At 69.1% G+C, this 57,671-nt stretch carries 46 protein-coding genes and 3 tRNA genes (2 of these 49 only partly in view); 29 read left to right on the top strand and 20 right to left on the bottom strand.

What is annotated here, in order from left to right:
- The 3 genes in view from recD to recC are tightly spaced (each overlapping or abutting the next) and all read right to left on the bottom strand, a layout consistent with a single transcriptional unit that may run on beyond the window.
- A protein-coding gene (gene recD, locus AC5Y4Z_RS24890; protein WP_499967622.1) for an exodeoxyribonuclease V subunit alpha crosses the window boundary here: on the bottom strand, positions 1–1,721 show its 5' portion. Its footprint begins 10 nt before the window's first position; only the first 1,721 of its 1,731 coding nucleotides appear in the window; it begins with the start codon at positions 1,719–1,721; its stop codon lies off the left edge, out of view.
- Entirely contained in the window at positions 1,718–4,999 is a 3,282-nt protein-coding gene (recB, locus tag AC5Y4Z_RS24885; RefSeq protein WP_499967621.1) for an exodeoxyribonuclease V subunit beta, read from the bottom strand. The genes recD and recB overlap by 4 nt, the downstream gene beginning before the upstream one ends.
- The gene (gene recC / locus AC5Y4Z_RS24880) at positions 4,999–8,283 is read right to left on the bottom strand and encodes an exodeoxyribonuclease V subunit gamma (RefSeq protein WP_499967620.1); all 3,285 of its coding nucleotides are present in this window, start codon (positions 8,281–8,283) and stop codon (positions 4,999–5,001) included. The genes recB and recC overlap by 1 nt, the downstream gene beginning before the upstream one ends.
- Positions 8,284–8,388: 105 nt before the next feature.
- Between recC and AC5Y4Z_RS24875 the strand changes: the two genes are divergently transcribed.
- From AC5Y4Z_RS24875 to cynS, 3 genes are read left to right on the top strand one after another with little or no spacing between them, the layout of a single operon-like run.
- A complete protein-coding gene (locus AC5Y4Z_RS24875) occupies positions 8,389–8,904 on the top strand; it encodes a nitroreductase family protein (protein ID WP_499967667.1) in 516 nt (171 codons plus the stop codon).
- Positions 8,905–8,908: 4 nt separating this feature from the next.
- Complete coding sequence (locus tag AC5Y4Z_RS24870; RefSeq protein ID WP_499967618.1) at positions 8,909–9,658, top strand: class I SAM-dependent methyltransferase; 750 nt, start codon at positions 8,909–8,911, stop codon at positions 9,656–9,658.
- Positions 9,659–9,707: 49 nt separating this feature from the next.
- Positions 9,708–10,163, top strand: a complete 456-nt coding sequence (gene cynS / locus AC5Y4Z_RS24865) for a cyanase (protein WP_499967617.1) — start codon at positions 9,708–9,710, stop codon at positions 10,161–10,163.
- A gap of 111 nt (positions 10,164–10,274) precedes the next feature.
- On the opposite strand, the gene AC5Y4Z_RS24860 is transcribed toward cynS, so the two are convergent.
- The 5 genes from AC5Y4Z_RS24860 to AC5Y4Z_RS24840 form a co-directional block, all read right to left on the bottom strand.
- A complete protein-coding gene (locus tag AC5Y4Z_RS24860; RefSeq protein WP_499967616.1) occupies positions 10,275–10,754 on the bottom strand; it encodes a hypothetical protein in 480 nt (159 codons plus the stop codon).
- Positions 10,755–10,756: 2 nt separating this feature from the next.
- Positions 10,757–13,141 (bottom strand): molybdopterin oxidoreductase family protein, encoded by a 2,385-nt coding sequence (locus tag AC5Y4Z_RS24855; RefSeq protein WP_499967615.1) that lies wholly within the window; start codon positions 13,139–13,141, stop codon positions 10,757–10,759.
- A 50-nt stretch (positions 13,142–13,191) separates the two neighbouring features.
- Positions 13,192–13,887: a crotonase/enoyl-CoA hydratase family protein gene (locus tag AC5Y4Z_RS24850; protein WP_499967613.1), complete on the bottom strand. Its 696-nt coding sequence runs from the start codon at positions 13,885–13,887 to the stop codon at positions 13,192–13,194.
- A 19-nt stretch (positions 13,888–13,906) separates the two neighbouring features.
- Positions 13,907–14,740 carry a DUF8453 domain-containing protein gene (locus AC5Y4Z_RS24845; RefSeq protein ID WP_499967611.1) on the bottom strand — a complete coding sequence of 278 codons (834 nt, stop codon included), beginning with the start codon at positions 14,738–14,740 and terminating at the stop codon, positions 13,907–13,909.
- A gap of 135 nt (positions 14,741–14,875) precedes the next feature.
- Positions 14,876–15,589 (bottom strand): MBL fold metallo-hydrolase, encoded by a 714-nt coding sequence (locus tag AC5Y4Z_RS24840; RefSeq protein ID WP_499967610.1) that lies wholly within the window; start codon positions 15,587–15,589, stop codon positions 14,876–14,878.
- Between the two features lie 121 nt (positions 15,590–15,710).
- Here AC5Y4Z_RS24840 and AC5Y4Z_RS24835 point away from each other — a divergent pair, with 121 nt between their 5' ends.
- The 12 genes from AC5Y4Z_RS24835 to rplA all read left to right on the top strand — a co-directional run bounded on the left by AC5Y4Z_RS24835 (position 15,711) and on the right by rplA (position 20,745).
- On the top strand, positions 15,711–15,920 hold the full coding sequence (locus AC5Y4Z_RS24835; RefSeq protein WP_499967609.1) for a type II toxin-antitoxin system VapB family antitoxin: 210 nt from the start codon (positions 15,711–15,713) through the stop codon (positions 15,918–15,920).
- Positions 15,921–16,006: 86 nt separating this feature from the next.
- Positions 16,007–16,079 (top strand) — tRNA-Thr (locus AC5Y4Z_RS24830).
- Between the two features lie 51 nt (positions 16,080–16,130).
- Positions 16,131–16,204, top strand: a tRNA-Met gene (locus tag AC5Y4Z_RS24825).
- Positions 16,205–16,263: 59 nt separating this feature from the next.
- Positions 16,264–16,431 carry a 50S ribosomal protein L33 gene (gene rpmG / locus AC5Y4Z_RS24820; RefSeq protein WP_066907182.1) on the top strand — a complete coding sequence of 56 codons (168 nt, stop codon included), beginning with the start codon at positions 16,264–16,266 and terminating at the stop codon, positions 16,429–16,431.
- 50 nt (positions 16,432–16,481) lie between these two features.
- Positions 16,482–16,961 (top strand): (3R)-hydroxyacyl-ACP dehydratase subunit HadA, encoded by a 480-nt coding sequence (hadA, locus tag AC5Y4Z_RS24815; RefSeq protein WP_499967607.1) that lies wholly within the window; start codon positions 16,482–16,484, stop codon positions 16,959–16,961.
- A complete protein-coding gene (gene hadB, locus AC5Y4Z_RS24810; protein WP_499967605.1) occupies positions 16,948–17,376 on the top strand; it encodes a (3R)-hydroxyacyl-ACP dehydratase subunit HadB in 429 nt (142 codons plus the stop codon). Before hadA ends, hadB begins: the two co-directional genes overlap by 14 nt.
- A 9-nt stretch (positions 17,377–17,385) precedes the next feature.
- Positions 17,386–17,886 (top strand): (3R)-hydroxyacyl-ACP dehydratase subunit HadC, encoded by a 501-nt coding sequence (gene hadC / locus AC5Y4Z_RS24805; protein WP_499967604.1) that lies wholly within the window; start codon positions 17,386–17,388, stop codon positions 17,884–17,886.
- A 155-nt stretch (positions 17,887–18,041) separates the two neighbouring features.
- Positions 18,042–18,114: transfer RNA gene (locus AC5Y4Z_RS24800), tRNA-Trp, on the top strand.
- A gap of 100 nt (positions 18,115–18,214) precedes the next feature.
- Entirely contained in the window at positions 18,215–18,691 is a 477-nt protein-coding gene (gene secE, locus AC5Y4Z_RS24795) for a preprotein translocase subunit SecE (protein ID WP_499967602.1), read from the top strand.
- 127 nt (positions 18,692–18,818) lie between these two features.
- Positions 18,819–19,505, top strand: coding sequence for a transcription termination/antitermination protein NusG (gene nusG / locus AC5Y4Z_RS24790; protein WP_499967665.1), 687 nt, complete (start codon positions 18,819–18,821; stop codon positions 19,503–19,505).
- 36 nt (positions 19,506–19,541) lie between these two features.
- On the top strand, positions 19,542–19,970 hold the full coding sequence (rplK, locus tag AC5Y4Z_RS24785) for a 50S ribosomal protein L11 (RefSeq protein WP_067324269.1): 429 nt from the start codon (positions 19,542–19,544) through the stop codon (positions 19,968–19,970).
- A 67-nt stretch (positions 19,971–20,037) separates the two neighbouring features.
- A complete protein-coding gene (rplA, locus tag AC5Y4Z_RS24780) occupies positions 20,038–20,745 on the top strand; it encodes a 50S ribosomal protein L1 (RefSeq protein ID WP_499967601.1) in 708 nt (235 codons plus the stop codon).
- 70 nt (positions 20,746–20,815) lie between these two features.
- Here rplA and AC5Y4Z_RS24775 read toward each other — a convergent pair whose 3' ends face one another.
- The 10 genes from AC5Y4Z_RS24775 to AC5Y4Z_RS24730 form a co-directional block, all read right to left on the bottom strand.
- Complete coding sequence (locus tag AC5Y4Z_RS24775; RefSeq protein WP_499967600.1) at positions 20,816–22,030, bottom strand: RNA polymerase sigma factor; 1,215 nt, start codon at positions 22,028–22,030, stop codon at positions 20,816–20,818.
- Between the two features lie 7 nt (positions 22,031–22,037).
- Positions 22,038–22,736 carry a YciI family protein gene (locus tag AC5Y4Z_RS24770; protein ID WP_499967598.1) on the bottom strand — a complete coding sequence of 233 codons (699 nt, stop codon included), beginning with the start codon at positions 22,734–22,736 and terminating at the stop codon, positions 22,038–22,040.
- Between the two features lie 82 nt (positions 22,737–22,818).
- Positions 22,819–23,712, bottom strand: a complete 894-nt coding sequence (gene mmaA4 / locus AC5Y4Z_RS24765) for a hydroxymycolate synthase MmaA4 (protein ID WP_499967597.1) — start codon at positions 23,710–23,712, stop codon at positions 22,819–22,821.
- 88 nt (positions 23,713–23,800) lie between these two features.
- On the bottom strand, positions 23,801–24,682 hold the full coding sequence (mmaA3, locus tag AC5Y4Z_RS24760; protein WP_499967596.1) for a methoxy mycolic acid synthase MmaA3: 882 nt from the start codon (positions 24,680–24,682) through the stop codon (positions 23,801–23,803).
- Between the two features lie 143 nt (positions 24,683–24,825).
- A complete protein-coding gene (gene mmaA2 / locus AC5Y4Z_RS24755) occupies positions 24,826–25,689 on the bottom strand; it encodes a cyclopropane mycolic acid synthase MmaA2 (protein WP_499967594.1) in 864 nt (287 codons plus the stop codon).
- Positions 25,690–25,714: 25 nt separating this feature from the next.
- On the bottom strand, positions 25,715–26,575 hold the full coding sequence (gene mmaA1 / locus AC5Y4Z_RS24750) for a mycolic acid methyltransferase MmaA1 (RefSeq protein ID WP_499967592.1): 861 nt from the start codon (positions 26,573–26,575) through the stop codon (positions 25,715–25,717).
- A gap of 101 nt (positions 26,576–26,676) precedes the next feature.
- Positions 26,677–27,582: an alpha/beta fold hydrolase gene (locus AC5Y4Z_RS24745; protein ID WP_499967591.1), complete on the bottom strand. Its 906-nt coding sequence runs from the start codon at positions 27,580–27,582 to the stop codon at positions 26,677–26,679.
- Entirely contained in the window at positions 27,582–28,928 is a 1,347-nt protein-coding gene (locus AC5Y4Z_RS24740) for an ABC1 kinase family protein (RefSeq protein ID WP_499967589.1), read from the bottom strand. The genes AC5Y4Z_RS24745 and AC5Y4Z_RS24740 overlap by 1 nt, the downstream gene beginning before the upstream one ends.
- A gap of 201 nt (positions 28,929–29,129) precedes the next feature.
- Positions 29,130–30,077 (bottom strand): alpha/beta fold hydrolase, encoded by a 948-nt coding sequence (locus tag AC5Y4Z_RS24735; RefSeq protein ID WP_499967587.1) that lies wholly within the window; start codon positions 30,075–30,077, stop codon positions 29,130–29,132.
- A complete protein-coding gene (locus AC5Y4Z_RS24730; RefSeq protein ID WP_499967585.1) occupies positions 30,050–30,643 on the bottom strand; it encodes a DinB family protein in 594 nt (197 codons plus the stop codon). The genes AC5Y4Z_RS24735 and AC5Y4Z_RS24730 overlap by 28 nt, the downstream gene beginning before the upstream one ends.
- Positions 30,644–30,701: 58 nt before the next feature.
- Here AC5Y4Z_RS24730 and AC5Y4Z_RS24725 point away from each other — a divergent pair, with 58 nt between their 5' ends.
- The 5 genes from AC5Y4Z_RS24725 to rplL all read left to right on the top strand — a co-directional run bounded on the left by AC5Y4Z_RS24725 (position 30,702) and on the right by rplL (position 37,708).
- Entirely contained in the window at positions 30,702–34,883 is a 4,182-nt protein-coding gene (locus AC5Y4Z_RS24725; RefSeq protein ID WP_499967584.1) for a glycoside hydrolase family 38 N-terminal domain-containing protein, read from the top strand.
- Positions 34,880–35,497, top strand: a complete 618-nt coding sequence (locus tag AC5Y4Z_RS24720) for a DUF7158 domain-containing protein (protein WP_499967583.1) — start codon at positions 34,880–34,882, stop codon at positions 35,495–35,497. Before AC5Y4Z_RS24725 ends, AC5Y4Z_RS24720 begins: the two co-directional genes overlap by 4 nt.
- Positions 35,497–36,411: an ROK family protein gene (locus tag AC5Y4Z_RS24715; protein ID WP_499967582.1), complete on the top strand. Its 915-nt coding sequence runs from the start codon at positions 35,497–35,499 to the stop codon at positions 36,409–36,411. Before AC5Y4Z_RS24720 ends, AC5Y4Z_RS24715 begins: the two co-directional genes overlap by 1 nt.
- Positions 36,412–36,654: 243 nt before the next feature.
- Entirely contained in the window at positions 36,655–37,281 is a 627-nt protein-coding gene (gene rplJ, locus AC5Y4Z_RS24710; protein WP_499967581.1) for a 50S ribosomal protein L10, read from the top strand.
- A gap of 34 nt (positions 37,282–37,315) precedes the next feature.
- Positions 37,316–37,708 (top strand): 50S ribosomal protein L7/L12, encoded by a 393-nt coding sequence (gene rplL, locus AC5Y4Z_RS24705; RefSeq protein ID WP_055401244.1) that lies wholly within the window; start codon positions 37,316–37,318, stop codon positions 37,706–37,708.
- 58 nt (positions 37,709–37,766) lie between these two features.
- Here the strand turns inward: rplL and AC5Y4Z_RS24700 are convergent, their stop codons facing one another.
- Positions 37,767–38,462: a TetR/AcrR family transcriptional regulator gene (locus tag AC5Y4Z_RS24700; RefSeq protein ID WP_499967579.1), complete on the bottom strand. Its 696-nt coding sequence runs from the start codon at positions 38,460–38,462 to the stop codon at positions 37,767–37,769.
- Between the two features lie 71 nt (positions 38,463–38,533).
- Between AC5Y4Z_RS24700 and AC5Y4Z_RS24695 the strand changes: the two genes are divergently transcribed.
- From AC5Y4Z_RS24695 to AC5Y4Z_RS24675, 5 genes are all read left to right on the top strand, one after another.
- Positions 38,534–40,039, top strand: coding sequence for a carotenoid oxygenase family protein (locus AC5Y4Z_RS24695; protein ID WP_499967577.1), 1,506 nt, complete (start codon positions 38,534–38,536; stop codon positions 40,037–40,039).
- Positions 40,040–40,210: 171 nt separating this feature from the next.
- Positions 40,211–41,224 carry an ABC transporter ATP-binding protein gene (locus tag AC5Y4Z_RS24690; protein ID WP_499967575.1) on the top strand — a complete coding sequence of 338 codons (1,014 nt, stop codon included), beginning with the start codon at positions 40,211–40,213 and terminating at the stop codon, positions 41,222–41,224.
- Between the two features lie 427 nt (positions 41,225–41,651).
- The gene (rpoB, locus tag AC5Y4Z_RS24685; RefSeq protein WP_499967574.1) at positions 41,652–45,164 is read left to right on the top strand and encodes a DNA-directed RNA polymerase subunit beta; all 3,513 of its coding nucleotides are present in this window, start codon (positions 41,652–41,654) and stop codon (positions 45,162–45,164) included.
- Positions 45,165–45,206: 42 nt separating this feature from the next.
- A complete protein-coding gene (locus AC5Y4Z_RS24680) occupies positions 45,207–49,157 on the top strand; it encodes a DNA-directed RNA polymerase subunit beta' (RefSeq protein WP_499967573.1) in 3,951 nt (1,316 codons plus the stop codon).
- 132 nt (positions 49,158–49,289) lie between these two features.
- Complete coding sequence (locus AC5Y4Z_RS24675; RefSeq protein WP_499967571.1) at positions 49,290–51,620, top strand: winged helix-turn-helix domain-containing protein; 2,331 nt, start codon at positions 49,290–49,292, stop codon at positions 51,618–51,620.
- A gap of 18 nt (positions 51,621–51,638) precedes the next feature.
- Here the strand turns inward: AC5Y4Z_RS24675 and AC5Y4Z_RS24670 are convergent, their stop codons facing one another.
- The gene (locus AC5Y4Z_RS24670; RefSeq protein WP_499967570.1) at positions 51,639–53,543 is read right to left on the bottom strand and encodes a PecA family PE domain-processing aspartic protease; all 1,905 of its coding nucleotides are present in this window, start codon (positions 53,541–53,543) and stop codon (positions 51,639–51,641) included.
- 147 nt (positions 53,544–53,690) lie between these two features.
- On the opposite strand from AC5Y4Z_RS24670, the gene AC5Y4Z_RS24665 reads away from it, so the two are divergent.
- The 4 genes in view from AC5Y4Z_RS24665 to AC5Y4Z_RS24650 are tightly spaced (at most 47 nt apart) and all read left to right on the top strand, a layout consistent with a single transcriptional unit that may run on beyond the window.
- Entirely contained in the window at positions 53,691–54,446 is a 756-nt protein-coding gene (locus AC5Y4Z_RS24665) for a deoxyribonuclease IV (protein ID WP_499967568.1), read from the top strand.
- Between the two features lie 28 nt (positions 54,447–54,474).
- Positions 54,475–55,314 carry an extracellular catalytic domain type 1 short-chain-length polyhydroxyalkanoate depolymerase gene (locus AC5Y4Z_RS24660; RefSeq protein ID WP_499967567.1) on the top strand — a complete coding sequence of 280 codons (840 nt, stop codon included), beginning with the start codon at positions 54,475–54,477 and terminating at the stop codon, positions 55,312–55,314.
- A 47-nt stretch (positions 55,315–55,361) separates the two neighbouring features.
- Positions 55,362–56,990: an acyl-CoA dehydrogenase family protein gene (locus tag AC5Y4Z_RS24655; protein WP_499967565.1), complete on the top strand. Its 1,629-nt coding sequence runs from the start codon at positions 55,362–55,364 to the stop codon at positions 56,988–56,990.
- 6 nt (positions 56,991–56,996) lie between these two features.
- Positions 56,997–57,671: the 5' portion of a crotonase/enoyl-CoA hydratase family protein gene (locus tag AC5Y4Z_RS24650; protein ID WP_499967564.1), read on the top strand. Its footprint extends 264 nt past the window's final position; 675 of the gene's 939 nt are visible here — the first part of the coding sequence; the start codon lies at positions 56,997–56,999; the stop codon falls past the right edge of the window.

The raw sequence follows: 57,671 nt of genomic DNA, 5'->3' as shown, positions 1-57,671 counted from the left end.
CGCAACCGATCCGCCAAGCCGCTGGCCCGCATCGCCCGCCGCCCAATCGCGGACCGCGCCGAGTCCTCGGAGCCGACCACGCGCACTCTCTCCTTGGCGCGAGTCACCGCGGTATAGAACAGCTCCCGCGTCAGCAACCGCGATTCCTCGCCCGGCAGCAGCACGGTCACCTCGTCGGCCTGGCTGCCCTGGGACTTGTGGATCGTCATCGCGTGCATGGTCTCGACGTCGCTGAGGCGGCTGGTCGCGAAATCCAGCGGCCCGGTCGCGCCGGCGATGACGGCCCGCAAGCCGTCGGGACCCGCCACCGCCACGCCGGTGTCGCCGTTGAAGACCCGCAGCGCGTAGTCGTTCGCGGTCACCAGCAGGGGGCGCCCGGCGTACCACTCCGACCATGGCGGCAGGCCGGTCTCCTCCGAAAGCCACTGCTCCACTTGGCGATTCCAGCGCCGGACCCCGAATGGTCCGTGCCGGTGCGCGCACAGCAGCCGATGCTCGTCCAGCGTCGTCAAGGCCTCATCGGCGGCTCCCAATACCGCCGCTTCGCGCAGCCGAAGCGCGTGCGGCAGCAGGATCGGCCGGAGGCGATCGGAAGGGTCGTCGCCCGCGCCGACTTCGATGAACTCGATGTGCTCGTCGCCCGACCGCAGCAACGCCAGCGCGCCATCCGCGTCGCCGGTCCGGATCGCGTCGGCGAGCAGGCCGATCGACTTGCCGAACCGGTGCGACGTCCGCAACGTCGCCACCCGCACGTCGGCGCGCCCGGACAATCCGTCCACCAGGTCGGCGAGCACTGCGCCGGCCTCCACCGAGGCGAGCTGGTCGGGGTCGCCGACCAGAATCAGCCGGGCATCCGGGCGCACCGCTTCCAGGAGGCGCGCCATCAGCGTGAGCGACACCATCGACGTCTCGTCGACCACAATAAGGTCGTGCGGCAGCCGGTTTCCGCGATCGTGGCGAAACCGCGACGACGAGTCCGGCCGGCGGCCCAGCAGCCGATGCAACGTCATCGCTTCCAGCCCGCCGAGCCGCGCGCGGTCGGCCGGATCCAGCTTTGCCAGTTGCAGCTGCACGGCTTCGGCCAACCGGGCGGCCGCCTTGCCCGTCGGGGCCGCCAGCGCGATCCGCGGCGGTGACGAGCCGGCGAGCTCCGCCTGTTCGGCCACCTCCGCGAGGAGCCGGGCGATCGTGGTCGTCTTGCCGGTGCCGGGGCCGCCGGTGAGCACCGTGACCGCCTGCGACAGCGCGATTTCCGCCGCTTCGCGCTGCTCGTGGTAGTCGGGTGGGAAGAGTCGCTCGGAGGCGCGCACCCGGCCGCGCGGCCCGGACGCCAGCAGCGCGACCAGGTCGTCGCACACCTGCTTTTCCTCGAGCCAATACCGGTCGAGGTAGAGCAACCGATCGTCGTACAGATGCAGCACCGGCGGGGTGCCGACCAACGCGCTTGCCCGCACCGCGGCCAGCCACTCGGCCGGATCGGGCCACGGCACGTCGTCCAGGCCCACCGTTTCCGCGATCGTCGCCAGTTCGACGCACACCGATCCGCCCCGCAGCGCACGAACCGTCAGCGCCACCGCCAGCTCCACCCGCTCGCTGTCCTCACCGGCCAGCTCACAGAGTCGTTGCGCCACATGCACATCCGCGACGTCGAGCACCCCGGCCTCGTTGAAGGCGCGCAGCAGGCCCTCGGCGCCGACCGCGACCTCGACATCGGTGGTCACGCCGCGCGCCTTCCCTCGTCCAACAGGTCCGAGAGCGCGGCCACCAGCCCGGCCGGCGGCTGCCAGCCGAACACCCCGCACGGATGCCCGTCGACCACCGGCGTGCCCGCACCGCACATGCCCCGCACGAACAAGTACAACACCCCGCCCAGGTGCCGCGCCGCGTCATAGCCGGGCTGCCGCCACCGCAGGAACCGGTGCAGCACAACGGTGTACAGCAGCGCCTGCAGCGGATAGTCCGAATGCAGCATCGCCTCAGTCAACCGGTCGCGGCCGTAGTCGGCGGCGGTGTCGCCGAGGTTGTTGGTCTTGTAATCCACCACCAGGTAGCGCTGGCCGGGCAGCCGCAGCACCGCGTCAATCGAGCCGGCCAGGTAGCCGCGCAGCGATTGACCGCCCAACTCGGCCGACGTCAATCGCCCGGCGTACGGCTCGAGCGGATCACCGGGCGGGAGGTGGGCGTGCAGCAGCCCGCCCACATCGGACAACGAGACGTCGGGCGCGGCGACTCGCACGTCGCCGCCGGCCAGCGGGATTTCGAAGTCCAACTCCCGCAGGCGATCCCGCAGCCCGATCTGGCGCAACGTCAGCCCGCCGGCCAGCGGCCCCAGCGGCGTGTCGTTCATCGGCACGAGCGCGGCGGCCAGCGCGGTCGGGTCGACGTCGACCGGCCACCAGGGCAGGTGCCGCCGAATCTGTGCTTCCAGTTCGGCGGCCAAGTCGGGCGCGGCGGGATCGGCGGTCTCGAGCACGGCGTGCACCAGCGACCCGAATGCCGCGCCGGCCGGCATTCCGGTCAACGGCGACGCGATGTCGTGGCCGACCTCGGGCGCGGTGACCACGACGCTCTCGGCCTCGTCGTCGCGCACGCCGGCCTCCGGCTCGCTGTCCGTGCCGGTCGAAGCGGCGGATTCGCTACCGCGAACCAGCGCCGAATACGAGGTGCGCCGCCACCGGCTGTCGATCGTGCGGTGGAAGTGCCGCACCGCGAAGCGGGGGACGGGCGGCGCGGCCGGCCTGGCCGCCGGCGGCACGACACTGGACTCCTCCACCGACGGCCCACCGGCGTCCTGCCACCGCGTGAACAGCGTCCAGGCGTCTTCGTCGGCGATCGCCGCGTCGCACCTGTCCGGCACCGACGCCTCACCCGCGCCGCGACCCCGCAGCAGCCGGGAGAGCCCGCCGTTGCGTTCATCCGCCGACGGCGCCCACCACGCCACCACCTGCGATTGGGCCCGGGTCAGCGCGACGTAGGTGACCCGGATGTTGTTGCGCGCCTCCTCCATTCGATAGAGATCCTCGACGTGGCGCCGGTCGGGGCTGTCCCTACCGCCGATGTGCAGACAGCGCGTGTCGTCCTCGTCGTGATACAGCCGGATGTCGCCTTTGCGGACGTTGCGGTTGAACGCGAACGGCAGATAGACGATGGGGAACTGCAAACCCTTGGCCACGAACACGGTCATGATCTGCACCGCGGCGGCGTCGCTGTCCAGGCGGCGGTTGCGTTCCGACTCGCCGGTACGGTCGGCGCATTGCCGGCGCAGCCAATCGCGCAGCGCCGGAAGGCCGTAGCGTTCCCGATGCGCCGTCTCGTGCAGCAACTGCGCGATGTGCGCCAGGTCGGTCATGTGCCGCTCGCCGCCCCATTGCGATAGCACGCGACGGCCCATGCCGCGCAGCTGCGCGGCCTCGAAAACCGCCGCGATCCCGCGCTGGCGCGCATGGGAGGCCCATTCCCGCAGCGCGGTGGACACCCGGTCGGTCAGCGCATCACCCTCGGCGGCAAGGGATTCCGCGGTCTCGCCGAAGAACATCGTGCACGCCGCGGCGCGGACCAGGCCGCTGCGGTGCGGCGCGTCGAACGCCTCCAGCAGGCACAGCCAGTCCTTGGCGGCCTGCGACTCGAAGACGTCGGTGTCGCCGGTGTAGATCGCCGGGATGCCGGCCGCGGCCAGCGCGTCCCGGCAGGCCCGTGCGTCCCTGTGCTGCTCGACGATCACCGCGATGTCACCGGCCTCGACGGGCCTGCCGTCATAGGTGGCGCCGGAGGCCAGCAGCGCGCCGATGTCGCCGGCGAGATCGGCGGGGATGTGCCCGCGCAGCACACCGATCGGGATGTTGTCGGTCTCGTCGTAGCCGAGGGCGCGCCGCTGGACGACTCGCAACCGGAACGGCGCATTGCGCGGCGCCCCGGCCAGCCGGTGTCCGCCGTGATGGGCGCGGATGTCGTGCACGACGATGTCGGGGTGGCCCAGCGCGGCACCGCGCAGCACGGCCTGCAGGCTGTCCACCAGCGCGCGGTCGCTGCGCCAGTTGACGCCCAGCGTGTAGCGGGCTTCCGCGGTGCGGGCGGCCTTCAGATAGGTGTGGATGTCGCCGCCGCGGAAGCCGTAGATGGCCTGCTTCGGGTCGCCGATCAGGATGAGTGTGGAGTGGCCCGCGAACGCGCACTCGAGCACCCGCCATTGAATGGGGTCGGTGTCCTGGAACTCGTCCACCAGCACGATCCGCCACCGCCCGCGCGTCCGGTTGCGGGCCGGAGAATCCTCTGCCTCAAGGGCTTTCGCGAGCCCCGTCAGCAGGTCGTTGAACCCAGCGACACCCCGGCGGCGCTTGCGATGCTCGAGCTCGGTGAGCACGTCGTTGGCGAAGCGCAGCCGCGCCGCGGGCGTGCTGTCCGGCTCGGGGTCGAGCGGCCGCAGCTGTGCGCACGGGTCGTCGACGATGTCGCGGGCCAGGGTCAGGGCTTCCTGATAGGTTAGCGGCGGCTCGCGCTCGCCACCCCCGAACCGGGCGAGGTAGAGGTCGTCGACGGTTTCGGTCACCAGGTCGTCGAGGCTTTCGGCCAGCGTGACGCCCTCGGCCGTATCACCGGCCACACCAAGCGATTTCAGCACCCTGGCGCAGAACTCGTGCGTGGTGGCGATGGTGGCGGCGTCGAAGTTCGCCAGCGCGTCGCGCAGCCGCGTCCGCCGCAGGGTGCGTTCGGCGTCGCTGCCCTGCGTCAGGTGCTCGACCAGGTCGTTGGCCGGCGCCGCCCGGCCCTCCAGGGCGGCGACGGCCTGAGAGATCTGATCGCGCACGCGTTCGCGCAGCTCGCGGCTGGCGGCGCGGTTGAACGTGATCAGCAACATCTCGTCGAGCGTCGCGCCGGTTTCGGCGAGATAGCGGGTGACCAGCCCGGCCAGGGCGAAGGTCTTGCCGGTGCCGGCGCTGGCCTCCAGAACGGTGGTGGAGCCCGCCGCGGGCAGCGGACCCAGCAGGTTGAACGGATCCATCAGCCGGGTCTCCTTTCGGCGCCCAGCAGCGGCAGCCACAGGCGGGCGGCGAGCGCGCCGAGCCGGGTGTTCTCGCCCGGCATTTGCAGATCCGGGTCGGGCGGGCCGAGCAGCACGTCGAACGGGGCCTTGAATCCCCAGACCCGCACGTGCGCCTGCTCGCTGTCCTCGCCGTCGTGAAAGTTGTTGGACTCCCACTTTCCGCTGGCGTATTTGACCGGATCCCGGCCGCGGTGGCGGCGTTCGGCCCACGCGTAGGACGTCTTGAGCGGCAGCGGCAACGGCTCCCGCCGGCCAGCGTCGAAAATCCTTACCAGATCGCGCAATACGGCCACGGGATCGGGCGGGGCGTCCAGCGCGCAGACCTCGATGGTGTCGTCGCTGCCGCGCCCGACACAGATCGCGGTCCAGTCGCCGCCCGGGTGGCAGGCGGCAAGCGCAACCAGGGAGATCCACGCCTGGAGTTTGTGTTTGGCGGCCAGTCTCGAGTAGCTCACGGCGACGATGCGATTCTCGAACACCCGGTTGACGGTGCCGGTGACGCGCCGTCCCGCGCCCAGATCGACGGCGACGTCGTAAGCCCGAGCCTGTACCCGCTGGTGGCTTCGGGCTGTGTCGGCGAGTCGCGCGGCCGTCTGGCTGATGGTTTCGGCCTTGCGCCAACCCAGGCGCTGGGGCGGCAGCGTGCCGCGGCGCCATTCGGCGTTCATCGCCACCTTGCGGTCCATGCCCCGCAACATGTCGTGCAGCATCCGGTCGCCGACCACCCAGGACTCCAGCGGGTTGACGTCGACCGGCATTTCGTCCTCGATCCCGTCGACATCCCACGGCAGCGTGCAGTCGAGCGCCCGGAAGAACCCCTTGACCGGGTCCTTGAAGAAGTCCAGCAGGTCGGCCAGCGGCACGTCGCCAAGCGGCGAAGCGGGCAGCGCGCCGGTGATGAAAGCCGTTGGCGCGCAGCGCTCTCCCGTCGCCGCCTGCGCGGCCGCCAGCGCCGCGGGGTCGAACGTGAACGTCTGCCCCGACACCAGTTCGTCGACGGTGACGTTCTTGCGGTCGAACGGCTGCAAGGGGTGTTGGGTCAGGACCTGCTTGCGCACCGGGGTCTCGGTCGTCTGGTCGAGCGCATCGAGCACCTCGGCGAGCGGGACCGCCGGCGGGCGCGGGTGACCGGTGTGCTCGTCGTTGCCGGTGTAGGTGATCACCAGCGTCTCGCCCGCCGCGCAGACCGCGTCGAGCAGCAATTGCCGGTCCTCGGAACGGATGTCGCGCTCTCCGGTCAGCGGCTCGCGCGCCAGCGCGTCGTCGCCGTCGGGAACGTCCAGCCGCGGAAACACGCCGTCGTCGAGTCCGACCAGGCACACCACCCGGTGCGGCACCGAACGCATGGGGACCATGGTGCACGCCGTCAGGGTGCCGGTGCGGAAGTTGGCCCGGGTGGGGCGGCCGGCCAGCTGCGTGGACAGCAGCGCGCGCACGTCGGGCAGCCGTAGCGGCGCCGAGGCCCGGGCGCCGGCCTGCGCGACGACCTCGGCGAACTCCCGTTGCAGCTGCGCGGTCTCCCACGCGTCGTCCGAGTGGGCGAGCGCGTCGATGCCCGCGGTCAACGCATCCAGCCACTCGGCCAACGATTGTGTACCGCTGAGGCTTTCGATGGTGTGCTGCAGGCGGCCGAGGTATTCGGCGAGTCGCCCGGCCAGTTCCACCCGGTTGCTGCCGACGTCGTCGAGCGGCAGCGCGGTGCCCAGCCAGGCCTGGGAGTCGTCGGACATCGCCACCCCGGTCAGGATGCGGTCGAGGCCGAACCGCCAGGTGTTGTGCACGATCTTGTCCAGGCCGTAGGGCCGGCGATACTCCGGGTCGAAGCCCCAGCGGATGTTCGCCGAACGGACCCACTCGGTGATCGCGTCGAGATCGTCGTCGGTGAACCGGAACCGGGCCCGCACCGGCTCGGCTTGGGCGAGGTTGAGCACCTGGCTGGCGGTGACCCGGCTGTCGGCGAGGGCAAGCAATTCGGCCGCCACACCCAGCAGTCGATTCGTCTGCGTCAGCGAGCGGTCGGCCAGCCTCACCCGCAGTTGGTGCGCGGGATGGCTGTCGCCCGCGATTTCGCCGAGCCCGAAGCCGGCGATGATCAGCGGCGCGTACTTTTCGATGTCGGGGCACATGACCACGATGTCGCGGGGCTCCAGCGTCGGGTCGTCCGCCAGTAGGCCCAGCAACACCTCCCGTAGCACGTCGATCTGCCGGGTGGAGCCGTGGCAGCTGTGCACCTGCACCGAACGGTCCGCGGCGGCCAGCGCCCGGCCGGCGGGCCGGATCGCGTTGGCGGCGATGTCGGCCTGCAGCCAGCCCAGCAACGTGTCGGGTCTTGTTGTGCCGCCGATAAATTCGTCACTCGACGGGCCGGCCGGCAGTGCGCGCTGCAGTTCCCGCAGATCGCGACCCAGCGTCTCGAGCAGCGGATGGGAGGCGGCGGCCCGGCTGGTGTCGGCCCGGCGCGGCACCGCCCCGTGCAGGCCGGTGAGCGCCCGCCATAGGTCGTCGCTGGGGTGTGGCAGCCACAGGTGCAGGTCGTGGTGGGCGTCCAGCGCGTCGAGCAGCTCCACCTCGGTGCATGCCAGGCGCGTGTGCCCGAACAGCGACAGCCGCTGGGGCAAGCCGGTGGGACCTTGGCGCAGGCGGGTCACGGCGTCGCGGTGTCGGACGTGCGGGGGATCGGTCCCGACGCGCTCGACCAGCGCCCGCCAGAGCACCGGCTGCCAGCGCAGGTCCTCGTCGAGGTCGGGCGGGTCGCCGGCCAACCAGTCGACGAGCAGCTGCGGACGCTGCCGGGCGTAGGAGGCGAACAAACCCGCCAGCCGCCGCGCCACCGCATAGCGGCGGCCCCTGCGGGCCTCGGCCTCGGCGGCGTCAGTGTCGAAGTGCCCCAAGTGCTTTGCCAGCGTCGCGCACCAGGGTTCGTCGAGGCTGGCGTCGATCACCTGCAGCAGCGGCCACGTGATGGCGTCGGGGGACCAGGGATCGTCGTCGACGGTGCCGGTGAGCTCGGCGATCAGCGAACCCGGGCTGCGGAACGCCACCCCCGCGCACACGCCGTCGCCGCCGCCGGGCCGGTTCCCGAGGACGTGTGAGAGCCGTTGGCTCAGCCAGCGCTCGATGCCGCGCGCCGGCACCAGCACGAGCTCCTCGGCGAACGGGTCGGGCAGCGGGTTGGCCAGCAGGGCGCCGAGACCGTCGGCAAGCAGGTCGGTGCGTTCGGCACGGTGGAGATGGAGGCCCATTGCGCTGCCACCATAGAACGCCGCACCGACAGCCGGGGATGATTCGGCGCCGACATGCCGTTCGACGATGGTGGCAGCATGGGCGGGGACGAGAGGGAGAACCAGATGGAAGCTTGGGACGCGATCCGTGCGCGGCGCAACGTCCGGGAATACAAGGCGGAACAGGTCTCGGCCGAGGATCTGGACCGGATCGCCGAGGCCGGCTGGCGGGCACCGTCGGCGAAAAACCGGCAGCCCTGGGACTTCGTGATCGTCACCGACCGTGACCAGCTGCAGGAGCTGTCCACGGTGTGGCGGGGCGCGGGCCACATTGCCGGGGCGCCGGCCGCGATCGCGCTGGTGGTTCCGCAGCCCCCCGACGAGCGCCGCCTGGTCACCGACACCTACGACATCGGCCAGGCCACGATGGCGATGATGATCGCGGCCACCGACCTGGGGATCGGGACGGGTCATTCGTCGGTGGGGGACCAGGACAAGGCGCGCGCCATCCTCGGCGTGCCCGACGGTCACCAGGTGGCCTTCCTGCTCGGCATCGGCTATCCCGCCGACCGGCCGCTCACCCCGGTCCGCCGGCCGAATCGGCGGCCGTTTTCCGAGGTCGTTCATCACGGGCGGTGGTGAGGCGATGCGCGAGCACCGGGGCGACTACGGATACGACGGGTCGTTTCACACCGTTTCGGCCGGAACGCAATTGGCAAGCATCGGGGCCGGCTCGGCCGCCCTGCTCGCGGGCGCGGCCTTGTGCGCTGCGCGTGGTAAGCGGCGGGCCGCGGCGCTCGCGGGGGCGTCAGCCCTGCAGATCATCGGGACGGCCGCCTGGTACATCTACGCGACGCGCGCGGGCAAGTTCGTCGTGTGGGACCGCGTGCTCGACGAGCTGCGGCTGCGTGGCGACGAAACGCTGCTCGACCTCGGGTGTGGGCGCGGCGCGGTGCTGCTGGCCGCGGCCAAGCGGTTGCCGCACGGGCGCGCGATCGGTGTCGACCTGTGGCAGGCCGACCAGACCGAGAACTCGCAGGAGGCAACGCTGGCCAACGCCGCTTTGGAAAACGTCGCCGACCGCGTGGAGGTGCGCACCGCCGACATGACCGCCCTGCCATTGGCCGAGGAAAGCGTGGACGTCGTCGTCAGCAATTTGGCGATCCACAACATTCCGGCCCGCGCCGGCCGGCGACAGGCGCTGGACGAAGCGGTGCGCGTGTTGCGCCCGGCTGGTCGGCTGGCCATCGCCGACCTGTGGGAGACCCGCCAGCACGCCGACCGCCTGCGCGAATTGGGTTGGCGAAATGTCAAGCGGCGCAACCTCGGATGGCGCATGTGGTACGGGGGCCCGTGGTTTTCCACGCGGCTGGTGACCGCGACGAAACCGGGGTGAGCGGTCGGCCGGCATTCGGGAACGGCGTCCGCAGTGCATGCTGGGACCCATGACGAGAAACGAACTCACCGAACAGATCGTCGTCGCGCGGCTGGCGAAGGGGCTGATGTGGCAGGAACTGGCCGACGCGATCGGCAGGCCGGTGCTGTGGACCACGGCGGCGTTGCTCGGCCAGCACCCCATACCCGCCGAGCTGGGCAAGGTCCTCGTCGAGATGCTCGGCCTCGACGAGTCGGCGGTGTCCGTGCTGGCGGCCCCACCCATGCGCGGCGGCCTGCCCACCGCCGTGCCGACCGACCCGACCATCTACCGCTTCTATGAAGCCCTGCAGGTGTACGGCGGCGCCATCAAGGAGACGATCCACGAGCAGTTCGGCGACGGCATCATGAGCGCGATCAATTTCAGCGTCGACCTGCAGAAGAAGCCGCACCCGTCGGGCGACCGGGTGGTGGTGACGTTCGACGGCAAGTTTCTTCCCTACCAATGGGTCTCGGCGGACGACTGACCGCGGGCGCGCGGGTGAAGTGACGCGGCGCCGCGCGCGTGTCACACTGGGCCGCGAGGAGGCGAGCAACGCGGTGGCCAGGTATTTTCCCGGCCACCGCGTTCGCTGCTTTCAGCTCATCAAGACCTGCGGGGAGAGCTCCTTGAGCATGGCGTTGGCCCAGCGCATCTGGCGTAGCGTCTCGGGGTGACAGCGCGACGCCATGCTCAGCAACTCGGAGTCCTTCGCGGCCTGCGCGCCCTGGGCCAGCAGCTCCCAGTCCAGCGACACGCCCGCGGCCAGCCGGTGGATCCGCCGCAGGTCGCCCAGCAGCATCAGTCCGGGTTCGGGCCGGTGCCGCAGCATCCCACTCATCCGTGACTGGAGAAACCCCGTGATCGCGCCGGTGCGCGGCTCGGCCGACAACCGCAGGCCGTAGTGGCGGCCATGCTCGGCGAGCTGGCTCAGGTGATGCCGCGACCACCCGGCCATGTCCTGGGCCAGGTGAAAGACGTCCTGGTCGCTGTGATGCCGCGCGGCCACCACCTCCAGCCGGTGCGCCAGTTTGCGCTCGGAGCGATGAAGCTCGCGGATGGCCATTTTGAGCTTCACGGCTAGCTTCCCGTCGGCAGCAGTTGGGGCCTGTGCTCGGCCGCGGCGTGACCGTTCGCACCGGCGCGGCGCGCTCGGCTCTTGTGCAGCTGGGCCGCGGCCGTTTTGAAGATCGGCTGCTTGGACACCGGATCCCAGTCGGTCAGCGTGAGTTCGTTGCCCGCCCGGTGATGACCGTCGTCGCCGACATCCCAGTAGCCGTAATGGAACGGCACGAACAGCACCCCGTCGCGGATGCCGCAGATCCGGGCGGCGCACCTGACGGCGCCGCGCGGCGTGCTCACCTCGACGGCGTCGCCCTCCTCGATGCCCAGCCGGCGCGCGTCGCGCTCGGAGACCTCGACCCACACCTCGGGCGCGGCGGCCTGAAGCTGCGGTGCCCTGGCGGTCTTGGTGCGGGTGTGGAAGTGGTACACGGTGCGGCCGGTGATCAACGCGAACGGATAGTCGGGGCTGGGCCGCTCGTGCGGCGGCACGTACTGGGCCGCCTTGATGATGGCCTTGGCGTAGGCGTTCATCGAGCGATACTCGTCCGGCTGCAGCGGTGCCCCGGTGATCAGGTCCTTGCCGAAGGCCTCGCAATAGTCGGGATGCGACCAGAACTTGTTGTCGGAGTAGAGCCGTTCGGTTCCGTCCGGATGCTCGGCGTTGCAGGGCCACTGGATCCCGCTGCCGCCGCGCAGCTTCTCGTACGTCAAACCCGTGTAGTCGCAGGGCCGGCCCGCGCTGCACTTCTTCCACGCCTCGAACGCCGACTCGGGATCGGTCCACGGCGGAAACGGTTGGCCGTCCTTGTCGCGGAAGTCCATCCGCCGCGCGTAGTCCAGGAAGATGTCGAGGTCCGAACGCGCGGAACCCGGTGGCTCCACGGCCTTTTCGGACAGGTGCACGGTGCGGTCGGCGTTGGTGAAGGTGCCGGTCTTCTCCCCCCACGCGGCGGCCGGCAACACGACGTCGGCCAGCGCCGCGGTCTCGGTCATGAAGATGTCCTGCACGACGAGGAAAAGCCGCTCCTGCGACAGGATGTCGCGCACTCGCGCCAACTCCGGCAGCGACACCGCGGGATTGGTCGCGCTGACCCATAACATGCGCAGCGTCCCCTCCTCGGCGAAGCGGAACATCTGCATGGCGTGCGTCGGCGGTGCGTAGTGCGGAATCTGCAGGGGCTCAAGGTTCCACAGCTCCGCCAGCTCGGCGATGTGGGCGTCGTTGGACCAGTTGCGGAACCCGGCCAGGTCTCCGTTGGCGCCGCACTCGCGGGTGTTCTCCGCGGTCGGCTGCCCGTTCATCTGCAGCAGGCCGCATCCGGGCTTGCCGAGCATGCCGCGGACCAGGTGAACGTTGTTGACCTGCACGGCCGCGGCGGTGGCCTGGTGTGACTGGTAGAAGCCCTGCAGCACGGTGGACAGCAATCGCTCCGCGGTGCCCAACAGTCTTGCCGCGCTGCGGATGTCGTCGGCCGAGACGCCGCAGATCTCGGCGACCCGCTCGGGCGGAAACTCTTCGACCCGGTCGCGCAGCTCCTCGAAACCGACCGTGTGCGCGTCGATGTAGTCCTGGTCGATCCAGCCGTGGGAGATGATCTCGTGCAAGAGGCCGTTCATCAGCGCGACGTTGGTGCCCGGCAGCGGCGCCAGGTGGACGGTGGCGCGCCGGGCGACCGGCGTGAGCCGCGGGTCGACGCACACGATCGCCGGCGGCGACTGGCCGGCCAGCCGGTCCAGCATCCGCGCCCACAACACCGTCTGCGTCTCGGCGACGTTGTGGCCGAACAGCGCGATGACGTCGGCGTGGTCGACGTCGGTGTAGGAACCCGGCTGCCCGTCGCAGCCGAACGATTCCTTCAGCGCCTCGGCCGCGGTCGCCGTGCACAGGCGGGTGTTGCCGTCGACGTGGTTGGTGCCGATCGCCCCGTGCGCGATCGCGCCCTGGGTGTAGTACGCCTCGAGGAACAGCTGCCCGGAGGTGTAGAAGCCGATCGAGGCGGGGCCGCGGGTGTCCAGCAGGTGGCGGCTGCGCTGGACGATCCGTTCCATCGCGGTGTCCCAGTCGCACGGTTGCAATGTGCCGCCGACGCGGATCAGCGGGGTGGTGAGCCGGTCCGGGGACGCGTTGGCCTGCCAGCCGAACATGTCCTTCGGGTCGAGGCGGCCGTGGTTGACGCGGTCGACGGCGCGCCCGCGCACGCCCACGATGCGCCCGTCCTTGACGGCGATGTCGAGGCCGTCGCCGTTGGAGTGCAGTACCGCCGCCGACTGCACCCAGCGATCCACCGATTCCGGAGCGATCCCGTCGGCCAGGTAGGTGTCGACTCGCTCGGGCCACTCGCCGCCCGGTTCGTACGGCGTCCGCGTTCCCCACGGGTCGGCGATGCGATCTGTTGTCACGCCGGAGAACTACCCGGACGCGCGAACCCGAAACCCCGGCTCAGCGGGCCTCAAAGCCCCAACTCGGCCTCTAGTCCGTCGATTCCGGCGCGGATCGCCTTGAGCGCATCGGCGCGCACGCGCAATTTGGTTGCGGTGTGGGCGTGCTGGTGCAGGCCGGCGAATTCGCGCGCGGCCTCTTCGGCGCGGTCGACCACCACCTCGGGCAACACGATCTCGTCGACAAAGCCGGCGGCCAGGGCGGTTTCGCCGAAGAACGTCTTGGCCAGCCCGACTGCCTGCTGGTAGGCCGACGGCGTCAGCCGCAGCTTCATGATCTCCAGGGCGGCGTAGGGGATGACCATCCCGATCGCCACCTCGTTGGCCTGGATGTTGTATGCGTGGGCGGCCACCCGGTGGTCACCGGACGTCAACAGAAACGCGCCCATCGCGATGGCGTGGCCGGTGCAGGCCATCACCACCGGCTTGGGGTGGGACAGCAGCCGATACGCCAGCTCGAAGCCGCCCCGCAGCATGGCGATCGCGGGCTGCGCCTCGCCCGACGTCAGGATCTTCAGGTCGAACCCGCCGCTGAACACCCGCTCGTTGCCGGTGATCACCAGCGCCCCGGCGTTGTCGCCGTCGGCCCGGTCGAGGGCCTCGTTGAGGGCCTGCTGCATCGTGGGGCCCAGCGCGTTGACCTTGCCGTCGTCCATCCGGATGACGGCGATCGAATCCTTGAGGCTGTAGGCGACCGGGCCGCTCATGCGTTGCTCCTTCGATCGGTCAGACGTGCTGGCTGCGGTGCTTGGCGGGATTCCTCTCGCCGTTGCCCCAGCGCAGGCTGACGTCGGTGGGGGCGTCGAGCTGGCGGGTGCGCCACCTGTCCTGGGTTTCCTGCACGGCGCCGTTGATGCGCTCGATCTCGCTGCGGAACACGTCGGCGCGCGTTTCCTTGCTCGCGTAGTGGAAGTAGGTCAGCAGCCCGCGCAGCAGCTCGAGTTTCTGCTTTTCGCGCTTGGCCAGGTCGTGGGTCGTCAGCAACTCGATGCGCTGCACGGGCGGCAGCGCGTCCCAGTCGAGCTCCACGTCGGTCTGCAGCACGGGCCGGTCGCCCTGCCAGAACCGCCAGCCGCGCGGCTTGTCGGGGCGGTCGTGATAGATCACCGAGCCGGCGAAGCGGGACTCGATGCCCATTCCGATCTCGGCGCGATCAAGCGCCGAATCCCACACCATGCGCCATTCCTGGCCCGGCGCGAGCACCGGCAACTCGCGCGGCAGCTGCAGTTCGACCACGTCGGCGTAGCCGTCGGCGGCGTTTTCGTACTCGGCCACCGTCGGCGGCGTCGGAAACGAGAATCGGATGTCGTAGGCCGCGGTCTTCCCGAAATTCCGGACCACGAGTTCGATCACGTGCCAGTCCGCGGGATGCGGCTCCATGAACATCGCGACCTGGGGCCGGACCTGGTCGGTGACGATGCTGCGGTTGAGTCTGAGCTGCCGGATCACCACGAGCAGCGCGACGATGCCCAGCAAAATCGCCGCCCACGCCGCCCACGCCAGCCAGGTGCCCGACGAAACATTGGTGACCCCGTGCCAGGCGTTCTGGATCCACCCCATGAGATCCACCCTTCCGCTTATATCACAGTGGTCTTCGGCCGGAAGTTTCGCTGGACCGATAGTAAAGGGGTCCGGCGCGCATTGCCGGGCCGAAATCAATCCCGCTCAAATGCGCACAAATTGCCGGCGGGTCGCTTAGCCGCCCATCAGCATTCGCCACTGGTCGAGATCGGCGGCCCGATACACGTAGTTGGACCGTTTGACCTCCGACAGCGACGCGCTGGGCTCCGCCGAATACCAGTGCCCCGGAAACACTGTCGGGTCACCCGGGAGCGTGGCCAGCCGCTGCAGGCTGCGATACATCTCGTCGGAGTCGCCCCCCGGGAAATCAGTGCGCCCGCAGCCGTCGAGGAACAGCGTGTCCCCGGCGACCAGGCGGCCGTCGAGCAAGAAGCATTGGCTGCCCGGCGTGTGGCCCGGGGTGTGCAGCAGCTCGATTTCGATATCCCCGACGCTGACTTTGTCGTGGCCCTCATGGGTGGTGAGGTCGCCCATGCCGATCCCCGTGACCCTCGAAACCCAAAGCGCCTCATGGGTATTCACGTGCACCGGCACCGGCGCGCGCTCCAGCAGCTCGGCCAGGCCCTTGAGTTCGAAACCCATCATCGAGCCGCCCACGTGGTCGGGGTGGTGGTGGGTCACCAGCACCCCGGACAGGTGCATGCCGTCGGACTCGAGCGCGTCGAGCAGGTCGCCGGCGGCGTATGCGGGATCGACCACCAGGCAGTCCCCGGTCTGACGGTCCCCGATCAGGTAGGCGAAGTTGCGCATTTGCGTCGCGAACATGTCGCCGGGGGCGAAATCGCGACCCGAAAGCAATTGACGGAAGTACAGCCGGTCCTCTGCCACCCGACCAGCCTAGGACCTGCCCGACACGCGCCCGTCCGCGACTTGAGATCCGGGCCGGTGTTTGCCGGAAACCGCCGCTCGGCGAGGGGTTTGGGACGCGCCCAGTGGGTATTGTTGGCGCATGAGAAAGAGGGTCGAGATCGAAATCGACGACGATCTGGTCCAAGAGGCGATCCGTCGGTTCCATCTGGCTGACACGCGCGAGGCCGTCCATCTCGCGCTGCGGACCCTGCTCGGTGAGTCCGGCGCGCACGATGAGCAAGACAGCGAGTACGACGAGTTCAGCGACCTCAACGCGTGGCAGCCCCGCCCCGGCGGCGACGGCCGGTAAGGGGCCGCGTTGGTGGTTTGGTGACGTTGCGCGCCAGGCTGTACCCTCTTTTAGGCCCCGCGGCAGGACTGTCGCTTGGGTGAACGGCCCCCTTAGCTCAGTCGGTAGAGCGTTTCCATGGTAAGGAAAAGGTCAACGGTTCGATTCCGTTAGGGGGCTCGGCGGACGCCGAGCAGGCAGGCGGCCCCCACCCGAAATGGGTGGCCCCGAGGCGATGTAGCTCAGTCGGTTAGAGCGAACGACTCATAATCGTTAGGTCGCCGGTTCGAGTCCGGCCATCGCTACAACACAACAACGGCACCAACGCGAGTTTCACCAGAGCGACAGAGCAGAGAGAACCGACATGGCTTCCAGTACCGACGTGCGGCCCAAGATCACCTTGGCATGCGAGGTGTGCAAGCACCGTAACTACATCACCAAGAAGAACCGCCGCAACGACCCCGACCGGATGGAGCTGAAGAAGTTCTGCCCCAATTGCGGCAAGCACCAGCCGCACCGCGAGACACGCTAGGCGCCGCCCAGCACGCATTTACCGGGATCGACTAGGTAGGTTATTCAGCCGTGGGGTTGTCCACAAACATCGTCGGGATGCATTACCGGTACCCCGACCACTACGAGGTGGAGCGCGAAAAGATCCGCGAGTACGCGGTGGCCGTGCAGAACGACGACTCCTCGTTCTTTCAGGAGGACGCTGCCGCCGAGCTCGGCTACAAGGGGCTGTTGGCCCCGTTGACCTTCATCTGCGTGTTCGGCTACCAGGCGCAATCGGCGTTCTTCAAGCATGCGAACATCGCGGTGGAGGACTCGCAGATCGTCCAGGTCGACCAGGTGCTGAAGTTCGCCAAGCCTATCGTGGCGGGAGACAAGCTCTACTGCGATGTGTGGGTGGATTCGATGCGCGAGACGCACGGCACGCAGATCATCGTGACCAAGAACATCATCACCGACGATGCCGGTGACGTTGTGCAGGAGACCTACACGACCCTGGCGGGCCGTGCGGGTGAGGATGGAGAAAAGGGATTTTCTGATGCCACTGCGTGAGTTCAGCTCGGTCAAGGTGGGCGACAAGCTTCCGGAGAAGGTCTACCCGCTGACCCGTCAGGACCTGGTGAATTACGCGGGGGTCTCCGGTGACCTCAACCCGATCCACTGGGACGACGAGATCGCCAAGGTCGTGGGGCTGGACACCGCCATTGCCCACGGCATGCTGACCATGGGCATCGGCGGCGGCTACGTGACCTCGTGGGTCGGCGACCCGGGCGCGGTCACCGAGTACAACGTGCGGTTCACCGCCGTCGTGCCGGTGCCCAACGACGGCAAGGGCGCCGAGCTCATTTTCAGCGGCAGGGTGAAATCGCTCGATCCGGAGACCAAGTCGGTGACCATCGCGCTGACCGCGACCACCGGCGGCAAGAAGATCTTCGGGCGGGCCATCGCGTCGGCAAAGCTGGCGTAGGCGGAGCTCATGGCGCTCAAGACCGATATCCGCGGGATGATCTGGCGGTATCCGGACTACTTCGTCGTGGGCCGCGAGCAGCTTCGCGAGTTTGCCCACGCCATCAAATGCGACCATCCGGCCTACTTCGACGAGGGCGCGGCCGCCGAGCTCGGCTACGACGCGATCGTGGCGCCGTTGACGTTCGTGACGATCCTCGCCAAGTACGTCCAGCTCGACTTCTTTCGCAACGTCGACGTGGGCATGGAGACCATGCAGATCGTCCAGGTCGACCAGCGGTTCCTGTTTTACAAACCGGTGCTGGCCGGCGACAAGCTGTGGGCCCGGATGGACATCCATTCGGTGGATGAGCGTTTCGGTGCCGACATCGTCGTCACCAAGAACATCTGCCACAACGACGAGGGCGATCTGGTGCTGGAGGCCTACACCACCCTGATGGGTCAGCAGGGTGAGGAATCCGCCAGGCTCAAGTGGGACAAAGAGTCCGGGCAGGTCATCAGGACCTCGTAATCGGCATCGGATTTCCTGAGCTCGAGTGGGATCGAGTACACTCGGACCTCGGGGTTTTCCCAGCATCAGCGCGCTTTCCGGGATTCGAACAATCGGGGAGCGCGCGTGTCATGTAAGCCCCGGTAGGTAAGCGCAGGTTGGCCTGCCAACCGCGAAGGGGCGTAGCTCAACTGGCAGAGCAGCGGTCTCCAAAACCGCAGGTTGCAGGTTCAAGTCCTGTCGCCCCTGCTGAAGACGGACTATAGGTGCCGTGCCATGGTGGACACTGGAAGACAGGGTCCCATCACAATGGGGCGGCGCAGGATACTAGCAAACAAAGGAGCACGCGGTGAGCGACGAGGGCCCCGACATCGGTGCTGCCAACGACGCCGCACGCGACGGCGGTGACACCGAGGACGTCCGCGAAAGCGGCGGTCGCACGGCCGTGGTGACTCGGCCGCAGCGCCCCACCGGCAAACGGTCCAGGCAGCGGGCGACCGACGTCGGCGAGGACGCCGACGTGGAGTCGGCCGACGAGGTCGAGGCTATCGAGGCGGACTCGGGTTCCAAGAAGGCCAAGAAGGGCGCCAAGGCCAAGGCGCCCAAGAAGGCGCGGAAGCCCGGCGACCGTTCGGCCAATCCGTTCGTGTTCGTCTACAACTACCTCAAGCAGGTCGTTGGCGAGATGCGGAAGGTGATCTGGCCGAACCGCAAGCAGATGCTCACCTACACCTCGGTGGTGCTGGCGTTTCTGGCCTTCATGGTGGCGCTGGTCGGCCTGGCGGATTTCGGCCTGGCCAAGCTGGTCCTGCTGGTGTTCGGCTGAGCTTTGAGAGTGACAGGAAGGACTGAAAACCGTGACTAGCTTCGACGGTGACACGTCCGCGGGTGAAGCAGCGGTCGACGTGCAGGAGGCCCCTGAGACGTCGGCGGCACCGGAGAGCCCGGAGGCGCTGGAGGCTCCAGAGACCCCCGAGACCGCCGAGACCCCGGAGCAGGCGGAGCCGGCCGAGGAGGTCGACCCGGCCGCCGCGCTGAAGGCCGAGCTGCGCAGCAAGCCCGGCGACTGGTACGTCATCCACTCGTATGCGGGATACGAGAACAAGGTGAAGGCCAACCTGGAAACCCGCGTGCAGAACCTCGACGTCGGCGACTACATCTTCCAGGTGGAGGTGCCCACCGAAGAGGTCACCGAGATCAAGAACGGCCAGCGCAAGCAGGTCAACCGCAAGGTGCTGCCGGGCTACATCCTGGTGCGCATGGACCTGACCGACGACTCGTGGGCCGCGGTGCGCAACACCCCGGGCGTCACCGGGTTCGTCGGCGCGACGTCGCGCCCGTCGGCCCTGACGCTGGACGACGTGGTCAAGTTCCTGCTGCCGCGCGGGGCGGCCAAGAAGGCCGCCAAGGGCGCGGCCAGCACCGCCGCCGTGGCCGAGGCGGGCGGCCTGGAACGCCCGGTCGTCGAGGTCGACTACGAGGTCGGCGAATCGGTGACGGTCATGGACGGGCCGTTCGCCACGCTGCCGGCCACCATCAGCGAGGTCAACGCCGAACAGCAGAAGCTCAAGGTGCTGGTGTCGATCTTCGGCCGCGAAACCCCGGTCGAATTGACCTTCGGCCAAGTCTCGAAGATTTAGCCCCCTTAACCCAGAGAGAAGGAACAACAACACCTCATGGCCCCGAAGAAGAAGGTCGTCGGGCTGATCAAGCTCCAGATCCAGGCCGGGCAGGCCAACCCTGCCCCGCCGGTAGGGCCCGCGCTCGGCCAGCACGGCGTCAACATCATGGAGTTCTGCAAGGCGTACAACGCCGCGACCGAAAACCAGCGCGGCAACGTCATCCCGGTGGAGATCACGGTCTACGAGGACCGCAGCTTCACCTTCACGCTGAAGACCCCGCCCGCCGCCAAGCTGCTGCTCAAGGCCGCCGGCGTGGGCAAGGGCTCGGCCGAGCCGCACAAGACCAAGGTCGCCAAGGTCAGCTGGGATCAGGTCAAAGAGATCGCCGAGACGAAGAAGTCCGACCTGAACGCCAACGACATCGACGCGGCCGCCAAGATCATCGCCGGCACCGCCCGGTCGATGGGCATCACTGTCGAGTAACACGCAAGACCGTGGGAGGGCTGGCTTCGGCCCGATAACCACGACCCAACACCTGATTGGATAGTCAATGAGCAAGAACAGCAAGGCATATCGCGCCGCGGTCGAAAAGGTCGACCGCAGCAACCTGTACACCCCGCTGGAGGCGGCCAAGCTCGCCAAGGAGACGTCGTCGGCCAAGCAGGACGCGACGGTCGAGGTGGCGATCCGGCTCGGGGTCGACCCGCGCAAGGCCGACCAGATGGTCCGCGGCACGGTCAACCTGCCGCACGGCACCGGTAAGACGGCCCGCGTCGCGGTGTTCGCCGTCGGTGACAAGGCCGAGCAGGCGCAGGCCGCCGGCGCCGACATCGTCGGCAGCGACGACCTGATCGAGAAGATCCAGGGCGGGTTCCTGGACTTCGATGCCGCGATCGCGACCCCCGACCAGATGGCCAAGGTCGGCCGCATCGCCCGCATCCTGGGCCCGCGCGGCCTGATGCCCAACCCCAAGACCGGCACCGTCACCCCCGACGTCGCCAAGGCCGTGTCCGACATCAAGGGCGGCAAGATCAACTTCCGCGTCGACAAGCAGGCCAACCTGCATTTCGTGATCGGCAAGGCGTCCTTCGACGAGAAGAGCCTGGCGGAGAACTACGGCGCCGCGATCGACGAGGTGCTGCGGCTCAAGCCGTCGTCGTCGAAGGGCCGTTACCTCAAGAAGATCACCGTGTCGACGACCACGGGCCCGGGCATCCCGGTGGACCCGTCGGTCACGCGCAACTTCGCCGAGGCCTAATTTCTGCGGCCGAGTGTGAATCCCGCGACGCCCGATCGGCGTGTCGCGTCGTGAGATTCACGCTCGGCGGTTAACTGAGCTCGGCGATGCGCCGCCGCAAGAACTCGCGGCCCGGCTCAGAACCGTTGGCTTCCAACGCCGTTCGGTACCACCTCACGGCTTCGGCGGGCCGTCCCGCGCGCCGGAGCAGATCGGCGCGCACCGTCGCGACGAGGTTCGAACGCGCCAGCCGGGGGTCATGCGCCACCGCGTCCAGGGCGGCCAGGCCCGCCTCGGGCCCGTCGCGAAATCCGACCGCCAGCGCGCGATTGGCGCGCACCACCGGCGAGTCGGTGAGCCGCAGCAGCCGGTCGTAGGCCGCGCAGATGGTGACCCAATCCGTGTGCTCCCAGCTCGGCGCCGTCGCGTGCAGCGCGGCGATCACCGCCTGCGGCAGGTAGGGGCCCGTCGACCCCTCTGCCCGCCGCAGCCGGTCCAGCCCGCGGGCGATGCGGCCCCGGTCCCACCGGCGCCGGTCCTGCTCCTCGAGCGGCACCAGCATCCCGGCGGCGTCCACCCGGGTCGCGCGCCGCGAATCGTGCAGCAGCATCAGCGCGGCCAGGGCGTGCGCCTCCGGCTCGTGCGGCATCAGCGCACACAGCTCCTGCGCCAGCCGGACCCCCTCGTCGCACAACTCGTCGCGGATCGCCGACGGCCCCGCCGTCGACCAATAGCCCTCGGTGAACACGGAATAGAGGCAAGCCAGCACGTGGGGCGTGCGCTCGGGCAGCAGCTCGGCCGGCGGCACCCGCAGCGGAATGTTGGCGTGCCGAACCTTGTTCTTGGCGCGCGTGATTCGCTGGCCGATCGCCGCCTCGCTCTGCAGCACCGCCCGGGCGATCTCGGCGACGGTCAGCCCGGACACCAGCCGCAGCGTGAGCGCCAGCTGCGACGGACGGTCCAGCGCCGGATGCGCACAGGTGAACATCATCCGCAGCTCGTCGTCGCGGACGGGATGCGGTTCGGCATGGTCGGTGCGCGCCCGGATATCGTCCACCACAGCGGCCAATTCCTTTCCCGGACGGACAGATTCGCGGCGCAGCCGGTCCCGCGCGCGGTTGCGGGCGACGGTCACCAGCCAGCCGCCGGGGCTGTCCGGCACGCCGTCGCGAGGCCAGGTGCGCAGCGCCTCGGCGCAGGCCTCCTGGACGGCGTCCTCCGCGACCGTGAGGTCGCCGGACCACCGCGCGAGCGCGGCGACGGCGGGTCCCCACTCCCGGCGGAAGACGCCGTCCAGGGCTGTCATCTGCGAGCTAGAGCGCGGAGATCCCGGCCAGCTGCCGCAACTGCACGGTCGAGGCGGGGATCATCGATGCGACCTTGACGGCCTCGTCGCGATCCGCGGCGCCCAGCAGGTAGATGCCCGTGGCGATTTCGGCTCCCTCGACATACGGTCCGTCGGTGATCAGGACCTCGCCGTTGCGCACCCGCACGGTCGTCGCCGTGGACCGGTCGTGCAACGCGGCACCACCGATGATGTGGTCGCCCGCGGCCGCGTGCAGATCGGCGTGCTTCGCCGCCACCGCCTCCCATTCCGGCGTGCCCGGCGTGTGTGCGGATTCGGCCGGCTCCAGCAGCAGCGCGAGCCAGTCGTTGCCAGCGAGCTTGCGGGACAGGTCAACTGAGTGGACCGCAGGCCACACTTCCACGGCCCCGAACTTGGCGAGCGGGACGTCGCGCGCCAGTGCCAGCGCCTCGTCGAGGTTTTCCGCTTCGAACACGTAGAAGCCGCAGGCCACCTCGGCGGCCTCGGCGAACGGGCCGTCGGTGACGACCGGCGCGTCCGGGCCGCCGGTGATGACCACCGCCGCGGCCGCGGGGGCCAGCGCATCACCGGATTTGATCGCGGGCCCGGCTTTGGTGTGGAAGCTCTCCCATTCCGCCATCGCGGCGGCCGCATCGTCGGGTGAGCGGTCTTGCTCCTGGCTGATCAACAGTGCTACGTACTGCATTTGTCGTCACCTCCGGTAGTGAGCGAAACCCTGTGTTCCACTCTCTACCTACTCGACGAACGGCGCAGCCCCGATCCGACAGTTAGGCGGCGCCCGGCTTCAGGTAGGTCACCAGGCTGCAGTCCAGCATCTCGTCGGTGAAGTAGTGCTCGCAGCCGCGCAGGTATTTCATGTATCGCTCGTAGACCTCTTCGGAGGTGACCTCGATGGCCTTCTCCTTGTTGGACTCCAGCGTGTCGCCCCATATGTGCAGCGTCTTGATGTAGTGCGGGCGCAGCGAAAGCGGTTCCGGCACTACGAAACCCGCCTTCTCGCCGTGCTCGACCATCATCTCGGTGGACGGCAGCCGGCCGCCCGGGAAGATCTCGGTGATGATGAACTTGATGAAGCGCGCCGTCTCGAAGGTCAGCTTCTTGCCGCGGGCCGCCATCTCGAAGGGGTGGTAGCTGACACTGCTCTGAATGGTCATCCGGCCGTCGTCGGGCATGATGTCGAAACACCGCTTGAAGAAGTCGTCGTAGTTCTCGTGCCCGAAGTGCTCGAAGGCCTCGATCGACACGATCCGGTCGACGGGCTCGTTGAAATCCTCCCAGCCGTGGAGGCGAACCTGGCGCGAGCGGTTGGTGTCGAGCGCCCCCAGCACCTGCTCGCTGCGGGCGTGCTGGTTCTTGGACAGCGTCAGGCCGATCACGTTGACGTCGTACTTCTCGACCGCGCGCTTCATGGTGGTGCCCCACCCGCAGCCGATGTCGAGCAGCGTCATGCCCGGCTTGAGGTCGAGCTTGTCCAGGTTGAGGTCGATCTTGGCGTACTGGGCCTCCTCGAGCGTGATGTCCGGCGGCTCGAAGTAGGCGCAGCTGTAGGTCCGGGTGGGGTCCTGGAACAGGGCGAAGAAGTCGTCGGAGACGTCGTAGTGCGCCTGAATGTCCTCGAAGCGCGTCCGCGTCTTCGTCGGGCTCGTCGGTTGCTCAGCCATTCTCGTCTTGTTCTCCTGGATGAATTCACTGCCTAAAGCGCAGGTCGGCGCTGTCGTGGCGGTACCCGACGTGCCACGATACCGAAGTTCACTTCTCCAACGTGAATTGGTTGCAGTCGATGTAGCCCATCCGGAACGCCTTGGCGCAGCCGGTCAGGAACTTCATGTAGCGGTCGTAGACCTCTTCGGACTGGATCGCGATGGCCTCGTCCTGGTGCGCCTCGAGGGCCTCGGCCCAGAAGTCCAGGGTCTTGGCGAAGTCCGATTGCAGCGACTGGATGCGGGTCACCCGAAAGCCGACCTTCTCCGAGTGCTCCTCGACGGTCTCGATCATCGGCAGGCGGCCGCCGGGGAAGATCTCGGTGACGATGAACCGGATGAACTTGGCCATCTCCATCGTCAGCGGGATGCCGCGCTCCATGACCTGCTTCACGTGCAACCCGGTGATCGCATGCAGCGCCATCACCCCGTCGGCCGGCATCGCCTCGTAGGCGAACTTGAAGAAGTCGTCGTATCGGTGAAAGCCGAAGTGTTCCAGCGCCTCGATGATGACGATGCGGTCCACCGGCTCGCCGAAGTCGGCCCAGTCGCTTAGCAAGACCCGCCGGGAGCGGTCGCTGTCGACCCCGTCGAGCACCTGCTGGCAGTAGGCGTGCTGGTTCTTCGACAGGGTCAGCCCGACGACGTTGACGTCGTAGCGCTCGATCGCCCGCTTCATCACCGAGCCCCAGCCGCAGCCGACGTCGAGCAGGGTCATTCCCGGCTGCAGCCCCAGCTTGTCCAGCGTGAGGTCGATCTTGGCGAGCTGCGCCTCCTGCAGGGTCATGCCCTCGCGCGGGAAGTAGGCGCAGCTGTAGGTGCGGGTCGGGTCGACGAACAGCGCGAAGAACTCGTTCGACAAGTCGTAGTGAGCCCGGACATTGTCGGAATCAGACCTCATCCGCGTGGCGCCCACTCGATTCTCAGACATGATGTCCTCCCGACTGACACCCGGTTTCATCAGGTGTCCGCCCCCGGCACCCTACACGGGGCAGGGCGCATCGCTCGCATTTAAGGTCGCATGCCCCTGGGTTTTTCGACCGAGCCCCCGCGCCCCAGTGACGTGCGCTGCCGCTATTTCTCCAGCGTGAACTGGTTGACGTCGATGTAGCCGATCCGAAACGCGTCCGCGCAGCCCGTGAGGTACTTCATATAGCGCTCATAGACCTCGTCGGACTGGACCGCGATCGCCTCGTCCCGGTGCGCCTGCAGGGCCTGCGCCCACAGGTCGAGGGTCCGGGCGTAGTGCGGCTGCAGCGACTGCCTGCGGGTCAACGTGAAACCCGCGTTCCCCGAGCGCTCCTGCACCATCTCGATCGACGGCAGCCGGCCGCCCGGGAAGATCTCGGTGACGATGAACTTGATGAAGCGGGCCATCTCGAACGTCAGCGGGATGCCGCGCTCGATGCACTGCGGCCCGGTGAGCCCGGTGATGGTGTGCAGCAGCATCACACCGTCGGCGGGCAGGACGTCATGGGCCATCGCGAAGAAGTCGTCGTAGCGGTCGTGGCCGAAGTGCTCGAACGCGCCGATCGACACGATGCGGTCGACCGGCTCGTCGAACTGTTCCCAGCCGGCCAGCAAGACCCGCTTGCTGCGCGGGCTTTCCATCTCGTCGAACGACTTCTGCACGTGGGCGGCCTGGTTCTTCGACAACGTCAGGCCGACCACGTTGACGTCGTAGCGCTCGACCGCTCGCCGCATGGTGGCGCCCCAGCCGCAGCCCACGTCGAGCAGCGTCATGCCGGGCCGCAGACCCAGCTTGCCCAGCGCCAGGTCGATCTTGGCGAGCTGCGCCTCTTCCAGCGTCATGTCGTCGCGCTCGAAGTAGGCGCAGCTGTAGGTCTGGGTGGGGTCCAGGAACAGGCGGAAAAAGTCGTCGGACAGGTCGTAGTGCGCCTGCACGTCGTCGAAGTGCGGCGTCAGGTCCTTGCCCATGGCGTTTCCCCCTGTACGCGCTGAATCACTTCGCCAGCGTGAACTGCGCGACGTTGATGAGTCCCCGGCGGAACCGCACCGCACATCCGGTGAGGTAGTGCATGAAGTTGTTGTAGACCTCTTCGGACTGGATGGCGATGGCGCGATCCCGGTTGGCCTCCAGGTTGGCGGCCCAGGTGTCGAGGGTTTTCGCGTAGTGCTGCTGCAGTAGCTGGGTTTGCTCGACGGTGAAGCCCGCGGCGCGCGCGTTGTCGACGATGTCGGGTTCCGACGGGAGCTCGCCGCCGGGGAATATCGACTCGCGCAGGAACTTGAGGAAGCGCAGATCGCTCATCGTCAGCGCGATGCCCTGTTCGTGCAGCCACCGGCGGTCGTAGGTGAACAGGCTGTGCAACAGCATCCGGCCGCCGTCGGGCAGGAGTTCGTAGGAGCGTTCGAAAAACGCGCCGTAGCGCTCCTTGTGGAAGGCGTCGAACGCCTCGAACGAGACGATCCGGTCGACCTTCTCGTCGAACTCCTCCCAACCCTGCAGCCGCGCCTCGGCGCGCCGCGTCGTCGGGATCTGCGCGAGCCGGGCCTGGCTGCGGTCACAATGGTTGCGGCTCAGGGTAAGTCCGATGACGTTGACGTCGTACTTCTCCACGGCGCGGACCAGGGCGCCGCCCCATCCGCACCCGACGTCGAGCAGGGTCATGCCCGGCTCCAGGTTGAGCTTGTCCAGGGCCAAATCCAATTTGGCGAGCTGCGCCTCTTCCAGGGTCATGTCGTCGCGCTCGAAGTAGGCGCAGGTGTAGACCCAGGTGGGGTCGAGAAAGAGCCCGAAGAAGTCGTCCGAAATGTCGTACGCAGCTTGCGAGTCTTCGTAATAGGGTTTCAGCTCCGCCATTATTAGACATCCTCCCAACGGCAACCGTACAACGGGGCGAGACCTTGTGTGAAATTCGCAGGGGCATATTAAAAGCCGCCCGACGGCGGCCTCAAACGGCCTCAGCCGGCGTCGGCGAAGTTGCTGGCCAGCTCGCCGATGACCCGATCCCACAGTTGCTGAGGCAGGTCGTGGCCCATGCCGTCAAACAAGACTAGTCGAGCACCGTCGATGGCGCGTGCAACGGCGCGGCCGCCCGACGGCCGCATCAGTTTGTCGGCGCGGCCGTGCAGGATCACGGTCTGGGCGGCCGTGCGCCGGTTGTAGCGCAGCAGGCTGCCGCTGCCCAGGACGGCGTCGAAGTGCCGGGCTATTCCCCAGGGGTAGTAGCTGCGTTCGTAGCTCTCGATGGCCTCGGCGCGGAGCTGCTCCTCGGGCGCCAGGTAGCGGGGGCTGCCGATGATCTTGCTCACCCGAATGGCGTTGTCGACGATGACGTCGCGCGGGGAACCCGGGGCGGGGCCCTTGATCAGCGCCAGCAGCTGGCGCGGTCCGGGCGGCGGAAGGAACGCCTGGTTGTTGCTCGAGAAGATGACCGCGAGCGACTTCGTCCGCTTGGCGAATCGGGCGGCGAAGATCTGGGCGATCATGCCGCCCATGGACGCGCCGACGATGTGGGCGCGCTCGATGCCCAGGTGGCTCAGGACGGCGGCGGCGTCGTCGGCCATGTCTTCGAGGGTGTAGGGCGCCTTGCTGCGCAGGCCGAGCCACGAGCGCACCAACCGCGTGATCAGTGGCTGGCCGGCGGAGCGCCGCTCGGTCTTGCTGGACAGGCCGACGTCGCGGTTGTCGTAGCGGATGACGCGCAGGCCCTGCGCGACCAGCTTCTCGCAGAACGCGGTCCGCCACAGCAGCAGCTGCGCGCCCAGCCCCATGACCAGCAGGACGGGCGGGTCGTCGACGTCGCCCATGTCCTCGTAGTAGAGCTTCAGGTCACCCGAAATGGCTTCCCCGGTGCGGACCTCCATCACACCTCGACGTCGCTCTGGTGCTCGCGGCTGACCTCGACCATGAAGTTCGCGAAGTACCCGGTCAGCTGCGGGTCCGACATCATCTGCCACTTCGGCGCCAGCAGCTTCATGTACCGCTCGACATAGAGGAACTGCTTGCCGATCAACACCAGCTCGCGCGGCAGCTTGACGTCATAGGCATCGGCGAGCGTCGACAGCTGCCGCCCGATGTCCGCATACGACATGTCGCCCAGCGTCTGCATCGTCAGCGGGGTGGCGAACTTTTCCAGGTCCTTGGCGGCTTGGGCCTCGGGCTTCATGGTGCCGACGGCGCCCATCAGCACGACGATCTTGCCGGCCGCGGCGTGGTCCTTCTTAACCAGCAGCGCATAGACGAGTTCGCGCAGCAGCCAGCGGGTGCGGGGATCGATGCGGCCCATGATGCCGAAGTCGAAGAACACGATGCGGCCCTCGTCGTCGACGTACAGGTTGCCCGCGTGCAGGTCGCCGTGGAACAGCCCGTGCCGCAGCCCACCCTCGAACACCGAGAACAGCAGCGCCTTGACCAGCTCGGTGCCGTCGAACCCGGCCTTGCGGATCTCGGCGACGTTGTCGATGCGGATCCCGTGCACCCGCTCCATCGTCAGCACCCGCTCGGTGGTGAAGTCCCAGTGCACGTGCGGCACCCGGATGTTCTTGCCCAGCGGTGACGCGTGCAGATGCGAGACCCACGCCTCCATCGACTGCGCCTCGAGGCGAAAGTCCAGCTCTTCGGCCAGGTTGGCGGCGAAGTCGGCGACCACGTCCTGTGCCGACAGGCGGCGGCCCAGCTTGGCCAGCTCGACGGCCTGGGCGAAGCGCTTCAGGATCTGCAGGTCGGCGGCGACCCGGCGCCGGATGCCCGGGCGCTGGATCTTGACGACCACCTCCTCGCCGCTGTGCAGCGTGGCGTAGTGCACCTGCGCGATGGACGCCGACGCGAACGGCGTCTCGTCCCACTTGGCGAACAGGTCGGCGGGGTCCCCGCCCAGCTCCTCGACGAAGAGCTTGTGGACCTCTCCTGCGTCGGCGGGCGGGACCCGGTCGAGCAGGCCGCGGAATTCGCGCGACAGCGACTCCCCGAATGCGCCGGGGCTGGACGCGATGATCTGCCCGAACTTGACGTAGGTGGGCCCCAGGTCGGCGAAGGTGCCGGGGAGCTGCTTGATGACTTTTTGCTGCCAGGGCCCTCGGCTGGGCAGCTTGGTGACGACGCGGGCGGCGGCTCGGGTGACCTGCCAACCGGTGGCTGCTACCCGGGCCGCTTCGATGGGTAAGGGCACCCGGTCGAGCTTGGCCACCTCGCGGTGCTTGGTAGTAGTCATTTCAGCAGTCTGCCAAATCGTGGGAGTCAAGTCCCAATTCCTGTGAGCCCGCTCACCGGGTATCGACGGCCGCAAGAAGCTTCTTCCGGGCCCGTTGACTGTGAATACTCGGCTTTCGGCGTGAAGCCTGTGCGGGCAAACGCCTTGAACCCCGCCCTGCGCTCACAATCAAAGCCGTACGTTCACACTCACCGCAGCGCGTTAGAAGCCGAGCGCGAAGTTCTCGGTGAGGGCCTCGGTGATGGGCCGCCAGACCGGTTCCGGAAGGTCGTGTCCCATCCCCTCGATCACCACGAAGCGGGCGCCGGGGATGGCCGCGGCCAGCGCGCGCCCGTTGCGGGGCCGCACCATCGGGTCGGCCGAACCGTGCAGCACCACGGTCGGCGCGGCTACCGCCTTGCTGTAACCAAGCAGGCTGCCGGTGCCCAGCATGGCGTCGACCTGGCGCATCCTGCCCGCCGGGTAGCTGCAGCGATCCGCCAGCCGCCGGACCCGCTCGCGCAGCTCGGCGTCGGACGGCAGGAAGTTGGGGCCGTTGAACACCGCGATGTTGCGCGCCTCGTAGGCCACCTTCTCCTCCTCGGGCGCGTCCTTGGCGGGGGCGTCGAACCTCAGCTTGACGACGCGCCAGGCCGGCAGCGCCGACAGCGGCTTGCCCGTGCTGGACATGATGAGCCCCAGCGAGGCCACCCGGTGCGCCTCGGTGGCGGCCAGGATCTGCGCGATCATGCCGCCCATGGACGCGCCCACCACGTGGGCGCGGGCAATACCCAGGTGGTCGAGCAGCGCGACCACGTCCCCGGTCATGTCGACCAGGTTGTAGGGCACGCGACTGGGCCGGCCCAGCACGTAGCGCGCGACGCGCCGGTAGACCGAGCCCGGCGCCCGCAGCCCGTGCATCTTGGCCGACAGTCCGATGTCGCGGTGGTCGAAGCGGACGATGCGATAGCCGGCGTCGACGAGCCGCGCGCAGAATCCGTCGGGCCACATGGGCAGCTGCGCGCCCAGGCCCATGATCAGCAGTACGGGCGGGGCGGCGGGGTCGCCGAGATCCTCGTAGTAGAGCCCGACGGTGCCGTGCGGCGTCTGCCGGCGCGCGACGCCGCTACGGGTCTGGAGGGTCAGGGCTTGCCCCAAGGCGTCACCCAACCGTCGATCTGCCAACCCTCCAGCCCGGCGATCAACTCGTACATGGTGGCGCCGTCGACGGTTTCCCGAACGATGTCGGCGTGCCCGGCGTGGCGGGCCAGCTCGTTGATCACGTGCAGGATCACCCACCGCACCGACCAGGCCGGCTGGTTTTTGGGAAACCACGGGATGTCCTGCGGGACGGGCACCGCGGCGTCGAGGTCCGCGGTGTCCACCAGCCGCAGCGATTCCGCGTTCTGCGCCCCGAAAGCCTCGAGCAGCCCGGCCAGGGTCTCGTCGGGCCGCATCACGTGCTGATCGGAGAACTCCTGGGCGATCACGTCGAACGGCCTCGGGTCCCTCGGCGGTTCGCCCGGCGCGGCGGCGACGCGCGCCATCCACGTGCGCTGCATCGCGGTGACGTGCTTGATCAGCCCGCCGACCGACAGCGCGCTGGACGATGGGGCCGATCGGGCCTGCTCGTCGGTGAGGCCGTAGGAGACGGCGAAATACGCGCTTTGGTGGAACGCCAGGAATTCGCGCAGGGCGCTGCGTTCGTCGGCGACGGGCGGGGCGAGGGCGGGCATGGCCAAATCTTAAGTCGGGTTGGGGCCATCACGACCGGTTGCGCCGTAAGGTGCGGGCATGCAGGTGATTTCGGCGGTCTCCACCGAACTTTTCGGCGGGCCGCCGGACGCGCCGCTGCAATTGGCGCGCGTCACCGTTTCCGGGTGCAGCGAGCCGACGTCCGTCCGCGTCGACGGCGACGGCTTGAGCGGGGAGGCGATTGCCCGGCCCGGCAGCGAGGTCGTCGAGGTCGCGGTCACGGTCGAGCGTCCCGTCGTCGGTGAGCGCCGGACCGCCCGGGCACGCGCCGGCGGTGCGGACACGCCGTTCGAGTTCACCGTGGCCGAGCCCGGGTGGACGATGTTCATGGTCAGCCACTTTCACTACGACCCGGTCTGGTGGAACACCCAGGGCGCCTACACCAGCGAGTGGACCGAAGACCCCCCGGGGCGCGCGCGGCAGACCAACGGTTTCGAGCTGGTGCGCGCGCATCTGGAAATGGCCCGCCGCGAGCCGGAATACAAGTTCGTGCTGGCCGAGGTGGATTACCTCAAGCCGTACTGGGACACCCGCCCCGAGGACCGCGCCGATTTGCGCCGGTTCATCGCGCAGGGCCGCGTCGAGGTGATGGGCGGCACCTACAACGAACCCAACACCAACCTGACCAGCCCGGAGACCACCATCCGGAATCTGGTGCACGGCATGGGTTTTCAGCGCGACGTCCTGGGCGCCGACCCGGCCACCGCCTGGCAGCTCGACGCGTTCGGCCACGACCCGCAATTCCCGGGGCTGGCCGCCGACGCCGGGCTGACGTCGAGCTCGTGGGCCCGCGGACCCTACCACCAATGGGGCCCCACCCACAGCGACGGCGGCCTGGGCGGCATGCAGTTCCGCAGCGAGTTCGAGTGGATCGCGCCGTCGGGCCGCGGCCTGCTGACCCACTACATGCCCGCGCACTACGCGGCGGGCTGGTGGATGGACTCCTCGATCACCCTGGCCGAGGCCGAGGACGCCACCTACGCGCTGTTCGATCAGCTCAAGGCGGTCGCCCTGACGCGGAACGTGTTGCTGCCCGTCGGGACCGACTACACCCCGCCGAACAAGTGGGTCACCGCGATCCACCGCGGCTGGGCCGCGCGCTACACGTGGCCGCGGTTCGTGTGCGCGCTGCCGCGGGAGTTCTTCGCGGCGGTGCGCGCCGAGCTGGCGCAGCGCGGGTCGTCGCCGTCGCCGCAAACCCGGGACATGAACCCGATCTACACCGGCAAGGACGTGTCCTACATCGACACCAAACAGGCCAACCGGGCCGCCGAGAACGCGGTGCTGCAGGCCGAGCGCTTCGCCGTGTTCGCCGGGTTGCTCGGCGGCGCCGAGTACCCGCAGGCCGCCCTGGCCAAGGCGTGGGTGCAGCTGGCCTACGGCGCCCACCACGACGCCATCACCGGCTCGGAGTCCGACCAGGTGTACCTGGACCTGCTGACCGGCTGGCGCGACGCGTGGGAGCTGGGTCGCGCGGTCCGGGACACGTCGCTGGCGCTGTTGTCCGGTCTGGTCGAGGGTGACGTGATCGTGTGGAATCCGTTGGCGCACCGGCGGACCGACGTGGTCACCGCCCGGCTGGATCCCCCGCCGGGCGAGGGCGTCAGGGTGCTCGACGCCGACGGCGCCGAGCTGCCCTCGCTGGTCGAGCACGACGGGCGGTCGGTCACCTGGCTGGCCCGCGACGTCCCGTCGCTGGGCTGGCGGGCCTACCGGGTGGTGCCCGGGAAAGACGCGACCGGCTGGGAGCCGGTGCCGGGATCGGTGATCGCCAACGAGCATTACCGGGTCGAGGCGGACGCGGCCCGCGGCGGCGGGGTCGCCTCGCTGATCCGGGACGGTCGCGAGCTGATGGCCGACGGCCGGGTGGGCAACGAGCTCGCCCTCTATGAGGAATATTCGGCGCACCCGACGCAGGCGGAGGGGCCGTGGCACCTGCTGCCGAAGGGCCCGGTGGTCTGCTCGTCGGAATCGCCGGCGCGGGTGCGGGCCTATCGCAGCCCGCTCGGTCAGCGGCTGGTGGTGCGCGGCAGCCTGGGCGGGCAGCTGCGCTACACGCAAACCCTGACCCTGTGGAACGGGGTGGCGCGGCTGGACTGCCGCACCACCGTCGACGAATTCAGCGGCGAGGACCGCCTGCTGCGGCTGCGCTGGCCGTGTCCGGTGCCGGGCGCCATGCCGGTCAGCGAGGTCGGCGACGCCGTCGTCGGGCGGGGCTTCGCGCTGCTGCACGAGGGCACCCGCTCGGTGGACACCGCGCAGCACCCGTGGACGCTGGACAACCCGGCCTACGGCTGGTTCGGCCTGTCCTCCGCGACGCGGGTCCGCCTCGGTGACGACACGCGCGCGCTGTCGGTGGCCGAGGTGGTGACACCGGCCGAGGCGGAGTCCGGTCCGCTGGCCCGCGAGCTGATGGTCGCGCTTGTCCGCGCCGGCGTCACGGCCACCTGCAGCGGCGCCGACACACCGCGTTACGGCTGCCTCGACGTCGACTCCAACCTGCCCGACGTCCGGATCGCCCTGGGCGGGCCGGACCGCAATTCGTTTACCAAAGCCGTTCTGGCGCAAGCGGATCCGGAGTACGCCGCCGAACTCGAACGCCAGCTGGCCGACAGCGGCCGGGCCAGGGTCTGGGTGCCCGCCGAGAAACCGCTGACGGTCGCCTGGGTGCCCGGCGCCGACCTGCGCGCCCCGCGGGCGCTGCCGGTCCTGATCATCGACGCCGACCCCGGTGCCCGCGACGACGGACTGGCCGCCGCGGTCGCGTCGGTGGTCGACGACCTCGCCGACGCCGAGATCGCCGTGAGCCAGCGGCCGCCGTCGGGCATGGACCCCTTCGAGGACCGCACCGTCGCGCTGCTCAACCGCGGTGTGCCCAGCTTCGCGGTCGACACCGACGGCACCCTGCACACCGCGCTGATGCGCTCCTGCACCGGATGGCCGTCGGGCATCTGGATCGACGATCCGCGCCGCACCGCGCCCGACGGATCCAATTTCCAGCTGCAGCACTGGACGCATGCCTTCGACTACGCGCTGGCCGGCGGTGACGGCGATTGGCGGCGGGCCGGGATCCCGACCGTCAGCGCGGAGTTCTCCCACCCGCTGCTCGCCGCCGGGCCCGGCCGACGCCGCGGTGGGCTGCCGCCGGCCGGCTCGCTGCTGCGCGTCGAGCCCGCCGGCGCGGTGCAGCTCGCTGCGCTCAAGGCGGCCGGCAACCCGCTGGCGGCGGGCAGCGGCCGTCCCGTCGACCCGGCCGCGGTGGCCCTGCGGCTGGTGGAGACCACGGGCCGGGGCGCCCGGGTGACCCTCGGCTCCGGGCTGGGCGAGGTGCGCGGGCTTCGGCGCGCCGACCTGCTGGAACAGCCGCTCGGTGCCACGGGTGGGCGCGCGCGCTCGGTCGAGCTGCACGGCTATCAGGTGGGCACCGTGCTGGCCGACCTCGAAATGCGCAGCCTCACAGAGGATTTCGCTGCGCTGGCGCCGCACGCCGAGGCCGCGCAGCCGCTCTACGCGCGCTACTGGCTGCACAACCGCGGCCCGGCGCCGCTCGGCGGGCTGCCGGCCGTCGCGCACCTGCACCCGCAGCGGGTCACGGGCACGCCCGGCGGCGAGGTTGTGCTGCGGCTGACCGCCGCCAGCGATCGCAGCGACGCCGCGCTGGGCGGGGCGGTGACGCTGGTCTGTCCCGACGGCTGGTCGGCCACGCCCGCCGAGCTGCCCGTCACGCTGTGCTCCGGCGAGCACCGGGAGGCCGACGTCGTGGTGTCGATCCCTGCCCGCGCGCGGCCGGGCCTCTACCCGGTCCGCGCGCAGCTGCGCCTGACCGGCGACGACCTCCCCGCGGCGTGGCGCCAGGCGGTCGAGGACGTGTGCGTCGTCGAGATAGGAGCGCAGGACGCCGCCGACCTGGTCCACCTGGTCGAGGGCCCGCGCGACGTCGAGCTCGCCGCCGGACAGGCGGCCCGGCTGACCGTGACGGTGGGCACCCGGGCCCGGGCGGACCTGGCGCTCGAAGCGCACCTGATCAGCCCGTGGGGCACCTGGGAGTGGCTGGGGCCGGCAGCGTGCGGGGCGGTGCTGCCCGCGCGCGGCACTGTCGAGCTCGGCTTCGACGTGACCCCACCCGCGTGGCTGGAGCCCGGGCGGTGGTGGGCGCTGGTCCGGGTGGGCTGCGCCGGCCGGCTGCTCTACTCGCCGGCGGTGGAGGTGACCGTGACATGAGTGGTGAGCGGGTGGCGACCGTCGCCGGCGAGCCGGTCGCGGTCGACGAGGTCGACGCGGCCGAGGCGCGGCTGCGCGCCGGGCCGGCGGCGGGCGCGCTGCCGGCGAGCGGGACCAGCGCGGGCCGGCAGCTGCGGCGCTGGCTCACCCAGCTGATCGTGACCGAGCGCGTGCTGGCCGGCGAGGCCGCCGCCCGCGGCCTGACCTCCCGCGGCGCCCCGCCCGAGGCCGAGCTGCTGCCCGACGGCGCGGCGCGGCTGGAGATCGGCAGCGTGGCCGCCGCGGCGCTGGCGGACCCGCGGGCGCGGGCGCTGTACGCCGCGGTCACCGCCACCGTCGACGTCGGCGACGACGAGGTCGCCGCCTACCACTCCCGCAACCCGCTGCGGTTCGCCGCGCCGCGTCCCGGCCCGCACGGCTGGCGGGCCCCGCCGGCGGTCGGGCCGCCGCTGGCGCAGGTGCGCCCGGCGATCGCCGACCATCTGCGCGGCGCCGCGCGGCGCCGCGCCTTCCGCGTGTGGCTGGACGCGCGCCGCGCCGAGCTGGTTCGCCTCGCCCCCGGCTACGAACACCCCGGCGACCCGCGCCAGCCCGACAACACCCACCGCCACTGATGGCCGCGCTGACGCTTTGCCTCGACATCGGCGGCACCAAGATCGCCGCCGGCCTGGCCGATCCCGCCGGCGCGCTGGTGCACACCGCCATCCGGCCCACCCCGGCCGGCGCCGCGGCCGAGGAGGTCTGGGCCGCGGTCGCCGGGATCGTCGCCGACGAGCTGCGCGCCGCAGGCGGCGCGGTCACCGCGGTGGGCATCGCCTCGGCCGGACCCATCGACCTGCACAGCGGCGCGGTCAACCCGATCAACATCCCGGCCTGGCGCGGCTTCCCGCTGCGCGACCGGGTCGCGGCCATGATGCCCGGCGTGCCCGTACGCCTCGGCGGCGACGGCGTGTGCATGGCGCTGGGCGAGCACTGGCTCGGGGCGGGCCGCGGCGCGCGGTTTCTGCTCGGCATGGTGGTGTCCACCGGCGTGGGCGGGGGGCTCGTGCTCGACGGCGTCCCGTACACCGGGCGCACCGGCAACGCCGGCCACGTCGGCCACATGGTCGTCGAACAGGACGGCCGGCCGTGCCCGTGCGGGGGCCGCGGCTGCGTCGAAACCGTCGCGTCCGGCCCGTCGATGGTGCGCTGGGCTGTGGCCAACGGATGGTCCGCGCCACCGGGCGCCGGCGCCCGGCAGCTGGCCGCCGCGGCGGCGGCCGGGGATCCGGTGGCGGTGCGGGCGTTCGGCCGGGGTGCCACCGCGCTCGCGGCGATGATCGCCTCGGTCGGGGCGGCGTGCGACCTCGACCTGGTCGTCATCGGCGGCGGGGTCGCCAAGGCCGGCGAGCTGCTCTTCGAGCCGTTGCGGGCCGCGCTGACCGGCTACGCCGGGCTGGACTTTCTGGCCGGGCTGCGGGTGGTGCCGGCCGCCCTCGGCGGCGAGGCCGGCCTGGTCGGGGCGGCCCGGCTGGCCGGTCTCGGCTAGCCGCCGTTTTGGCTGATCGGACCGCCCACGCTATTGTGGTGGCGATCCACCGAAGACCGTCGGTCACCGAGCAATCGGTTGAAGGTCCGGGAACATCCCGGCGGCCCACGCAGGAGGACGAGGCACCCGCCGGCTTGCGCCGGCACATTTCTACGCCCCGGCCGCTCCCTGCGCCGGGGCGTTCGTCGTTTCCCCGGTGGTCACAGACGACAAGTCACACGGACTTTGACCCAGGAGGTAGGCATGGCCAGGGCTGACAAGGCCACCGCCGTCGCGGACATCGCGGACCAGTTCAAGGACGCGACGGCCACGTTGATCACCGAATACCGCGGGCTGACGGTGGCCAACCTGGCCGAGCTGCGCCGGTCGTTGGCGGGCTCGGCCACCTACACCGTGGCCAAGAACACCCTGATCAAGCGGGCGGCCGCCGACGCCGGCATCGAGGGCCTCGATGAGCTGTTCGCCGGCCCCACGGCGATCGCGTTCGTCCGGGGTGAGCCGGTCGACGCCGCCAAGGCCATCAAGACCTTCGCCAAGGACAACAAGGCGCTGGTCATCAAGGGCGGCTACATGGACGGCCGCGCGCTGACGGTCGCCGAGGTCGAGCGCATCGCGGACCTGGAGTCCCGCGAGGTCCTGCTGGCCAAGCTGGCCGGCGCGATGAAGGGCAACCTCGCCAAGGCCGCCGGCCTGTTCGCCGCCCCGGCCTCGCAGGTGGCCCGGCTCGCGGCCGCGCTCCAGGAAAAGAAGGCCACCGAGGCCCCGGCCCCGGCCGCCGCGGCGCCCGCCGCCGAGGCCGCCGAGGCGCCCGCAGAACCAGCTTCCGAAGCACCCACCGAGGCTCCGGAAGCCCCGGCCGAAGCCGAATAACCCCCAAAACCCCGAATTAGGAAGGACCCACACCATGGCAAAGATGTCTACCGACGATCTGCTCGACGCGTTCAAGGAAATGACGCTGCTGGAGCTCTCCGACTTCGTCAAGAAGTTCGAGGAGACCTTCGAGGTCACCGCGGCCGCCCCGGTCGCCGTCGCCGCAGCCGGCCCGGCCGCCGGTGGCGCGCCCGCCGAGGCCGCCGAGGAGCAGTCGGAGTTCGACGTCATCCTCGAGGCCGCCGGCGACAAGAAGATCGGCGTCATCAAGGTGGTCCGCGAGATCGTCTCCGGCCTGGGCCTCAAGGAGGCCAAGGACCTCGTCGACGGCGCACCCAAGCCGCTGCTGGAGAAGGTCGCCAAGGAGGCCGCCGACGAAGCCAAGACCAAGCTCGAGGCCGCCGGCGCCACCGTCACCGTCAAGTAGTCACGTCGCGAAAACCCCCGGAACCCCGCTCAGCGCGGGTTCCGGGGGTTTCGTGCGCTCAACCCGACATCGCCGCGCGCAGCGACTGTGTCACCCGCTCAGGTGAATCTCCCAGCGCGACAAGCAGTTTCGAGGTCATCGCGGCCAGCACCGGCGCCACGGCCGTGCCGTCGTCGCCGTAGTAGCCGGCGAGTTCCAGCATCACGAACCCGTGGATCAAAGCCCAGAACTGGGCCGCCGTGGCCACCACCGCGGCGTCGTCGTCCGCCGAACCGGCCGCCCCGAGCCGGCCGGCCAGCAGGCAGCGGTGCACCCCGCGCACCACGTGCGCGAAGCTGGGGTAGCGCGCCTCGATCTCCGCGACCGTCAGCGTCAGGACGTTGTGCGCCGGCGCGTTGATGCCGTGCGCGCTGGTGCTGCCGAACATCAGCCGGAACATGTGCGGGCGCTCGATGGCGTAGCGCCGGTAGGCCGTGCCGATGGCGAACAGGTCGGCGACCGGGTCGTCGCTGGCGGGCACGGCCAGCGCGGCATCGAACTGGCGCAGGCCCTCCTCGGCGACCTCGGCGATCAGCCCCCGCATCCCGCCGAAATGGGTGTACAGCGCCATGGTCGACGTCCCCGCGGCGCGCGCCACCTTCCGGGTCTGCAGCGCGTCGGGGCCCTGCTCGTCGAGCAGGCCCACGGCGGCGTGCAGCATCTCCCGACGAACACCGCGGACCGCGCGAGCGCTGCCATCCGTCTCCGAAGTCATCCTTGCCATCTTGTCATCACCGGCGTACCGTTCCCATAACGCTGAAATAACAATGTTATAGGAGTTCAGTCGTGACATCCACGCAGGCCACCCGACCCCGGAACCCGTACCTCGAGGACTTCCTGGCGCCCGTGGGCACCGAGGTCACCGCGACCGACCTGGGGGTCACCGGGCACATCCCCGAGCACCTCGACGGCCGCTATCTGCGCAACGGGCCCAACCCGGTCGAGGAGGTCGACCGCGCCACCTACCACTGGTTCAGCGGCGACGGCATGGTGCACGGCGTGGCGCTGAGCGGCGGGCAGGCGCGCTGGTACCGCAACCGCTGGGTGCGCACCGCGCACGTGTGCGCCGCGCTGGGCGAGCCGGAACCCACCGGGCTGAACCCGCGCGCCGGCATGCTCTCGGTCGGCCCCAACACCAACGTGCTCAGCCACGCCGGAAAAACGCTGGCGCTCGTCGAGGGTGGCGGCGCGAACTACCGCCTCACCGAGGACCTGGACACCGTGGGGACCTGCGACTTCGACGGGACGTTGTTCGGTGGCTACACCGCCCACCCGCACACCGACCCGCGGACCGGCGAACTGCACGCCCTGTCCTATTCGTTTGCGCGCGGGCGATCCGTGCAGTACTCGGTGATCGACACCGACGGGCGCGCGCGGCGCACCGTCGACATCGACGTGACCGGGTCGCCGATGATGCACGACTTCTCGCTGACCGACAAATACGTGGTGATCTACGACCTGCCCGTCACGTTCGATCCCGTCCAGGTGATGCCGGCCAACGTGCCGCGCTGGCTGGGTCTGCCGGCCCGGCTGGTCATGCAGTCGCTGCTCGGCCGTGTGCGGATGCCCGGGCCGATGGCGACGATGATGAACCGCAACCGCGCGCCGCTCAATCGGATGCCCTACCGCTGGGACGCGAGCTACCCGGCGCGGATCGGGGTCATGCCGCGCGAGGGCGACAACAAAGACATCCGCTGGTTCGACATCGAACCCTGCTACGTCTATCACCCGCTCAACGCCTATTCGGAAACGCGGGACGGTGCGGAGGTGCTGGTGCTCGACGTGGTCCGCTACTCGAAGATGTTCGACCGCGACCTGCGCGGCCCCGGGGACAGCCGCCCCACCCTGGACCGCTGGACCATCAACCTGGCGACCGGCGCGGTGGCCAGCGAACGCCGCGACGACCGCCCGCAGGAGTTCCCCCGCATCAACGAGACGCTGCTGGGCGCGCGGCACCGGTTCGGCTACACCGTCGGCACCGATGGCGGCTACCTCTCCGGCGGCGCCATGCAGATGTCCACCGCGCTGTACAAGCACGACTACGCGACCGGATCGGCCACGGTGGCCCCGCTGGACCGCGACCTTCTGATCGGCGAGATGTCATTCGTGCCCAACCCCGGCGCGAATCGCGCCGAGGACGACGGGGTCCTGATGGGCTACGGCCACCACCGCGGCCGCGACGAGGGCCAGCTGCTTCTGCTGGACGCGCAGACCCTCGAGCCGATGGCCACCGTGCACCTGCCGCAGCGGGTCCCGATGGGCTTCCACGGAAACTGGGCCCCCGCTGGCTAACCCGCGCCTGACACGCGCGTCCAATAGCTCGGCGCCGCCGGGTCTCAGGACGGCCAATTTTTGCCGGCGGTGCCAGGCAAGCCTGATGCGGGACACCCGCGGTGCGCTACAGTGACTCATGCCACAGAAAAGGGCAGGTGGCGGGCACGAGCGTCGACGGAAGGATTCCCCATGGGCGTCGCTATCGAGGTGAGAGGACTGACCAAGTCCTTTGGTCCCTCGAGGATTTGGGAAGACGTGACGTTGGATATCCCCGCCGGGGAGGTCAGCGTCCTGCTGGGGCCGTCGGGTACCGGCAAATCGGTGTTCCTGAAGTCCCTCATCGGTCTGCTGCGCCCGGAACGCGGCTCGATCATGATCGACGGCACGGACATCCTCGAGTGTTCGGCCAAGGAGCTCTACGAGATCCGCACGCTGTTCGGCGTGATGTTCCAGGACGGCGCGCTGTTCGGTTCGATGAACCTGTTCGACAACGCGGCCTTCCCGCTGCGCGAGCACACCAAGAAGAAGGAAAGCGAGATCCGTGACATCGTCATGGAGAAGCTGACCCTGGTCGGCCTCGGCGGCGACGAGAAGAAGTTCCCCGGCGAGATTTCCGGCGGTATGCGCAAGCGCGCCAGCCTGGCCCGGGCGCTGGTGATGGACCCGCAGATCATCCTGTGCGACGAGCCGGACTCGGGTCTGGACCCCGTCCGTACCGCCTACCTGAGCCAGCTGATCCTCGACATCAACGCCCAGATCGACGCGACCGTCCTGATCGTGACGCACAACATCAACATCGCCCGCACCGTGCCGGACAACATGGGCATGTTGTTCCGCCGCAAGCTCGTCATGTTCGGCCCGCGCGAGGTCCTGCTGACCAGCGACGAGCCGGTGGTGCGCCAGTTCCTCAACGGCCGCCGCATCGGCCCGATCGGCATGTCCGAGGAAAAGGACGAGGCGACCATGGCCGAGGAGCAGGCGCTGCTCGACGCGGGTCACCACGCCGGCGGTGTGGAGGAGATCGAGGGCGTGCCGCCGCAGATCACCGCGACGCCCGGGATGCCGGAGCGCAAGGCCGTCGCGCGGCGCCAGGCCCGGGTTCGCGAGATCCTGCACACGCTGCCCAAGAACGCTCAGGCGGCCATCCTCGACGACCTCGAGGGCACCCACAAGTTCCGCGCGCACGAGTTCGGCGGCGAGTAGCGCCCGCAGGCCGGAGTCCTATCCATGACCCGACAATTTTGCGTTAACTCCGCGCAACTTGCCGTCCCGACCCTTGACGGAAGGGGCTAAACGGGTCAGTCTGTTGGGCAGCATGTGTCCAGGGGAGAGTCGAGATCGCCAGCCAGCGCCGATGTCCCTTGGCTGATTGTCATGGGTAGTTGAGGAATGCGCCGTCCTGCGCTATTGTTGGACGTTGCGCTGGCTACTTCCTGCCCACCTCACACTCGCCACTTGGCCGCCAAAGACACTGTGGTCTTAGCCTGAGCCCCTCTGCGGCTTAGCTACTTAGTTGCGCGCGTGAGATCCGGACAGATCGTTCGCCGGCCTAACCGACAAAATTGATGCGGCGAACGCAGCCGGTGTTCCCGGTTCCCGTGAGTCGCACGCGGTGCTGGAAGGATGCATCTTGGCAGGTTCCCGCCAGAGCAAGAAAACCTCTCAAACTTCCTCTTACAACTCCGTGCCCGGAGCGCCTAACCGAGTTTCTTTCGCCAAGCTCCGCGAACCGCTTGAGGTTCCGGGGCTTCTTGACGTGCAGACCGACTCGTTCGAGTGGCTGATCGGCTCGCCGCGCTGGCGCGAGTCCGCGGCCAAGCGCGGCGACGCGGAGGCCAAGGGCGGTTTGGAAGAGGTGCTCGACGAGCTGTCGCCGATCGAGGACTTCTCGGGCTCGATGTCGCTGTCGTTCTCCGACCCCCGCTTTGACGAGGTCAAGGCGCCGGTCGACGAGTGCAAAGACAAGGACATGACTTACGCGGCCCCGCTGTTCGTCACGGCCGAGTTCATCAACAACAACACCGGCGAGATCAAGAGCCAGACGGTGTTCATGGGTGACTTCCCGATGATGACCGAAAAAGGCACCTTCATCATCAACGGGACCGAGCGCGTGGTCGTCAGCCAGCTGGTGCGCTCGCCCGGCGTGTACTTCGACGAGACCATCGACAAGTCGACCGAGAAGATGCTGCACAGCGTCAAGGTGATCCCCAGCCGCGGCGCCTGGCTGGAGTTCGACGTCGACAAGCGCGACACCGTCGGCGTGCGCATCGACCGCAAGCGCCGCCAGCCGGTCACCGTGCTGCTCAAGGCGCTCGGCTGGACCAGCGAAAAGATCAGCGAACGGTTCGGCTTCTCCGAGATCATGATGTCGACGCTGGAGAAGGACAACACCGCCGGCACCGACGAGGCGCTGCTGGACATCTACCGTAAGCTGCGCCCGGGCGAGCCGCCCACCAAGGAGTCCGCGCAGACCCTGCTGGAGAACCTGTTCTTCAAGGAGAAGCGCTACGACCTGGCCCGGGTGGGCCGGTACAAGGTCAACAAGAAGCTCGGCCTCAACACCGCGCACCCGATCACCGCGACCACGCTGACCGAAGAGGACGTCGTCGCCACCATCGAGTACCTGGTGCGCCTGCACCACGCCGCCGTCGATGGCCAGCCCGCGGTCATGACCGTGCCCGGCGGCGTCGAGGTGCCGGTGGAGACCGACGACATCGACCACTTCGGCAACCGCCGGCTGCGCACGGTCGGTGAGCTGATCCAAAACCAGATCCGCGTCGGCATGTCCCGCATGGAGCGTGTCGTCCGCGAGCGGATGACGACCCAGGACGTCGAGGCGATCACGCCGCAGACGCTGATCAACATCCGCCCGGTGGTGGCCGCGATCAAGGAGTTCTTCGGCACCAGCCAGCTCTCCCAGTTCATGGACCAGAACAACCCGCTGTCGGGTCTGACCCACAAGCGCCGCCTGTCGGCGCTGGGGCCGGGCGGTCTGTCGCGCGAGCGCGCCGGCCTGGAGGTCCGCGACGTACACCCGAGCCACTACGGCCGGATGTGCCCGATCGAGACGCCGGAGGGCCCGAACATCGGCCTGATCGGCTCGCTGTCGGTGTACGCGCGGGTCAACCCGTTCGGGTTCATCGAGACGCCGTACCGCAAGGTGGTCGACGGTGTGGTCACCGACGAGATCGTGTACCTGACCGCCGACGAGGAGGACCGCCACGTGGTGGCGCAGGCCAACTCGCCGATCGACACCGACGGTCGCTTCGTCGAGCCGCGCGTCCTGGTTCGCCGCAAGGCGGGCGAGGTCGAGTACGTGCCGTCGTCCGAGGTGGACTACATGGACGTGTCGCCGCGCCAGATGGTGTCGGTGGCCACCGCGATGATCCCGTTCCTCGAGCACGACGACGCCAACCGGGCCCTGATGGGCGCCAACATGCAGCGCCAGGCGGTTCCGCTGGTGCGCAGCGAGGCGCCGCTGGTGGGCACCGGCATGGAGTTGCGCGCGGCGATCGACGCCGGCGACGTCGTCGTCGCCGACAAGTCCGGGGTGATCGAGGAGGTCTCCGCGGACTACATCACCGTGATGGCCGACGACGGCACCCGGCACACCTACCGGATGCGCAAGTTCGCCCGGTCCAACCACGGCACCTGCGCCAACCAGTCGCCGATCGTCGACGCGGGCGACCGCGTCGAGGCCGGCCAGGTCATCGCCGACGGGCCGTGCACCCAAAACGGTGAGATGGCGCTGGGCAAGAACCTGCTCGTGGCGATCATGCCGTGGGAGGGCCACAACTACGAGGACGCGATCATCCTCTCCAACCGCCTGGTCGAAGAGGACGTGCTCACCTCGATCCACATCGAGGAGCACGAGATCGACGCCCGCGACACCAAGCTGGGCGCCGAGGAGATCACCCGGGACATCCCGAACGTCTCCGACGAGGTGCTGGCCGACCTCGACGAGCGTGGCATCGTGCGCATCGGGGCCGAGGTTCGCGACGGCGACATCCTGGTGGGCAAGGTCACCCCGAAGGGGGAGACCGAGCTGACGCCGGAGGAGCGGCTGCTGCGGGCGATCTTCGGCGAGAAGGCCCGCGAGGTCCGCGACACCTCGCTGAAGGTGCCGCACGGCGAGTCCGGCAAGGTCATCGGCATCCGGGTGTTCTCCCGCGAGGACGACGACGAGCTGCCCGCCGGGGTCAACGAGCTGGTCCGCGTCTACGTGGCCCAGAAGCGCAAGATCTCCGACGGCGACAAGCTGGCGGGCCGGCACGGCAACAAGGGCGTGATCGGCAAGATCCTGCCGGTCGAGGACATGCCGTTCCTTCCGGACGGCACCCCGGTGGACATCATCCTGAACACCCACGGTGTGCCGCGACGGATGAACATCGGCCAGATCCTGGAGACCCACCTGGGCTGGTGCGCGCACAGCGGCTGGAAGGTCGACACCGGCAACGGGGTCCCGGACTGGGCGGGCAACCTGCCCGAGGCGCTGCTGCACGCCGAGCCCAACGCGATCGTGTCGACGCCGGTGTTCGACGGCGCCCAGGAGGCCGAGCTGCAGGGCCTGCTCTCGGCGACGCTGCCCAACCGCGACGGTGAGGTCCTGGTGGACGGCGACGGCAAGGCGGTGCTATTCGACGGCCGCAGCGGCGAGCCGTTCCCGTACCCGGTGACCGTCGGCTTCATGTACATCATGAAGCTGCACCACCTGGTGGACGACAAGATCCACGCCCGCTCCACCGGCCCGTACTCGATGATCACCCAGCAGCCGCTGGGCGGTAAGGCGCAATTCGGTGGCCAGCGGTTCGGTGAGATGGAGTGCTGGGCCATGCAGGCCTACGGCGCGGCGTACACGCTGCAGGAGCTGTTGACCATCAAGTCCGACGACACCGTCGGCCGGGTCAAGGTGTACGAGGCGATCGTCAAGGGCGAGAACATCCCCGAGCCGGGCATTCCCGAGTCGTTCAAGGTGCTGCTCAAGGAGCTGCAGTCGCTGTGCCTCAACGTCGAGGTGCTCTCGTCCGACGGCGCGGCGATCGAGCTGCGCGAGGGCGAGGACGAGGACCTGGAGCGGGCCGCGGCCAACCTGGGAATCAACTTGTCCCGCAACGAATCCGCGTCCGTTGAGGACCTGGCTTAACCACTTTTAGTTACTAAACCCGTCAAGGGGAAAGGGAGTTACGTGCTCGACGTCAACTTCTTCGATGAACTCCGCATCGGCCTGGCCACCGCGGAGGACATCCGGCAATGGTCTTACGGCGAGGTCAAGAAGCCGGAGACGATCAACTACCGCACGCTCAAGCCGGAGAAGGACGGCCTGTTCTGCGAGAAGATCTTCGGACCGACTCGCGACTGGGAGTGCTACTGCGGCAAGTACAAGCGCGTCCGCTTCAAGGGCATCATCTGCGAGCGTTGTGGCGTCGAGGTGACTCGCGCCAAGGTGCGCCGCGAGCGGATGGGCCACATCGAGCTGGCTGCGCCGGTCACCCACATCTGGTACTTCAAGGGTGTGCCGTCGCGGCTGGGCTACCTGCTGGACCTGGCGCCCAAGGACCTCGAGAAGATCATCTACTTCGCGGCCTACGTGATCACGTCGGTCGACGACGAGATGCGGCACAACGAGCTGTCCACGCTCGAGGCCGAGATGGTGGTCGAGCGCAAGGCCGTCGAGGACCAGCGCGACGCCGAGCTGGAGGCCCGCGCCCAGAAGCTCGAGGCCGACCTGGCCGAGCTGGAGGCCGAGGGCGCCAAAGCCGATGCGCGGCGCAAGGTTCGCGACGGCGGCGAGCGGGAGATGCGCCAGCTGCGCGACCGGGCCCAGCGTGAGCTGGACCGCCTGGAGGACATCTGGAGCACTTTCACCAAGCTGGCTCCCAAGCAGCTGATCGTCGACGAGAACCTCTACCGCGAGCTCGTCGACCGCTACGGCGAGTACTTCACCGGCGCCATGGGAGCGGAGTCGATCCAGAAGCTGATCGAGAACTTCGACATCGACGCCGAGGCCGACTCGCTGCGCGAGGTCATCCGAAGCGGCAAGGGGCAGAAGAAGCTTCGCGCGCTGAAGCGGCTGAAGGTCGTCGCCGCGTTCCAGCAGTCGGGCAACTCGCCGATGGGCATGGTGCTCGACGCCGTCCCGGTCATCCCGCCGGAGCTGCGCCCGATGGTCCAGCTCGACGGTGGCCGCTTCGCCACGTCCGACCTCAACGACCTGTACCGCCGGGTGATCAACCGCAACAACCGGCTCAAGAGGCTGATCGACCTCGGCGCGCCGGAGATCATCGTCAACAACGAGAAGCGGATGCTGCAGGAGTCCGTCGACGCGCTGTTCGACAACGGCCGTCGCGGCCGCCCGGTCACCGGGCCGGGCAACCGCCCGCTGAAGTCGTTGAGCGACTTGCTGAAAGGTAAGCAGGGCCGGTTCCGCCAGAACCTGCTCGGCAAGCGCGTCGACTACTCGGGCCGCTCGGTCATCGTGGTCGGCCCGCAGCTCAAGCTGCACCAGTGCGGTCTGCCCAAGCTGATGGCGCTGGAGCTGTTCAAGCCGTTCGTGATGAAGCGGCTCGTCGACCTCAACCACGCGCAGAACATCAAGAGCGCCAAGCGGATGGTCGAGCGCCAGCGTCCCCAGGTGTGGGACGTGCTCGAAGAGGTCATCGCCGAGCACCCGGTGCTGCTGAACCGCGCGCCCACCCTGCACCGGCTGGGCATCCAGGCCTTCGAGCCGATGCTGGTGGAGGGCAAGGCGATTCAGCTGCACCCGTTGGTGTGTGAGGCCTTCAACGCCGACTTCGACGGCGACCAGATGGCCGTGCACCTGCCGCTGAGTGCCGAGGCTCAGGCCGAGGCGCGCATCCTGATGCTGTCCTCGAACAACATCCTGTCCCCGGCGTCCGGCCGCCCGCTGGCCATGCCGCGGCTGGACATGGTGACCGGGCTGTACTACCTGACCACCGAGGTCGAGGGCGACACGGGCGAATACGTCGCGGCCGCCAAGGACAGCCCGGAGGTCGGCGTGTACTCGTCGCCCGCCGAGGCGATCATGGCCTCCGACCGCGGCCTGCTGTCGGTGCGGGCCAAGATCAAGGTGCGGCTGACGCAGCTGCGCCCGCCGGCCGAGATCGAGGCGGAGGTGTTCGGCGTCAACGGCTGGCAGCCGGGTGACGCCTGGATGGCCGAGACCACGCTGGGCCGGGTGATGTTCAACGAGCTGCTGCCGGTGGGCTACCCGTTCGTGAACAAGCAGATGCACAAGAAGGTGCAGGCCGCGATCATCAACGACCTGGCCGAGCGCTACCCGATGATCGTCGTCGCGCAGACCGTCGACAAGCTCAAGGACGCCGGCTTCTACTGGGCGACCCGCAGCGGTGTCACGGTCTCGATGGCCGACGTGCTGGTGCCGCCGCGCAAGAAGGAGATCCTCGACCACTACGAGGAGCGGGCCGACAAGGTCGAAAAGCAGTTCCAGCGTGGCGCCTTGAACCACGAGGAGCGCAACGAGGCGCTGGTCGAGATCTGGAAGGAAGCCACCGACGAGGTGGGTCAGGCGCTGCGGGAGCACTACCCCAGCGACAACCCGATCATCACGATCGTCGATTCGGGTGCCACGGGTAACTTCACCCAGACCCGAACGCTGGCCGGCATGAAGGGCCTGGTGACCAATCCGAAGGGTGAGTTCATCCCGCGTCCGGTCAAGTCGTCCTTCCGTGAGGGCCTGACCGTGCTGGAGTACTTCATCAACACCCACGGCGCGCGAAAGGGCTTGGCGGACACCGCGTTGCGCACCGCCGACTCCGGGTACCTGACCCGTCGTCTGGTGGACGTGAGCCAGGACGTCATCGTCCGCGAGCACGACTGCGAGACCGAGCGCGGCATCGTCGTCGAGCTGGCCGAGCGTCAGCCCGACGGCACGCTCATCCGTGACCCGTACATCGAAACCTCGGCGTACGCACGGACTTTGGGCACCGACGCGGTCGACGAGAAGGGCAACGTCGTCGTCGCGCGTGGGGAAGACCTGGGTGACCCGGAGATCGACGCCCTGCTGGCCGCCGGCATCACGTCGGTCAAGGTGCGCTCGGTGCTGACCTGCGCCACCGGGACGGGCGTGTGCGCGACCTGCTACGGACGGTCGATGGCCACCGGCAAGCTGGTCGACATCGGCGAGGCCGTCGGCATCGTCGCGGCCCAGTCCATCGGTGAGCCGGGCACGCAGCTGACCATGCGGACCTTCCACCAGGGTGGTGTCGGTGAGGACATCACCGGCGGTCTGCCCCGGGTGCAGGAGCTGTTCGAGGCCCGCGTGCCGCGCGGCAAGGCGCCGATCGCCGACGTCACCGGGCGGATCCGGCTCGAGGACGGCGAGCGCTTCTACAAGATCACCATCGTTCCCGACGACGGGGGCGAGGAGGTCGTGTACGACAAGCTCTCCAAGCGCCAACGGCTTCGCGTGTTCAAGCACGAAGACGGCTCCGAGGGTGTGCTGTCCGACGGCGACCACGTCGAGGTGGGCCAGCAGCTGATGGAGGGCTCGGCCGACCCGCACGAGGTCCTGCGCGTGCAGGGCCCCCGCGAGGTGCAGATCCACCTGGTCCGCGAGGTCCAGGAGGTCTACCGCGCCCAGGGTGTGTCGATCCACGACAAGCACATCGAGGTGATCGTTCGCCAGATGCTGCGCCGCGTCACCATCATCGACTCGGGCTCGACGGAGTTCCTGCCCGGCTCGCTGATCGACCGCGCGGAGTTCGAGGCGGAGAACCGCCGGGTGGTGGCCGAGGGCGGCGAGCCCGCCGCCGGCCGTCCGGTGCTGATGGGTATCACGAAGGCGTCGCTGGCCACCGACTCGTGGCTCTCCGCGGCGTCGTTCCAGGAGACCACGCGAGTGCTGACCGATGCGGCGATCAACTGCCGCAGCGACAAGCTCAACGGTCTGAAGGAGAACGTGATCATCGGAAAGCTGATCCCGGCCGGTACCGGCATCAGCCGTTACCGCAACATTCAGGTGCAGCCGACCGAGGAGGCCCGCGCCGCGGCGTACACGATCCCGTCGTACGAGGATCACTACTACAGCCCGGACTTCGGCCAGGCCACGGGCGCGGCGGTGCCGCTGGACGACTACGGTTACAGCGACTACCGGTAGCTTCGGCCGCCAGCAGACGCAAAAGCCCCCGCACGCACGGCGTCGGGGGCTTTTGCGTCTGCTGGTCCGCGATCTCGGTATCGTGGCAACGTCAATGAGGCGTATCCCGGTCGTCGAGGACGGTGAGAATCGATGGGCGACTTGCATTCACAGGTGCGGCCGTTGGTCACTCGCCACAAGTTGATGGCCGTCCTGCGTGCAGCCGGGCGTCGACGGCTGATCCTGATATATGCGCCCTCGGGGTTTGGCAAGACCACAGTGGTGGAGCAATGGCGAGCCGAACTGACGAGTTCCGGTGTGGCGGTGGCCTGGCTGACCGTCGATGACGACGACAACAACCCGGTGTCGTTTCTCGTGCATGTGCTCGAGGCGATCCGACGGGTCCATCCCGCAGTAGCCGGCTCGTTGCGGCAAATTCTCGACGAGCGTGGCGAGCGGGCCGCACGCGACGTGTTGACGTCGCTCGTCGGTGCGATCGATGAGAACGGTACCCCGGTCACGTTGGTGATCGACGATTGGCAGCGGGTGTCGCATAGCCAGACGGCCCAGGCGCTGCGTTTCCTGATCGAAGAGGGCTCTGTCCACCTGCAAATTATCGTGACCGGCTGGTCGCGCCCGCGGATGTCGTTGGGCGAGTTGAGCCTTCGTGACCAATTGGTCGAAATCGATTGCGAGGAGCTGTGTTTCGATACCGACGAGGCGAAATCGCTGATGGAGGGCCTTGCCGGGGTGCAGTTGTCGGATAGCGACGCGGCTGCCCTGACCGCCGCGACGGACGGCTGGGTCGCCGCCCTGCAGCTGGCGGCCCTCTCACTGCGTGGTGAGGACGACGTCGCCGGCCTGTTGCGTCGACTGTCCGGGGGCAGCGAGGTGGTCGGTGAACGCCTCGCCGACAGCGTCCTCAACACGATAGAGCCCGAATTGCTCGAATTCCTTTGCGCTACCGCGATTACGGAACGGACCTGCGGGGAGCTGGCGTCGGTCTTGGCCGGCGTCGACGGCGGGCAGGCCGCACTCGAGGACGTCGAGCGACGTGGTCTGTTCTTGCGGCGGATCGACGACGACCCCCAGTGGTTTCGCTACCACCCGATGTTCGCCGGATTTCTGCGGCGCCGACTCGAGCGCGCCAGCCCCGATCGCCTCAAACACCTGCACCGCACCGCGTCGGACTGGTTCGCCGATCACGGATCTCTCGGCCATGCCGTCGATCACGCGCTCGCCGCGGGGGAGACCGCCCGGGCGGTCGACCTCGTCGAGCGGGACAGGACGATCGGATCGGTCAACCAATCGCGCATGACGGCCCTACTCGGCATCATCGAGAAGCTGCCCCCAGAACTGGTGGAGACGCGTCCACGGGTACACCTCCGCGCGGCGGTCGCCAACATTCTGCTGCAACGCCCCGCAGCCACCGAGGCCGCACTCGACCGCGTCGCCCATGCCGTATCCAAGGCAAACCTGCCCGATGCGACGCGGGCCGACCTGATCCTGGAGGCCGACGTCTTGCGCGGGGTGGCCCAAATGAACGCCGACCGCGTCGACGGCCTCGCCCGCCTGGTGGCCCGGGTGATATCGAGGCCAAAAACCTTGCGCCCCGTGCTGCCCCAGGCGGCGGCGACCGTCGCGGCCTTCGCGGGGATCTACCGCTTCGACTTCGAGGCCGCCCATCGGGCCCTGGAATGGGGGGCGCCCTACGACGAGGGGGCCGCCGCCGGATACCACAGCTGCTGGGCGGGCATCGCCGCCCGACACCAGCTCGACATCCCGCGCGCGCTGCGCAGCTTCCGGCAGGCGCTCGAAATCGGCACCGCGGTGGGGCCCGACTCGCAAGCGGCGCGACACGCTGGCGCACTGCTCGGCGAACTGCTTTACGAGAGAGGCGAATTCGCCGAGGCTGCCGACCTCCTCGAGGAGAGCTATCGGCTGGGACCTGAAGCGGGGGCAGTCGACTACCTGATGGCGCAATACGTCGCCAGCGCCAGAATCAAAGCCGCCCAAGGACATCGCGATGCGGCGGCCGATCGCCTTGACGCCGGCATGGCGGTGGCCGAAAAGTTGGGGTTGCCGCGGCTGGCGGCCGCCGTCAACCATGAACGAGTCAGGCTGCAGCTGCCGATTACCCCGCCGGAGGCCGCTCGGCTGCGCGCCGTGCATCGGGTCTTTCATGGCTACGACGGCGTCGCCACCATCACCGCCGAGCTGGATGAGGCCTCCGGCATCCGCCTGCTTTCGCGAAGCCACGCCAGCGACGATCGCGACCAGGCGTGTCGGCGTGCCGGCGCGCTGCTCGCCGGGATCAAGCCGACCGCCCGGCCGTTGGCGGCCCTTCAGGTCCGCCTGCTGGTCGCCGAGACCCTGACCACTGCCGGGAGGGCGAACGAGGCGCACGACCACGTCGCGGCCGTCAGCGACCTGTGCGCCCAACACGGACTACCGCAGCTGCTCGTCGACGCCGGCCTCGGTTAGCGGTCGGGCCCGTCGCCCTTACGGCGCTAACTGATCGAAAAATGTGGTCCCGACAGACGAGGGGCTGTAGGACATGTAGATCGGCATCTGCGTGAAGACATAATTTCCGGTATTGAATATGCCGCCGGCGGTGTCAGGTGCCGTGGCGTACGTGCCGGTTGTTCCACCGATGGCTGTCAGTGTGTACAGCGGCACGTAGCCGGTGCCGCCGAGGTTGGGGGCCGCGACGACAATCTTCGTGCCCGCGGGCAGGACACCGCCGGGCGGGTACTGGTTGAGGGGCGGTGGCAGCACGTTGCTCGGGACGGCTCCGTTGCCGCCACCCGTATCGATAACCGAGGCACCGGGCTGGGAATCCGCGGTGAGGCCGCCGTAACTCACCGATACCTGTAGCTGGTTGGTGAACGGCGCCCCCAGGGTCTGGGCGAAGGGCGCCAGCGGATTGGGACCGAACTGGAAATATCCTTGAGGTTGGTTGACCAGTACACCCTGAGCAAGGCTGCCCGGCAATTGCTGCACGGCAGTGCTGGGCCAAGCCGAAGATGCCGTAAGGCCCCCGCCGGTGCCGATGAGGGTTTCCGGTGCAACCAGCTTTCCGTTATGCACTTCGGAGTCGATGACGCCGATGGACATCGGCTTGGTCATCATTCCGTTTCCGAAATTCAGCGATGCTGTGTATTGGTCGTAGGTGACGAACGTTTGGTCGCCGGCCGAGCCGAATTGATAGGTAAGTCCCCTCGCCGTGGGAGCGCCGAGAGCCTGCAGATTGACGTCTTTCGGGGCGAACAGCAGAGCGCTGGATCCGGTGTCCACGGTCGCTCGGGCAAACGGTGCGCCGTTGACGGAGACCTGGAGCGTCGGGCGGGTTCCCTGCATCGTCAGTGTGACGGTGGCGGGTCCGCCCGCGGCGCCGTCGGCCCCGGCGTGGCCCCACAGTGCGCCGGCGGGGCCACCGGGACCGCCGACACCGGACACGACCCCTCCGGTCCCGCCCGGGCCGCCGCCGCCGATCAGGTGCCCGCCGGCGCCGCCGACGCCGCCGTTGGCGAATGCCCCGCCCATTCCGCCGGCGCCGCCGTTGCCTAACCATTGCGCATCGCCGCCGGGGCCGCCGGTTGCAAAGGGGCCGCCGATCCCGCCGGCCCCGCCGTTGCCCCACAGCAAGCCGCCGGCGCCCCCGACGCCGCCGCTGCCGCCGGCAACGGTGACGCCGGCATCGTTGACCGTGAAGGTGCCGCCCTGCCCGCCCGTGCCGCCGTGGCCGAAGAACAGCGCGTTGCCGCCGCGACCACCCGGCGCGTTGATTCCGCCGAGACCGCCAGTGCCGCCGTGGCCCCACAGCAACCCGCCGGTGCCCCCGGCCCCGCCCGGCGCGCCCAGCCCGCCCATGCCCCCGGTGCCACCCGTGCCGATCAACCCGGCCGGGCCACCGGCGCCGCCGGGCACCCCGCTGGCAGTGCTGGCGCCGCCGGCGCCGCCGTTACCCCACAAGATCCCCCCGGGCCCGCCGGGTATCCCGACGCCTTGCGCGGTGGTCGTTCCGTTGGCGCCGTCGCCGATCAGGGGACGCCCGAGCATCGTGTCGGTCGGGGCGTTGATCATCTCCAGCACGTCGCGCTGCACGGCCCGCAAGGGCGCCGCGTTGGCGGCCTCGGTGGCCGAATAGGCGCCGGCCCCCGCGTTGAGGGCCTGCACCAACTGGGCGTGAAACGCCGACGCCTGCGCGCTGAGCGCCTGATACGCCGACGCGTGCTCGGAAAACAATGCGGCTATCGCCGCCGACACCTCATCGCCGGCGGCGGCCAGCAATCCGGTGGTGGGCGCCGCGGCCGCGGCGTGCGCAGCGCTGATCGTCGAAACCAGCTTTGCTAAATCTGTCGCCCCGTCCGCCAACATTTCCGGCACTGCGATGACAAACGACATGCCCCACCCTCCAGCGGCCCATGTGATCAAGCTGTCGCGCCCCGCGCACGGCAGCGATAGTAGGTCGCATGCGGTAGCGAAAGAGCGCGTTCTCAACAACCTGCTGGATGGTTCGCCGGCACCCGGCCGCTCACTACAATGGCCGACGTGCTCATCGGTTCGCACGTCCACCAAGACGATCCCCTGGCCGCCGCGCAGGCCGACGGCGCCGACGTGGTGCAGTTCTTCCTCGGCAACCCGCAGAGCTGGAAGAAGCCCAAGCCGCGCGACGATGCCGAGGCGCTGAAGGCGTCGACCATCCCGCTGTACGTCCACGCGCCGTACCTGATCAACGTCGCCTCGGCCAACAACCGCATCCGCATCCCGTCGCGCAAGATCCTGCAGGACACCTGCGACGCGGCCGCGGCGATCAACGCGACGGCGGTGATCGTGCACGGCGGCCACGCCGACGACAACGACATGGAGGCCGGCTTCGAGCGGTGGGTCAAGGCGCTGGACTACCTCGAAACCGACGTGCAGGTCTATTTGGAGAACACCGCCGGCGGCGACCACGCGATGGCCCGCCACTTCGACACCATCGGCCGGCTGTGGGACCACATCGGCGACAAGGGAATTGGGTTCTGCCTGGACACCTGCCACGCGTGGGCCGCCGGTGAGGAGTTGATCGACGCGGTGGACCGGATCAAGGCGCTGACCGGTCGCATCGACTTGGTGCACTGCAACGACTCGCGCGACGCCGCGGGCTCGGGCGCCGACCGGCACGCCAACTTCGGCACCGGCCAGATCGACCCCGAGCTGCTGGCCGCCGTGGTCAAGGCCGCCGACGCGCCGGTCATCTGTGAAACCGCCGACGAGGGCCGCAAGGACGACATCGCGTTCCTGCGCGAGAAAACAAGCGGCTGAGGCCCGCTCGGCGCTTACCGTTGATCCCATGCTGCGCCGGGTGGTCACTCTGCTGGGCGTCGCCTTGTTGGCCGCGGCCTGCTTCCCGGCGGACGCGAACCTGCCGTCGGCCTTCGTGGACGGCACCAGCGTCCACCACATCAAAGTCGGCGGTCTCGATCGCAGCTACCGGCTGTACAAGCCCGCGGGATTGGCCGCCTCGGCCCCGCTGGTCGTCATGATGCACGGCGTCTCGGGCAGCGCCAGGGAAGCCGAACGGGATTACCACTGGGACGGATTGGCCGACACCGCCAGGTTCGTCGTCGCCTATCCCGACGGTCTCGACCATGCGTGGAACGTCGACGGGGAAACCTGCTGCGGCCGCTCGGGACGGGACGGCGTCGACGACGTCGGCTTCATCCGCGCGGCCGTCGCCGACATCGCCAAGAACCTCGGCATCGACGCCGGCAGGGTCTACGCCACCGGCATGAGCAACGGCGGCATCATGTCCTACACGCTGGCGTGCACCACCGACATCTTCGCGGCGATCGGCCCGGTCGCGGGCACCCAGCTCAACGCGTGCCCGACCCCGCGCCCGATGTCGGTCATGCACATCCACGGCACCGCCGACACGCTGGTGCCCTACGGCGGGGGGCCGGGCTACAGCGTCATCAACGGTCCTTCGGTGCCCGACGTGAATGCGTTCTGGCGCAACGTCGATCGGTGCGTCGCCCCCTCGGCCACGACCGACGGTCCGGTCACCACGTCGACGGCGGGATGCGCGGACAATCGCGGGGTCGTGCTCGTCACGATCGACCAGGGCGGCCACGACTGGCCGGACTTCGCGTCGTCGGAGCTGTGGGGGTTCTTCGCCGTGCACGCCCGCTGACCATTACAGCTCTTGTGCGGCTGTCGAAAAAATGTAACATTGGGGGCATGCCAGACACCCATGCCGTCGTCAACCAGGTCCCGCCCCTGGAGAACCACAACCCCGCGTCGTCGGCCGTGCTGGTCGAGGCCCTGATCCGCGAGGGCGGGCAGTGGGGCCTGGACGAGCTGAACGAGTTCGGGGCGCTCGCGGGCAGCCGCGAGGCGCAGCGGTGGGGCGAGCTCGCCGACCGCAACCGGCCGGTGCTGCACACCCACGACCAATACGGCCACCGGGTCGACGAGGTGGAATACGACCCCGCCTACCACGAGCTGATGCGCGCGGCGATCGGCCACGGCATCCACGCCGCGCCGTGGGCCGACGGGCGCCCCGGCGCACACGTGGTGCGGGCCGCCAAGATGTCGGTCTGGAACGTCGAGCCGGGACACACCTGCCCGGTGTCGATGACGTATGCCGTCGTCCCCGCGCTGCGCCACAACCCCGACCTGGCCGCGGTGTACGAGCCGTTGCTGACCAGCCGCGAGTACGACCCCGAGCTCAAGCCGGCCACCACGAAATCGGGCATCACCGCGGGCATGTCGATGACCGAAAAGCAGGGTGGGTCCGACGTCCGCGCCGGCACCACCCAGGCCACCCCGAACGGCGACGGCACCTACAGCCTGACCGGCCACAAGTGGTTCACCTCGGCGCCGATGTGCGACATCTTCCTGGTGCTGGCTCAGGCACCCGGCGGGCTGTCGTGCTTCCTGCTGCCGCGGGTGCTGCCGGACGGCACCCGCAACCGGATGTTCTTGCAGCGCCTCAAGGACAAGCTCGGCAACCACGCCAACGCCTCCAGCGAGGTCGAATACGACGGCGCCGTCGCGTGGCTGGTCGGCGAGGAGGGCCGCGGCGTCCCGACGATCATTGAGATGGTCAACCTCACCCGGCTGGACTGCACGCTGGGCAGCGCTACCAGCATGCGCACCGGCCTGACCCGCGCCGTCCACCACGCCCAGCACCGAAAGGCGTTCGGCGCCTACCTGATCGACCAGCCGCTGATGCGCAACGTGCTGGCCGATCTGGCGGTGGAGGCCGAGGCCGCCACCATCGTCGCGATGCGGATGGCCGGCGCCACCGACAAGGCGGTGCGCGGAGACGAGACCGAGGCGCTGCTGCGCCGGATCGGCCTGGCCGCCAGCAAGTACTGGGTGTGCAAGCGCGCCACCCCGCACGCCGCCGAGGCGCTGGAATGCCTGGGCGGCAACGGCTATGTCGAGGACTCCGGGATGCCGCGGCTGTTCCGCGAGGCACCGCTGATGGGCATCTGGGAGGGCTCGGGCAACGTCAGCGCCCTGGATACGTTGCGCGCCATGGCGACTCGCCCCCAGTGCGTCGAGGTGCTGTTCGCGGAGCTGGCCGAGAGCGCCGGCCAGGACGCCCGCTTGGGCGGCCACGTCGAGCGGCTGCGCGGCGACCTGTCCGACCTGGACGGCATCGCCTACCGCGCCCGCAAGGTCGCCGAGGACATCTGCCTGGCGCTGCAGGGCTCGCTGCTGGTGCGCCACGGGCATCCCGCCGTCGCCGAGGCTTTCCTGGCCACCCGCCTCGACGGCCGGTGGGGCGGTGCGTTCGGCACCATGCCGGACGGGCTCGATTTGGCCCCCATCCTGGAGCGCTGCCTGGTAAAGGGCTGAGCCGCAATGACTCACGCGATCAGGCCCGTCGACTTCGACAACCTGAAAACGATGACCTACGAGGTCAGCGACCGGGTTGCCCGCATCACGTTCAACCGGCCGGAGAAGGGCAACGCGATCGTCGCCGACACCCCGCTGGAGCTCTCGGCGCTGGTGGAGCGCGCCGACCTCGACCCCAACGTGCACGTCATCCTGGTGTCGGGGCGCGGCGAGGGCTTCTGCGCGGGCTTCGACCTGTCCGCCTACGCCGACCGCACCGGCTCGGCCGGCGGGACCGGCGCCTACGAAGGCACGGTGCTCGACGGTAAGACCCAGGCGGTCAACCACCTGCCGAACCAGCCGTGGGACCCGGTGATCGACTACCAGATGATGAGCCGCTTCGTGCGCGGGTTCTCCAGCCTGATGCACGCCGACAAGCCCACGGTGGTCAAGATCCACGGCTACTGCGTGGCCGGGGGCACCGACATCGCGCTGCACGCCGACCAGGTGATCGCCGCCGCCGACGCCAAGATCGGCTACCCGCCGACGCGGGTGTGGGGCGTCCCGGCGGCGGGCCTGTGGGCCCACCGGCTCGGCGATCAGCGCGCCAAACGCCTGCTGCTCACCGGCGATTGCATCACCGGCGCGCAGGCCGCCGAGTGGGGGCTGGCGGTCGAGGCGCCCGACCCGAAGGACCTCGAC

This window comes from Mycobacterium sp. NGS63, from assembly GCF_059812295.1.
Note: the sequence above shows the minus strand (reverse complement) of the source record. Positions and strands in the feature narration are given on the sequence as shown.

Excerpts from the sequence above, each read along its gene's own strand:
- recB (WP_499967621.1), bottom strand. The coding sequence starts at position 4,999 with ATGGATCCGTTCAACCTGCTGGGTCCGCTGCCCGCGGCGGGCTCCACC.
- recC (WP_499967620.1), bottom strand. The coding sequence starts at position 8,283 with ATGGGCCTCCATCTCCACCGTGCCGAACGCACCGACCTGCTTGCCGAC.
- AC5Y4Z_RS24875 (WP_499967667.1), top strand. The coding sequence starts at position 8,389 with ATGGAAGCTTGGGACGCGATCCGTGCGCGGCGCAACGTCCGGGAATAC.
- AC5Y4Z_RS24870 (WP_499967618.1), top strand. The coding sequence starts at position 8,909 with ATGCGCGAGCACCGGGGCGACTACGGATACGACGGGTCGTTTCACACC.
- cynS (WP_499967617.1), top strand. The coding sequence starts at position 9,708 with ATGACGAGAAACGAACTCACCGAACAGATCGTCGTCGCGCGGCTGGCG.
- AC5Y4Z_RS24850 (WP_499967613.1), bottom strand. The coding sequence starts at position 13,887 with ATGAGCGGCCCGGTCGCCTACAGCCTCAAGGATTCGATCGCCGTCATC.
- AC5Y4Z_RS24845 (WP_499967611.1), bottom strand. The coding sequence starts at position 14,740 with ATGGGGTGGATCCAGAACGCCTGGCACGGGGTCACCAATGTTTCGTCG.
- AC5Y4Z_RS24835 (WP_499967609.1), top strand. The coding sequence starts at position 15,711 with ATGAGAAAGAGGGTCGAGATCGAAATCGACGACGATCTGGTCCAAGAG.
- rpmG (WP_066907182.1), top strand. The coding sequence starts at position 16,264 with ATGGCTTCCAGTACCGACGTGCGGCCCAAGATCACCTTGGCATGCGAG.
- hadB (WP_499967605.1), top strand. The coding sequence starts at position 16,948 with ATGCCACTGCGTGAGTTCAGCTCGGTCAAGGTGGGCGACAAGCTTCCG.
- hadC (WP_499967604.1), top strand. The coding sequence starts at position 17,386 with ATGGCGCTCAAGACCGATATCCGCGGGATGATCTGGCGGTATCCGGAC.
- rplK (WP_067324269.1), top strand. The coding sequence starts at position 19,542 with ATGGCCCCGAAGAAGAAGGTCGTCGGGCTGATCAAGCTCCAGATCCAG.
- rplA (WP_499967601.1), top strand. The coding sequence starts at position 20,038 with ATGAGCAAGAACAGCAAGGCATATCGCGCCGCGGTCGAAAAGGTCGAC.
- AC5Y4Z_RS24775 (WP_499967600.1), bottom strand. The coding sequence starts at position 22,030 with ATGACAGCCCTGGACGGCGTCTTCCGCCGGGAGTGGGGACCCGCCGTC.
- AC5Y4Z_RS24770 (WP_499967598.1), bottom strand. The coding sequence starts at position 22,736 with ATGCAGTACGTAGCACTGTTGATCAGCCAGGAGCAAGACCGCTCACCC.
- mmaA4 (WP_499967597.1), bottom strand. The coding sequence starts at position 23,712 with ATGGCTGAGCAACCGACGAGCCCGACGAAGACGCGGACGCGCTTCGAG.
- mmaA3 (WP_499967596.1), bottom strand. The coding sequence starts at position 24,682 with ATGTCTGAGAATCGAGTGGGCGCCACGCGGATGAGGTCTGATTCCGAC.
- mmaA2 (WP_499967594.1), bottom strand. The coding sequence starts at position 25,689 with ATGGGCAAGGACCTGACGCCGCACTTCGACGACGTGCAGGCGCACTAC.
- mmaA1 (WP_499967592.1), bottom strand. The coding sequence starts at position 26,575 with ATGGCGGAGCTGAAACCCTATTACGAAGACTCGCAAGCTGCGTACGAC.
- AC5Y4Z_RS24745 (WP_499967591.1), bottom strand. The coding sequence starts at position 27,582 with ATGGAGGTCCGCACCGGGGAAGCCATTTCGGGTGACCTGAAGCTCTAC.
- AC5Y4Z_RS24740 (WP_499967589.1), bottom strand. The coding sequence starts at position 28,928 with ATGACTACTACCAAGCACCGCGAGGTGGCCAAGCTCGACCGGGTGCCC.
- AC5Y4Z_RS24730 (WP_499967585.1), bottom strand. The coding sequence starts at position 30,643 with ATGCCCGCCCTCGCCCCGCCCGTCGCCGACGAACGCAGCGCCCTGCGC.
- AC5Y4Z_RS24725 (WP_499967584.1), top strand. The coding sequence starts at position 30,702 with ATGCAGGTGATTTCGGCGGTCTCCACCGAACTTTTCGGCGGGCCGCCG.
- AC5Y4Z_RS24720 (WP_499967583.1), top strand. The coding sequence starts at position 34,880 with ATGAGTGGTGAGCGGGTGGCGACCGTCGCCGGCGAGCCGGTCGCGGTC.
- AC5Y4Z_RS24715 (WP_499967582.1), top strand. The coding sequence starts at position 35,497 with ATGGCCGCGCTGACGCTTTGCCTCGACATCGGCGGCACCAAGATCGCC.
- rplJ (WP_499967581.1), top strand. The coding sequence starts at position 36,655 with ATGGCCAGGGCTGACAAGGCCACCGCCGTCGCGGACATCGCGGACCAG.
- rplL (WP_055401244.1), top strand. The coding sequence starts at position 37,316 with ATGGCAAAGATGTCTACCGACGATCTGCTCGACGCGTTCAAGGAAATG.
- AC5Y4Z_RS24700 (WP_499967579.1), bottom strand. The coding sequence starts at position 38,462 with ATGACTTCGGAGACGGATGGCAGCGCTCGCGCGGTCCGCGGTGTTCGT.
- AC5Y4Z_RS24690 (WP_499967575.1), top strand. The coding sequence starts at position 40,211 with ATGGGCGTCGCTATCGAGGTGAGAGGACTGACCAAGTCCTTTGGTCCC.
- AC5Y4Z_RS24675 (WP_499967571.1), top strand. The coding sequence starts at position 49,290 with ATGGGCGACTTGCATTCACAGGTGCGGCCGTTGGTCACTCGCCACAAG.
- AC5Y4Z_RS24670 (WP_499967570.1), bottom strand. The coding sequence starts at position 53,543 with ATGTCGTTTGTCATCGCAGTGCCGGAAATGTTGGCGGACGGGGCGACA.
- AC5Y4Z_RS24660 (WP_499967567.1), top strand. The coding sequence starts at position 54,475 with ATGCTGCGCCGGGTGGTCACTCTGCTGGGCGTCGCCTTGTTGGCCGCG.
- AC5Y4Z_RS24655 (WP_499967565.1), top strand. The coding sequence starts at position 55,362 with ATGCCAGACACCCATGCCGTCGTCAACCAGGTCCCGCCCCTGGAGAAC.